This is a genomic window from Candidatus Chloroploca mongolica (genome assembly GCF_004762035.2).
Taxonomy (GTDB): domain Bacteria; phylum Chloroflexota; class Chloroflexia; order Chloroflexales; family Chloroflexaceae; genus Chloroploca; species Chloroploca mongolica.
This window is the reverse complement of the sequence record NZ_SIJK02000017.1, coordinates 1-50,058: the sequence shown is the minus strand read 5'-3', so window position 1 is coordinate 50,058 and position 50,058 is coordinate 1. Positions and strand designations below refer to the sequence as shown.

38 protein-coding genes are annotated in these 50,058 nt (G+C 60.4%); 15 read left to right on the top strand and 23 right to left on the bottom strand.

The features are described from left to right. Positions 1 to 53: 53 nt before the first annotated feature. On the bottom strand, positions 54 to 488 hold the full coding sequence (gene tnpA / locus EYB53_RS11100) for an IS200/IS605 family transposase (RefSeq protein ID WP_135478254.1): 435 nt from the start codon (positions 486 to 488) through the stop codon (positions 54 to 56). 600 nt (positions 489 to 1,088) lie between these two features. On the opposite strand from tnpA, the gene EYB53_RS11095 reads away from it, so the two are divergent. Then, on the top strand, positions 1,089 to 1,700 hold the full coding sequence (locus EYB53_RS11095) for an NYN domain-containing protein (RefSeq protein WP_135478253.1): 612 nt from the start codon (positions 1,089 to 1,091) through the stop codon (positions 1,698 to 1,700). A gap of 3 nt (positions 1,701 to 1,703) precedes the next feature. Here the strand turns inward: EYB53_RS11095 and EYB53_RS11090 are convergent, their stop codons facing one another. The 21 genes from EYB53_RS11090 to EYB53_RS10990 all read right to left on the bottom strand — a co-directional run bounded on the left by EYB53_RS11090 (position 1,704) and on the right by EYB53_RS10990 (position 35,755). Beyond that, positions 1,704 to 2,234 carry a hypothetical protein gene (locus EYB53_RS11090; RefSeq protein ID WP_135478252.1) on the bottom strand — a complete coding sequence of 177 codons (531 nt, stop codon included), beginning with the start codon at positions 2,232 to 2,234 and terminating at the stop codon, positions 1,704 to 1,706. A gap of 118 nt (positions 2,235 to 2,352) precedes the next feature. Beyond that, positions 2,353 to 6,576 (bottom strand): Eco57I restriction-modification methylase domain-containing protein, encoded by a 4,224-nt coding sequence (locus EYB53_RS11085; protein ID WP_135478251.1) that lies wholly within the window; start codon positions 6,574 to 6,576, stop codon positions 2,353 to 2,355. Positions 6,577 to 6,878: 302 nt separating this feature from the next. After that, positions 6,879 to 9,974: an SNF2-related protein gene (locus EYB53_RS11080; protein ID WP_135478250.1), complete on the bottom strand. Its 3,096-nt coding sequence runs from the start codon at positions 9,972 to 9,974 to the stop codon at positions 6,879 to 6,881. After that, a complete protein-coding gene (locus tag EYB53_RS11075; RefSeq protein ID WP_135478249.1) occupies positions 9,971 to 10,789 on the bottom strand; it encodes a phospholipase D-like domain-containing protein in 819 nt (272 codons plus the stop codon). Before EYB53_RS11075 ends, EYB53_RS11080 begins: the two co-directional genes overlap by 4 nt. 790 nt (positions 10,790 to 11,579) lie before the next feature. After that, positions 11,580 to 12,257, bottom strand: a complete 678-nt coding sequence (locus EYB53_RS11070) for a plasmid pRiA4b ORF-3 family protein (protein ID WP_135478248.1) — start codon at positions 12,255 to 12,257, stop codon at positions 11,580 to 11,582. Between the two features lie 353 nt (positions 12,258 to 12,610). Next, positions 12,611 to 13,384, bottom strand: coding sequence for a thioredoxin family protein (locus EYB53_RS11065; protein ID WP_135478247.1), 774 nt, complete (start codon positions 13,382 to 13,384; stop codon positions 12,611 to 12,613). 205 nt (positions 13,385 to 13,589) lie between these two features. Continuing rightward, positions 13,590 to 13,946 (bottom strand): four helix bundle protein, encoded by a 357-nt coding sequence (locus EYB53_RS11060; RefSeq protein ID WP_135478246.1) that lies wholly within the window; start codon positions 13,944 to 13,946, stop codon positions 13,590 to 13,592. 19 nt (positions 13,947 to 13,965) lie between these two features. Next, a complete protein-coding gene (locus EYB53_RS11055; RefSeq protein ID WP_135478245.1) occupies positions 13,966 to 14,736 on the bottom strand; it encodes a site-specific integrase in 771 nt (256 codons plus the stop codon). 114 nt (positions 14,737 to 14,850) lie between these two features. After that, positions 14,851 to 18,345 carry an SNF2-related protein gene (locus EYB53_RS11050; RefSeq protein WP_135478244.1) on the bottom strand — a complete coding sequence of 1,165 codons (3,495 nt, stop codon included), beginning with the start codon at positions 18,343 to 18,345 and terminating at the stop codon, positions 14,851 to 14,853. Between the two features lie 8 nt (positions 18,346 to 18,353). Continuing rightward, the gene (locus EYB53_RS11045; protein ID WP_135478243.1) at positions 18,354 to 20,273 is read right to left on the bottom strand and encodes a DUF262 domain-containing protein; all 1,920 of its coding nucleotides are present in this window, start codon (positions 20,271 to 20,273) and stop codon (positions 18,354 to 18,356) included. Positions 20,274 to 20,291: 18 nt separating this feature from the next. Then, a complete protein-coding gene (locus tag EYB53_RS11040; RefSeq protein WP_135478242.1) occupies positions 20,292 to 22,178 on the bottom strand; it encodes a DUF7380 domain-containing protein in 1,887 nt (628 codons plus the stop codon). Positions 22,179 to 22,339: 161 nt separating this feature from the next. Beyond that, complete coding sequence (locus EYB53_RS11035) at positions 22,340 to 25,543, bottom strand: type I restriction endonuclease subunit R (RefSeq protein WP_135478241.1); 3,204 nt, start codon at positions 25,541 to 25,543, stop codon at positions 22,340 to 22,342. A gap of 140 nt (positions 25,544 to 25,683) precedes the next feature. After that, on the bottom strand, positions 25,684 to 26,790 hold the full coding sequence (locus EYB53_RS11030) for a Shedu immune nuclease family protein (RefSeq protein WP_135478240.1): 1,107 nt from the start codon (positions 26,788 to 26,790) through the stop codon (positions 25,684 to 25,686). A gap of 69 nt (positions 26,791 to 26,859) precedes the next feature. After that, the gene (locus EYB53_RS11025; protein WP_135478239.1) at positions 26,860 to 28,149 is read right to left on the bottom strand and encodes a restriction endonuclease subunit S; all 1,290 of its coding nucleotides are present in this window, start codon (positions 28,147 to 28,149) and stop codon (positions 26,860 to 26,862) included. Next, positions 28,146 to 28,316: a hypothetical protein gene (locus EYB53_RS11020; protein WP_205712634.1), complete on the bottom strand. Its 171-nt coding sequence runs from the start codon at positions 28,314 to 28,316 to the stop codon at positions 28,146 to 28,148. The genes EYB53_RS11025 and EYB53_RS11020 overlap by 4 nt, the downstream gene beginning before the upstream one ends. A 35-nt stretch (positions 28,317 to 28,351) precedes the next feature. Then, positions 28,352 to 28,693 carry a HepT-like ribonuclease domain-containing protein gene (locus EYB53_RS11015; RefSeq protein ID WP_135478238.1) on the bottom strand — a complete coding sequence of 114 codons (342 nt, stop codon included), beginning with the start codon at positions 28,691 to 28,693 and terminating at the stop codon, positions 28,352 to 28,354. Next, positions 28,690 to 28,977 carry a nucleotidyltransferase family protein gene (locus EYB53_RS11010; protein ID WP_135478237.1) on the bottom strand — a complete coding sequence of 96 codons (288 nt, stop codon included), beginning with the start codon at positions 28,975 to 28,977 and terminating at the stop codon, positions 28,690 to 28,692. Before EYB53_RS11010 ends, EYB53_RS11015 begins: the two co-directional genes overlap by 4 nt. Before the next feature lie 17 nt (positions 28,978 to 28,994). Then, on the bottom strand, positions 28,995 to 30,671 hold the full coding sequence (locus EYB53_RS11005; RefSeq protein WP_205712633.1) for an HsdM family class I SAM-dependent methyltransferase: 1,677 nt from the start codon (positions 30,669 to 30,671) through the stop codon (positions 28,995 to 28,997). A gap of 262 nt (positions 30,672 to 30,933) precedes the next feature. After that, positions 30,934 to 34,494 (bottom strand): UvrD-helicase domain-containing protein, encoded by a 3,561-nt coding sequence (locus EYB53_RS11000; protein WP_135478236.1) that lies wholly within the window; start codon positions 34,492 to 34,494, stop codon positions 30,934 to 30,936. Then, positions 34,491 to 35,099, bottom strand: coding sequence for a helix-turn-helix domain-containing protein (locus tag EYB53_RS10995; RefSeq protein ID WP_135478235.1), 609 nt, complete (start codon positions 35,097 to 35,099; stop codon positions 34,491 to 34,493). The genes EYB53_RS11000 and EYB53_RS10995 overlap by 4 nt, the downstream gene beginning before the upstream one ends. 2 nt (positions 35,100 to 35,101) lie before the next feature. Further along, positions 35,102 to 35,755: a sigma-70 family RNA polymerase sigma factor gene (locus EYB53_RS10990; RefSeq protein WP_135478234.1), complete on the bottom strand. Its 654-nt coding sequence runs from the start codon at positions 35,753 to 35,755 to the stop codon at positions 35,102 to 35,104. A 227-nt stretch (positions 35,756 to 35,982) separates the two neighbouring features. Between EYB53_RS10990 and EYB53_RS10985 the strand changes: the two genes are divergently transcribed. The 9 genes from EYB53_RS10985 (at position 35,983) to EYB53_RS10945 (ending at position 44,004) form a co-directional block, all read left to right on the top strand. After that, positions 35,983 to 37,062: a hypothetical protein gene (locus tag EYB53_RS10985; RefSeq protein WP_135478233.1), complete on the top strand. Its 1,080-nt coding sequence runs from the start codon at positions 35,983 to 35,985 to the stop codon at positions 37,060 to 37,062. After that, the gene (locus tag EYB53_RS10980; protein WP_135478232.1) at positions 37,059 to 38,459 is read left to right on the top strand and encodes a hypothetical protein; all 1,401 of its coding nucleotides are present in this window, start codon (positions 37,059 to 37,061) and stop codon (positions 38,457 to 38,459) included. Before EYB53_RS10985 ends, EYB53_RS10980 begins: the two co-directional genes overlap by 4 nt. Beyond that, positions 38,456 to 39,817, top strand: a complete 1,362-nt coding sequence (locus tag EYB53_RS10975) for an AAA family ATPase (protein WP_135478231.1) — start codon at positions 38,456 to 38,458, stop codon at positions 39,815 to 39,817. The genes EYB53_RS10980 and EYB53_RS10975 overlap by 4 nt, the downstream gene beginning before the upstream one ends. A gap of 112 nt (positions 39,818 to 39,929) precedes the next feature. After that, the gene (locus EYB53_RS10970; RefSeq protein WP_135478230.1) at positions 39,930 to 40,469 is read left to right on the top strand and encodes a hypothetical protein; all 540 of its coding nucleotides are present in this window, start codon (positions 39,930 to 39,932) and stop codon (positions 40,467 to 40,469) included. A 636-nt stretch (positions 40,470 to 41,105) separates the two neighbouring features. Beyond that, positions 41,106 to 42,119, top strand: a complete 1,014-nt coding sequence (locus EYB53_RS10965) for a hypothetical protein (RefSeq protein WP_135478229.1) — start codon at positions 41,106 to 41,108, stop codon at positions 42,117 to 42,119. A gap of 125 nt (positions 42,120 to 42,244) precedes the next feature. Beyond that, positions 42,245 to 42,502 (top strand): hypothetical protein, encoded by a 258-nt coding sequence (locus EYB53_RS10960; protein ID WP_135478228.1) that lies wholly within the window; start codon positions 42,245 to 42,247, stop codon positions 42,500 to 42,502. Between the two features lie 90 nt (positions 42,503 to 42,592). Continuing rightward, the gene (locus tag EYB53_RS10955; protein ID WP_371879101.1) at positions 42,593 to 43,168 is read left to right on the top strand and encodes a DUF6884 domain-containing protein; all 576 of its coding nucleotides are present in this window, start codon (positions 42,593 to 42,595) and stop codon (positions 43,166 to 43,168) included. Between the two features lie 150 nt (positions 43,169 to 43,318). Then, complete coding sequence (locus EYB53_RS10950) at positions 43,319 to 43,618, top strand: hypothetical protein (RefSeq protein ID WP_135478226.1); 300 nt, start codon at positions 43,319 to 43,321, stop codon at positions 43,616 to 43,618. Next, positions 43,615 to 44,004: a hypothetical protein gene (locus EYB53_RS10945; protein ID WP_135478225.1), complete on the top strand. Its 390-nt coding sequence runs from the start codon at positions 43,615 to 43,617 to the stop codon at positions 44,002 to 44,004. Before EYB53_RS10950 ends, EYB53_RS10945 begins: the two co-directional genes overlap by 4 nt. Positions 44,005 to 44,233: 229 nt before the next feature. On the opposite strand, the gene EYB53_RS26045 is transcribed toward EYB53_RS10945, so the two are convergent. Next, entirely contained in the window at positions 44,234 to 44,368 is a 135-nt protein-coding gene (locus tag EYB53_RS26045; RefSeq protein ID WP_256439701.1) for a hypothetical protein, read from the bottom strand. A 59-nt stretch (positions 44,369 to 44,427) separates the two neighbouring features. Here EYB53_RS26045 and EYB53_RS10940 point away from each other — a divergent pair, with 59 nt between their 5' ends. The 5 genes from EYB53_RS10940 to EYB53_RS10920 all read left to right on the top strand — a co-directional run. After that, positions 44,428 to 45,387, top strand: coding sequence for a hypothetical protein (locus EYB53_RS10940; RefSeq protein WP_135478224.1), 960 nt, complete (start codon positions 44,428 to 44,430; stop codon positions 45,385 to 45,387). Between the two features lie 532 nt (positions 45,388 to 45,919). Next, positions 45,920 to 46,663: a hypothetical protein gene (locus EYB53_RS10935; RefSeq protein ID WP_135478223.1), complete on the top strand. Its 744-nt coding sequence runs from the start codon at positions 45,920 to 45,922 to the stop codon at positions 46,661 to 46,663. A 12-nt stretch (positions 46,664 to 46,675) separates the two neighbouring features. Then, entirely contained in the window at positions 46,676 to 47,755 is a 1,080-nt protein-coding gene (locus EYB53_RS10930) for a ThiF family adenylyltransferase (RefSeq protein ID WP_135478222.1), read from the top strand. A gap of 237 nt (positions 47,756 to 47,992) precedes the next feature. Beyond that, positions 47,993 to 48,457 carry a hypothetical protein gene (locus EYB53_RS10925; RefSeq protein ID WP_135478221.1) on the top strand — a complete coding sequence of 155 codons (465 nt, stop codon included), beginning with the start codon at positions 47,993 to 47,995 and terminating at the stop codon, positions 48,455 to 48,457. 261 nt (positions 48,458 to 48,718) lie between these two features. After that, a partial coding sequence (locus EYB53_RS10920; RefSeq protein WP_135478220.1) for a right-handed parallel beta-helix repeat-containing protein occupies positions 48,719 to 50,058 on the top strand: 1,340 nt, incomplete at its 3' end.

Genomic DNA, 50,058 nt, shown 5'->3' with positions numbered 1-50,058 from the left:
CGCGTAGGCGGGCTTGGCAATCAGAGCCGAGGGCTTCAGCCCGACGGAGTGAACTACTGTTCGGCATTGGTACGCGTTTCAGCACCCAACATCTCGAATGCAACGAGTGTCGTAGCATCCCGGTGATGCTCCTTCTGGTTGCGTATGTATGCGACGACCGTAGAAACCATGTGCTCGCTTACTGTGAATGCTCCATATGCGCCCTGCCACTTGAAAAATGCACCCGGCGCTAGCTCGTGGGTCATCAGGTGTGAGCTTGCACCCTTCAGCTCGCCAACAAGTTTTGCAATAGTGATCGTTGCGGGAAAGCCTGCCAGCACATGAACATGGTCAGCAATACCACCGATACCCAGAGGTTGGCACCCCAACGCACGACACTTCTCGGCGAGTGCCGCATAAAGCCTCGGTTCAACCTCGGGAGCAATCAAGGGAAGCCGATCCCAGGTTGCCCATACCAGATGCACATAGAGTTGTGTATAGGGAGCCATGGTGTCACTATTTCCAGAGTTTCACTCGTACACCGGGTGCGCCAATCAGATCTGCCATTCAATTGCCGAGGGGTTGATGCCAGGGTCGCCGTCGCGCTCAAGCGCTCGGCTCCTCATTGCGAAGCCCGCCTACGCGGGCTAGATCAGCCCGCGTAGGCGGGCTTCGCAAGCGTTGCCCGCGCCTTCAGGCGCTGGGCCGCCGGGCTAGATCAGCCCGCGCAGGCGGGCTTCGCTTCCGTTGCCCGCGCCTTCAGGCGCTGGGCCGCCGGGCTTCGCAAGCGTTGCCCGCGCCTTATGGTCTTCCAGAAATTAATCCGGTCTAGCCCGCGAAGGCGGGCTTCGCTTCCCCTAGCCGAGGGCTTTAGCCCCACGGCATCGGGCGGATAGCGGATTATTTACTGGAACACCATCAGGCGCTGGGCCGCCGATACCGTTGCGCTCGTTGGTGTACAAACATTTGTGTTATACTATCGACAATCTGATACAAGAAACGCCCCCTCAGTTACGAGGGGGCGTCAGGCCAGTGCTACTCACACTGGCGCTGTTGCCCACTCAGTATATAACGCATCCCCCACCCTGTCAAAGCCGAAAGCGGATTAGATGGAGCGCGTCATCACCTACATCGACGGATTCAACCTGTACTTTGGGCTACGCGAGAGTGGCTTCCGGCGCTACCTCTGGCTCAATCTGGTTCAACTGAGCACGCGACTTGTGCGACCATCCCAAAAACTCGTGTACGCAAAGTATTTCACCGCTCGCATTGCCAACCCGCCCGATAAGCAGCGGCGTCAAGCTATCTACTTGGAGGCTCTGAGTACGCTCAGTGATCTGCAGATCTTCTATGGGAAGTACCAACTCAACCAGCGTAAATGTCGAAGCTGTGGCTATACCGACAGAGTCCCCAGTGAGAAGATGACCGATGTAAATATCGCCGTCGAGTTGCTGAGCGACGCTTTTCAGGACTATTTTGACACCGCTCTGCTGATCTCAGCTGACAGCGATCTCTGTGGCCCTATCGAGGCGGTACTGCGGCTCTTTCCAACCAAACGTGTTGTTGTGGCTTTTCCTCCCAGCCGAAACTCTGCCGAGTTAACGCGAGTTGCCAGTGCCTACTTGCGTATTGGTCGGGCCGCGCTTGCCGGTAGCCAGTTTTCCGACGAAGTTGTGAAGCCCGATGGCTATATCCTGCGACGCCCAACCTCATGGCGCTAATGATCATTTCTTCCCTTCGTAAGGATGCTCGGCCAGAATCAGCGCGACGATCTTGCCCAAGGCTTCGCGTTCGGCCCGCTCCTCAGCGTCAGCCATGCGGTGGAGATCTTCCTCAGCCGCATTGAGCACCGCAAAGAGGTGCTGTGTTTGTGCGCCTGTCAGCTTGATCGTGTTAATGAGGACATGTTCTGGCTGTGCTGGGGGCTCCGCTGGTCGTGGCTCTTGCTTGCTGCCGCGCCGGCGCTTATCCTCAACGGGAAGCTGCAAACGTGTCGCTGGATTGCCGATCGTTATCCCGTTCTGTTGCCATGCATCGTCGCTGCGCAGTTCTTTCAGTACCCGCAGCGCCTGCCGCCCCTGCCAGTGGGTGACTTCCTGCTGCTCTTTGCTCCAGACGACCACACCCCGTCTGCACCAGTCCTCGCGCTGCCACCCTTTCAGCCAGGCCGGAGCCGCCGTCGTGCGCGCAGGCTGTTGCGTCAGGTTGAGCTTGATGCCCCACTCAGGATGGTCATGATTGGGGTTACTGTTCATCGTTGCCGCGGCCCTTTGCATCGATCACCAGGAAGGCCGTCTTGATATAGTTGCGCTCGTTGGTGTTGAGGCGTTTGATGCTGGCGATGGGGTGCATTGATTTTACTCTCCGCGAAGTTTACTCGCTTAGAAAATCAGAAACTACTTCTTGATCTGCAGATGCTAACCCGTAAGATTTTGCTACGAGGCGGTTTAATTCTGCAAGAAGACTTGAGCGTTCCCCTACACCCACTTGAAGATCTCTCACGATTCGCACTAATCCCGACCTCACTTCCCCTGAGTTCGAAGGTAATGGAATGGTATGAACAAAATCAATTTCGACTTGTGGCAGCACACGTCCTTTCTTCATTGTCATTACCTGATAGTAAAATCGTACTGTATCGGAGTTCAAGAATGCACACAGCCATTCCAAGTCATCCAATTCTAATTCTGTTTTTGACTCGCTATAAATTAGTGCATTAGTGTGGTAATATCCCTGCGAATCCACAGCACAAATAAGGTTGTCGCCGGTGCGGCGAATCAAGAGTTTCGGTCTTTCAATAAGCGTTGCTTCATACCCGCCAGAAAAGAGGTTTGCTGGATTAGTATTGATATAATCCCCTCGATAATCAACTTTGAAAGGAGTCACTTGATCACTACCGGTCAAGGCTTTTCGCCAGTAACCACCTTTACCCTCTTTTCCAATAATTCCATCTCTACCTAATTTGGAGCGAATTCCATGATGTAATATCACGAGATCTCCAATAGTGGTGGTAGACCGATCCATCATATTCTCGATAATCAATTTGTGTTCTGGCTTAAAGAACAGGTGAAAGCGGTTTCGAGGGAATTGTTGATAAATGTTTGACTCATAGAAGGAGTAGTCTTGTAGCCTCGAAAGTTGTTCCGGGTCTTCAATCGAGGCCACCTTAACCATTTGTAAACTACTGTCACTTTTTCTTTGAACAATGAAGATCGTTGGAAGACCAACCTCGCCCCCTTCCCAAAAGTTCTTCCGAAAGAGAACAAACCTTTCAATTTCAGATAATTTCAAAATGGACGAACGAATCTTAGAGAAATACGTCCCCGTCAAAAAGCTGTCCGGTACGATATAGCTAATTCTCCCACCTCGATTGGCAAGACGCATGCCTAAATCCATAAACAGCGCGTAATAGCTAATCTTGTACTCAGCACTATTTGAATGCATTGCAAAGTAAAAGTCTTTTTCCTGCTCGCCCAAGCTTCCTGTCCCTCCCAGCCCAAAGCTTACATATGGTGGATTGCCAATTACAATATCAAAACCAACTCCTCTAGTTTGCTCATCAGGCCCAGTTCTGCTAAACCACACCTCCGGAAATTCCAATTCCCAATGAAAAAACCGCTGTTGCGTAGCACTCGCCGAGCGGTTGCCCTGTGATTCTTCTGGCTTAACCAACCAAGCATCATAATCCCGCACCTGCTCACCAAAATAGGTCGCCACCCAGGCGTCGGCGATATTGCGGAAGGGCCGCTTGAGTTCTTCAATCGCAAAATCAGCGGCCTTCTTGCCAGCAATATCTTCTCGGTCATTGGTTTCACGGTGGGCAATGTCGAACACCTTACCGACGATCGTGGGAATCTGGGCTAAGAAACGAGCCTCGAAGAGATTGAGTTGTCCAGGTTGCTGCTTTGCGCCCGGTAGCGTGCCCAGATCCTTGATCCACGCGCCAATCAGTGCGTTGCCACACTTGAGGTGGTGGTCGAGGAATGAGAGCGGGCGTTGCGGATCCATCGTGAAGAGCCAGAGCGAGAGCTTGGCCAGCTCGACGGCCATGGGGTTGAGGTCTACGCCGTAGATGCAGCGCTCGGCGACCATACGCTTGTAGCGGATGAACTCGGCGTCGCTCATTGCGCCGTCGCTGTCACGCCCCTCGCGGATCAGCGCCTGGCCGTAGGCTCGCGCCAGGTATTCGGTGGCCGCCACCAGGAAGTGACCCGAGCCCATCGCCGGGTCGAGTACCTTCAACTCCAGGATCTCGTCGGCAGTCAGTGGCTTCTTTTCGCCCTCGCGGTTCTCGCCGCGCACCAGCGGGCCAAGCGTGTTCTCGACGATGTACTGGACGATGTAATCGGGCGTGTAGTAGGAGCCGGAGGATTTGCGCTTCGAGTCTTTGCCACCAAAAACCAGGAAGTATTGTCCGGGCTCCTTCACCCCGGTGACGCTGCTCCCGCGTGGTCGGCTGGGAAACTCGGGGTTCGCCACACGCGCCTGGCGGTACTCTGCCAACTGCGTGCGTTCAGCACTGCTCAACTCAGATGCGGCAACATACTCCTCATACTTCTGGCTATTCTTCTTGCGCTCGAAGATCACCTGCTCTTCGCGGGCGATATGCGCCGAGTATTCAAGCAGGCCCTCGTAGATCTCGCCCAGGTGGCGCACATCCAGGTCGCGGTAGGTCACTTTCTTGCGCCCCTCGCCGCGCCCCTGTCCGCTCTGGGGCCGGGTGCGGCTCAGCAGGTCGATCGCCCGCGCCAGGTAGTAGTCACCAACAGCAAACGTCTCCAGGAAAGGATGCTGCTCAGGGTCGAACAGGCCGCCATTGTACGCAGGAATCAGGTTACCGAAACCCGCATCGATCAGGCCGAACAATTCACGCAGGCGGATGTCAAGATCGGTCGCACCCTGGCTGAAGAAACGTCGCGGATCGGGGTCATCATGCGTCGAAATGATATCGTCGCGCAGCGCCTCCAAGCTATACGTGTCGCGGTAGAGATCGTCGTGCATCGGCAGCAGATCCCTGCTCTCGGCATAGAACAGGAAGAGCAACCGATAGAGCAGCGTCAACGACTCTTCATAGATCGTGCGCAGCAGTTCATCAGAGTCGAGGTACTGCGCGATCGGCACGGTGTTCTCCTGGTGCTGCTGCCACTGGCGCACTACCTCCGGATTCTGCCGCATCAGGTAGAGGAAGCCGTCGCCCAACTCTTCCAGCGCCTTGAAGACGTTCTGCTTGAGCTCGTCGCCAATCTCTTTGCCGTGACGCGCACTCTCGGCCAGCACACGATCCAGCCGGGTGCGATCCTGGGCGTCGCGCTCAACGAATGATGCCTGCGAAAAGAGGCCAAGCAGATAGCGGAAGGCCAACCGGGCCTGGGGCTGCGTCCACTGGGCGGCGATTGTCTCCAGATCAACTTCCAGGAAACTGCGCGGCCTGTGGGCGCTGGCCTTATGGAGCAGGCGCAGGAGCTTGCCGTTGGTCACCACACCCCAGGCGACATCAGCCTGCACCAGCGTCTGCTGGGCCACCTCCATCGCCGAGAGGCCTTCCAGACCCGCGACATCAGCTTTGCTGTCCAGGCTCTCTCTCCAGGGCAGCACCCAGATTAGGGCGTCCAGCTCCTGGCCGGCGGCTTTACCCTGATACTCCGGCTGAATCGACCCACCTGCCTGGGCCAGCGCAAAGGTCGGCTCAAAGACGGCTTGCTCAGCAATAATGCGCGGGCCTGGCTGGGGCTGCATGCCCAGGGTGGGGAACAGCACCGCCTGGCACCAGTGCGTGATCGTCACCGCCACATCCGTGGCAGGAACCAGGGTCGCCCGACGTAGTTGCAGCTCTTTCTGCACCAGCTTGAGCCGATCTTTAGATTCGTCTTCGGAGAACGCACCAAGCTCTTGGTCAGGCAGCAGCCGCTCCAGATAATAGTCGGAGAGCAAACCATCAGAGTTGCGCAGGTAGGGGTAGAGAAAGAAGCGGTAGGCCGTAGCGCGGCCGGTCGTGCCGGGCTGTGGTTGATCAATCGTGGTCTTGATTGCCACCTCGGCCAGATGCAAGAATGCCGTGCCTGCGAGGTTAAGTGCGTTCTTCACCTTCGCTTTGTTCGGATTCAATGTGGGGTGGCTGACTGCATTGCGCAGATCGCGGCCGATCAGCAAGGCAGAGGAACAGGCATTCTCGCCGGAAAGATCTTGATTCTGGTTGCGCTTCTTCAGCCAGTTTTCGACCGCAATGCGGCCCTCGACGCGCCACTTCTTCTTCTCAGCATCCCAAAACAGATCCTGCTCAGCCTGGTTAACGGCCTCAAGCAGTTTGGTTGGAAAGTTCAGGGCAGCCTGCTGGATGAGCGGATTAACCTTCATCGCGCCAATCCAGTTCGAGAGGGTCAGGTTCTCAGGCTCACCAGCCTGGTGGCTCATCATAAAGACATTGTAGATCGCGAACCAAGCATTGCGAAACTGGTCAATCCCAGCAGGCGCAGTCTCGGCCAGTTCCAGATAGGTGATCGCATTGCTCAGAAAGGTATACCAGCGGCTTGACGGAGCATAGCCATACGACTCCTGCGCTTGGCGGCGACGTTCAAGCAGTTGGTGTGCGCGTGTCGTCATCGGTCACTCCATCTAATGCAAACGCCAGCGGCGTCGTTGCGAACATCATTTTGCTCCAGCCCACGAAGGTGGGCTTCGCATTCCCTAGCCGAGGGCTTGAGCCCGACGGCATCGGGCGCATAGCGGATTATGGACGGGAAAACCATCGGCCGCTCCAGCCCACGAAGGTGGGCTTCGCATTCCCTAGCCGAGGGCTTGCGCCCGACGGCATCGGGCACATAGCGGATTATGGACGGGAAAACCATCGGCCGCCGGGCGTGGTCGTCGGTACATACCGGTGTTCATCAGTCGCCGGACGTGTTTCAGGTCGGGGTCACAATAACCATATTGAGCAATTCTGGAGCCGGGAAGGCCCCAAGTTGCATCCGTTCGATCTCCCGCCGTCGCTCCTCCATACGGTGTGTATGACTCCGCAGTTCATTTTCAACGCGTGTGCGTTGGCCGCGTGTGGGTGCATCATACATCTCTTCGAACAGCGCCGCTTGCAGCCCACCCTGCAACTGATGGAGTCGCCCCTGGAGCAACTCCCGTACCCCTCGATCAAAGCGCTCAAGATCCTCTAGCAGCACCTGGATTTCAAGCTGTCGTGCCTGCTCGACCCGTGTATAATAGATCTGATATTGACTACGAATATAATTCTCAGCCGTTGTGCATAGCTCAGCGAAGCGACTGCGAAGCGCCTCCAGGGTATGCTCACTGAGTTGCGCCTGGGGCATCGTTGGGGCCAGATAGAGCTGGCGCCCCAGGAGAGGCTGCACGATGGCATCGCGATCGACAAACACCGGCTCCAATTCTTCGCGAATAACGCGGCCCTTCTGATCCTCGAAGCGCAGGAGAAAATTGAAGACGATCCCGGGCAATCCCGCATAGTCGGCCACAATGTAGCTGAGCTTGCCGCCCAGATCTGCCGCACGGGTCACGCGGCAGTAATGAACCATTCGCTCGAGCAGCGGGTGGCCGAAGGCCAGGAGATCCGGTGCTTCGTGGCTGACCCAGTCGCGATTGGCGATCTCGCGCTGAAAGGTCAGTCGTTCAAGCTGTTTGGGCACCTTATCGTCCTGGATCACCGACGGCACCCGCAGCCGATAGACGCCTTTATGCGCCGTAGCGTGCAACTTGCGACCATCCTTTTCACCGCTGCCGGCATCACCGTAGACCCGCAGGAAGGTCTCGACAAAAGCCTGCACGTCGGTGTACTGAGGGATGGCCTCACGCGCCGTTGCCATCGCATGCTCAGCACTGTCGATTTCAGCCTGGGCAAACTGGCGCACCCCAGAGAGGAAGTGGGTCTGGCGCAGACTCTGCACAAGCTCATCCAAACGTTGCAGCTCGTGCTCGGTGATCGCCACCGCCTGGGCTTTGTCGATCGAGCGATCGAGCACGCGGAGGATCAGTTCATCGAGCGGCACACGGTCGAGCACGCCCAGCACCTCGGCCATAGTGCCGAGCTGGCGCCGGATCGTCTCGATCCGCTCCTGGAGCGTCTTGAAGATCTCGGCCTCTTTCGAGTCCTTGACCATCAGGTTATAGACCTGCACGGTACGCCGCTGCCCATAGCGATGGATACGGCCGATCCGCTGCTCCAGCCGGTTCGGATTCCAGGGCAACTCATAGTTGACCATGATGTGGCAATGCCGCTGCAGGTTGAGACCCTCAGAGGCCGCATCAGTCGCCAACAGCAGCCGCGTGTCGGGGTCGTTGAACCGCCGCTCGGCATACAGCTTCGAGCCAACCTCCGCGTCGTTCGTGCCGAGCACCATGCCGCCGTGGATCTCAACCATACGCTGCGGCCCGAGGAACCAGAGCCCCGTCAGGTGACGCTTCAGATAGTCAAGTGTATCGCGATACTGAGTAAAGACGATCACCTTCTCGGTCGGATCGTGGGCAAGGAGTTGCTGCAGGAAGCTGGTGAGCCATTGCAGCTTGCTATCCTGGCCGGACGCGATCAGCGCGTCGGCCTGCTGCATCAGCCCGCGCAAGCGCTTCACCTCAGTGGTACGGTCAGCATAGACCACCTGCATCCGGCGGGTCTCCAGGTAGCGCTCGATCATCTCGCGGTCGTCGTCCTCCATAAAACCGCCGCTGCTGTACTCCTTGAGCAACTGCTGGATCTGCGTACGATCGGCGGCGAGCCGGGCGGTCGTGCGCTCCTCAATGACACTCTCGATGCGTCGCGCCAGGGTTTCACGGAGTGCGAAGATGCTCGAAACCATGCGCTGCTGGACCAAGGTCAGCAGGAAACGACCGATATTGCGCTCAGAGGCCGTGATAGCGCGTTTGCGGCTCAGCGTCACCCAGCCCTCACTCGTATAATCGGTGACCGCTTCATAGAGCGCCCGCTCAGCCGGACTGAACTCAATCTCAATCGGGTGTGGCTCACGCTCACGGAACTTCTTCACCAGGTCACCTTGCTCATTCCGCTCGAAAATGGTTTCTTTGCCGCGCCGGATCATGATCTTATCCACCCGCTCACGGGCATCAGGCCGGTCAAGATCTTCGACCTGGGCAAACATAAATGGATCGATGAGATTGAGCAGATTGAAGAAGTGCTCCGGTTTCCCCGAATGAGGGGTCGCCGTCACCAGGAGCAGACTATCGCAGCGCGCCTGAATAGCACGGGCAAACTCAGCACGATTCGAGTCGGTCGACACATAATGCGACTCATCAATGATCACCAGATCCCAGCGTCGCTCAACCTGCATCAACTGGTCGAAGGAGGGGTTGACATTGCGGCGGGCACCACCGGAGCCCTCATACTCCGGCTTGATCCAGTCAATGGAGGTGATGATCGTGTTGCGGGCCAGCCAGGGGTTCAGGTTCTCATCAACCAATTGCCTGACCGCCAGCATCGTATGGCGATTATAGATGGTGAAAGAACGAAAGAAGTGGCGCTGCATCTCCTTCTGCCACTGATCCTGCAGCGCCGCCGGTACCACAATCAGTACCCGGTCACCGCGCTTACGGGCGGCAAGCTCCTGCATAATCAGACCAGCCTCGATCGTCTTGCCCAGACCAACATCATCGGCGATCAGGAAGCGCTGGCGCAGCGACTCCATCACCTGTTTTACCGCCAGCAACTGATATGGTTCAGGGACAATCTTGGAGTTGCTGATACTGAGCAACTTATCGTACTCATAGACCAGTGAAAGGCGCGTTGCGTTGGTCAACAGACGGTAGTGGTCAATGTGATCAATCCGGCTCGCGAAGAGATGATCGGTCGCCGTCGCGATTGGCTCGATCGCGGTCAGGGGATAGAGGAACGGCTGCGGGCGCCCGCCGTTATCGGGGAACATGCGCACCGTCCAGGTACCATCCTGGTTATGGGAGATCTTGATAATCTCCCAGACTTGATTGCGGCAGCGTACTTTGCTCCCGATGTCGAATGGTAGTGTCGTCATAGTGTCGCAGTGCGGCGTAAGATACGAAGAATTCCGGCAGAAATGCGCGAATCCAACGCAAATGCACAGGCTGGCGATCCGCACGCAATACGGATAGATGGCACCCGGCGCAGCTGGAGCGGCTCACCACAGACCGGGCACGCAATCGGTAGTTGCTCGGCCTGCGTGGAGGCAGGCACGGGTGCCAGAGCCTCCATCGGGAGTGAGCCTGCGCATGCAGGGCTCTGCTGACAAATCCACAGGCTGATATCCGGGTAGGGCTGCATCGCGCCCCGACAGACTGGACACTCTGGCATCGACACAGACGGTTGCGCAGCGATAGCACGTACGGTCGCTTCAGGCGAAGCCAACGCACCCGGCTGCAACTCGAGATTGGCGAGCACATCAGCGACAAGTTCCGCTGATTCAAAACGCAGCATCGACTCACGAGACTCGTTGTGCGAGAGAATATTCAGGCTGCCGTGCCAGAGAATATGACCATCAACCACACCCACCTTCTCGTGCATCCCAGGCCGCTCGTGAAACGCAACCCCAAGCTCAACCAGACGGTGCTTCACCCTATCGTAATGCCCAAGCAACAGATCCGGCTGCTCATGCTTTGGACGAGCATAAACCTCCACCATAACCTCGCGTTGTCGTACCACCTGCAACACCGGATAATAAGAAGCAGCCCGATGGGGCGATAGAAAAGGTGACAAGACAACAACATGCTGGAGGGCACAACTCAGATCGGCGCGAAATCGGGCATGAAAATCGCGCTCACAATAATGACGAATAGAGATATGGGCAAAAGTATCGCTCGCTGAGCACTCCATACACAACTGCTTCAACTTAGGTCATCGTACACCTATGAACCGAGGGGAACTCATCCAAGGCTGACTACGCCTATTGTACCATGTGGTACCAGCAAAGCGCAGCAAGGTCTCAGAGGTACATGAGGGCGATGGCATGTTCCGTTAGTGCTTGCCGTCAGGTTCACGGATCGCTCTCATCCGCCCATACCGCGTCGGCGTGAACGCCTCGGCTCTGGCATGCGAAGCCGGCCTTCGCCGGCTGGATCAGGCCACGAAGGTGGCCTTCGCAAACCACGAGCCGAGCCGTTCACGGCGACGGCAGCAGCTGCCATCGCCCGACGGGGTGCATGAGGGCCAGCTTCCGTTGGTGCGTGCCGTCAGGTTCACGGATCGCTCTCATCCGCCCATACCGCGTCGGCGTGAACGCCTCGGCTCTGGCATGCGAAGCCGGCCTTCGCCGGCTGGATCAGGCCACGAAGGTGGCCTTCGCAAACCACGAGCCGAGCCGTTCACGGCGACGGCAGCAGCTGCCATCGCCCTCGTCGTGGAACGGAGCAATGGCATCATACGATGCCGTGTCACGGTGCGCCACTTGTGAACGTGGAAAAGAGGTGTCGCTGTGTGCTCACCTACATTCATTGCTACGGATGGCGCTAGCTGGCTACGCATCATGAATAGATGGCGGGGAGACGCAGCGCAGCGTGGGGCGCGATCGTCCATGTGCAGGCGCTCCTGCGCCGTTGCACGACGCAGCCGCTCGATGCACAACGCCGCGATCACCGCATCGATGACATCCCGCCGTTGAACAACTCTACCCCCCAAACGGGTCATCCCCTGCGTCAGCATTGCCATACCAACTGTAGGCCAGCCGCCGGGCCGGGTCGCTGAAACGCACCGCGGCGGGGTCGAAGCGGGCCGGGTCATACCCCTGCGGCAACCAGGCGCGGAGATCGTCGTCCAGCGTGTCATCGGCGAGGTCACGGAGAATCTCTGCAAAGCGATACATTTCTGCACAATCCTCGGGTGGACAGGCTCGCTCGCCCCCAACGCAGCGCGGATACCTGGCGGTGAAATCACGGCGGAGCACGTCGACCAGCCGGACGGTGTGCTGCCAGTTGTCGCCGAAGTCGTACTCATACCGGGCCGTGTCGTTGCGGAGGGTGAACATCGACGCAACCTGAGACGCCCAACTCGGCGGGTCGTCGCAATCCTGGCTCAGGTTATGAATGCCAAAAACCCGTTCCTGCTTGGTGCGTGGATGGGGGATGGTGAAACGGTGCAAATGATAGTCGAGCCAGCCCATCGCATCCTGAATCGCCACGTGCAGATCCCAGAAGGTAGCGTCGCCGGGCACCTCAATGTCACGCCAGATCAGCGGCTCTGATCGTTGAAGCTCAAGGCGAAAGCGGAGCACCAGCGCCTGGGTCGGGATCAGCAACTCGCGCCCGCCACGCTGCAGTTTCGAGCGTCCATCGGTGGTCGTCATCATTGCTCCTGTCGTTTGGGAACACGCAGATTATGCTGTTGCCACCCATGATACCTCATGCCCACGCCGACCGCCGCAGCGAGGGCAGTGTTCCAGCAGTCCGCCGTGCTCCCAGGCCCCACAACTCCCTCCATCGTTCCAGCGAACTGGCCTCGTCGCCGAGCCACCCTACCGTGCACAGAAGCTCACGCGAAGGCGCGAAGCGTTCGCGCACCTCCGCGAAAACCTTTACGCCTTTACGCCTTTACGCCTTTACGCCTTTGCGCCTTTACGCCTTTACGCCTTTGCGCCTTTGCGCCTTTGCGTCAAAAGAACCGCCTTCGTTGCACGGTCGTGCGCCGAGCTATGCGTGCCCGTTATGATGCCGCGCCCCCAGCCCGCAGCTGAAGGAGCAGGTGGCGCGGCAGCTCTGGCGTCTGGTGCAACGCGAGACTGGTGACGTGGCGCTCGCAGACCGCGCCGGCGTCGCCATACCGATAGATCCACAGCCCGCGTGGCGCGGCGATGACAAACGACGCGAGGGCCAGGCTGTGCGCATAGGTTGCGGCCTGCCTGACGGCCTGCTGGAGATCCTGAGCATGCCTGATCTGCCGTTTGCTCTCGATCAGGGTCACGGGCGGACGCGAGGGGTGGTCGTACACGAGCAGATCGATCCGGCCCCGCTGCGCGGTGGGGTGGCTCGGCAGCGCACACGGCACCTGGCGCTCGACGGTGAACCCCCACTGGGCGAGCAACGGGATGATCACCGCCGTTTCAAACCGCTCCTCACACGGGCTCCAGCGCGTGTCGCCGCTCACCGCACCGTGGCATACCTCGTCGGCAAGCACCTGAACCAACCCCTCCGGGATGAACCCGACGACCTGACCCTGGCGCTCACCGTGGTGGAACACCCCCAGCGTTGGGGAGGCCACGATGCCATACTGCTCGGCGAGCAACGGGGCATCGTCAAGCACCACCGTTGCGACCCGGAGCTGTCCCTGGAACGCGACCGCGATGCGCGTCAGGATTGGCAGCAAAGCGCGACGGGCAGGACAGGTGCGCACGCCAAAGCAGACGAGCACCGGACAATCGGCTCGGAGGATCTGCCGGGCAAAGGTCGCTTCGGTCGTCGCAACCAGCGTCGTGCCCATCAACTCCTCCCAACGCGCCGGACGTTACCCGTCCACGCCATATTTCGCGGCCAGTCGGCGCACCGTGGTGATGGCGCTGCCCACCACCACTCAACCGCAGATTACGTCTGCAACGTCACCCGCTCATTCGCAATCTTCGCCCGCTCAACATAGCGACGCGAGGGAAAGATGAAAGATAAAAGATGAAAGATGAAAGCCAGAGCGATCACTGATTTGTGAAGCGCTTGATGCTGGCGACGAAGAGACCGATCAGTTCATCGGTTTCTTTCAGGAGTTCGTCACAGCTTTCAACATCACAATACGTGCGCAGCTTGAGCAGCGCAAGCCAGGCGTGAGACTCTTGCAACTCTTGCAGACAGAGGCCCTGCTTCGCGATCTTCTCGGCAACACTTCGTGCCCGCGTGCTTTCGGCGTGATTCGCCATCACTGACGTCGCTGAGCGCCCCAACTGATTCGCAAGAATGGAGGCCGATCGTGCATTGGGCAATCTATCCACCACATCAAGGATCTTGTTTGCATACACAAGCGTTCGGCGCTGCACATCGACATCCCACTGTTGCATTGGTCCTCCTTTTCATCTTTCATCTTTCCGCTTTCAGTTTTCCCTGGCCGTGATCGAGCAGCAGGCACATCAGCAGCGCATCGCGGCGACCCTGCGGCGTGGTGGTGGGCTGTTCCTTGAGCGCCCGGGCGTGGGCAAGCGAGAGCCTGACCGCCTGGGCTTTCTTCGTGCTGCGCCGGATCTTGGCCCGCTCGGCGTCGAGATTGCGCCCCTGCTTGCGCCCGTAGCCCTTCACCGCCGCAATCAGCGTCGCCTGCTCAGCCGCGAGCGCCCCGGCCTGCGCGGCGAGGCGCGTGTAGGATTTAATTGTCGCTAGAGTACGATTGAGCGTCGCCAGCGCAAAGCCCTCGCGCAGCATCCAGCGCTTGAAGCCCTCGACCAGGCCCCAGGTGAACCCGGCCCAGGCCGCTGGTTCGACGGCCAATCCCCCAACGCTCACGCCGACATCAGCGAGGTAGAGCGCACAACGAGCGAGATCCTGATCGTGAGCAGTGCGTGTGCGGGCCGCGAGTTGCTGGCGGTACTCGGCGAACAGCGCCGACGATGCAGCGCGGTCAGCAGCGGCCGCGGCCTGGCTGAGTGCGCTGGGCATTGCCGGACTGGGCACGAGCGCCGTGTGCGGCGCCTCATGGTCAGACGGGTGATCCCTATGGTCGCACGGTGCGACCTGATGCGAGGCCACCGCCTCATGGTCAGACGGGCGATCCGTATGGTCGCACGGTGCGACCTGATGCGAGGCCACTGCCTCATGGTCAGACGGGCGATCATCGATGCCGGGCGCCTTGTCCATACCCCTCTCCACGCGGTTACGACTAGAACATGTGTCAGTAGTATACACGATGATGGGGAGGGTGAATAGACTCGTATAAGGAAAGTTTATGCGAGTCTATGTTGAGAACCGCACCTATGTACCGAAAGCATTATGAGAAAGTTCCAAGGTTTTGTCGGGCACGCCGACGATCGCGGCAACGACCCGTTCATCGAGTGGCTTGACCCATAATCCCTCTTCGTACAGAAGTTGATCCAGTTCGGTGGTCTCTGGCGGGTGTTTCTCGAGATACTCCCGCAGGTCGCGCAAGAGGATGATCTTACGGCGGCTAGATCGGGCGACTTCTGCCCAGGCAGGCCGAATAAGGTAAAGCCAGCGGTCGGCAAGGATGCCCAGATCCGGCGTGATCCGCCGCCCATCGCTGGCGTGCCGTTCGCCTCGGTTGTTCAGCAGATCAAGGAGCGTATCAACCACCTCAGTGCGGCCTGTCAATGCATCGTCGAGTTCGGATGTCTCGTCAGCCTTGCTGCGGCGTCGCTGAGGCTTGGGGCGATATTTCGGCAGAATTACGCGCATCTCGGCAAGCGCACGCTGCTTCTTCCGCGGCAGAAGCAACTCATCGTGCGTATTCAATTGCTCCAGGTAAGCCTTCAGTTGCTCAGCAGCCGCGTGGTCGAATGAGCGTTGGGGCGTATGTGGCCCGAGCCACGAGCGTAGCTGTTCGCATATCTCCTCTAGGCCCGTCTGTGGCACTGCAGCGTCCGAGCTCATCAGTACGAAGCGCGGTGCCCCAGTATCTGATCCAGCGAGGCAAAGAAAGACCCACGCCTTTTCTGCCCGTACCGCCGCCACCGACGAGACAACGCGTGCTTGCCCACGACGATAGTGCTCGTAGGTAGCAGCAGCAACTAGCGCCTGGTTGCCGATGACGAGCGAACGTACTGGCGAGAACGCATCTGGGATCGCATCCAAGATGTGTTCGCGCTGATCGCGATCACGAACAAGGTTCTCTGGAGTAATCGGGATGGATGGTGACGTATCGTCGGCTTCGCTATCCTCCTCGCCGAGATCAGCAAGGGTTACATCATCTGGCAGCACAACATTGCCGCCGAGCAGGGTTTCGACCATGCGGTAGCGCCGATAGATCAACTCCTCGCCGCTCGTTGGCGCAAATGCCGGGCTGTCTTGCGGAAGCCAGGATTCCACTTCACGGTGATCACTGTCCATACGATTGAGGCGCCCATCGCGTTGTTCGAGACGACGCACCACGGTAGGGAGATCGAGATGGACTATTGCAGATGCCGCCTGAAGGTTGATACTCTCGGACATCGCGTCGGTGCATAGCGCGACAATCTGTGAAGCCTGTGAACCAAGTTTGAATTCTTGCATAACCTTCTGGCAATCTTGAGGCCGTTCAGAGGTGGCTATCCTGATCTGAATGCGCTCATGTGCCAGCCGCCGTGCGATCCCATGCAAGGTAATAGGTCGGGCATCGAACGCAATGAGCAGATGGTGGTGTTCAATCAAATTGGCAATGAGACGAGCTTTACTCGTTTCTCGCTGATCAGAGATCTTGCGGATAATTTTACCAATGATATCGTAGATTTCGGCATCACGTTCACAAGCGTTACGATGAATTTCCGGATCGGTAAGCATGGCAGGCAGATCCGTGATGGCGAGTTGGTTAATCGGTAATGTCCCGCCAAGCTGCCGAACCCGCTCAAACAGGTTGCCGGTTTCTGCGGCATGTTTCAGTGGTACCGGCTCTCCATAGTGTTCGATCCAAGCTGCGCGGGTACCAAAGAGGTGTTCCAGGGCAGCCAGCCGGGACGAGCGCAAGGCAGCCAGTACGTGATAGCCTGCCAGCGCTTTGGCACCTTGCAGCATCCCGTTAAGCCAAACGAGATCCGGTTCTGCATGATTACGCCAGCGTGGCGAGTCAGGCACACGCAATACTTTATGCACAAACGCCATCCCGTTCAACTGCGCGAGGGCATTGCGTACTGCTTGAATCAGGCGTTGATCCTGGTCGGTTTCGTTGGTTGGATAATACTGCGCCCGAGTCTTTGGATAGCGGCACGGATTACCCAACCTATTCCGATACGCCTCTGGCTCGTGATCAATCAGCGCGTTAAACTGCCGCTTGGTACGCCGCAGCATAAACTGCCGAATGGCGCGCTGCAAGAGCACGATGTCGTCCGGACTCATTGGCAACGCCGCCGTGGTCTTGGGTTTCCCTCCCCTTGATGGGCGTACCTGTGCGGCCTGAAGTACCAGTTCGATGATGTGATCATCAAAGTTGTCCGGCCCCAGGAGGTTGATGATCGTCAGGAGATCGGAGAGTTCACGGTTCAGCGGCGTTGCCGTCAACAGCAGAGTGTGCTCAGGCGCACAGCGGAGGAGCGCACGCGATCGGTTGGAGGTCGTGTTGAGAAAGTTATGCGCCTCATCGATCGCCAGCACCTGCGCGCGCTGAAGCACGTCTTGGCGCGTCTGGCGCTGTTCGCCTGGCGTGCGGCTCAGCAATGAGTGAGGATAGCGCTCGCTTGGCAGGTTTATCGATGTGGTATCGCGTTCCCAATCGGTCAGCACCCGTGGTGGCGCGACAATAACGGGGATATGGTTGCGAACCCGTCCACGTTCCCAGAGCCGGTTCGTCATCGCACGCAGAATCTCGGCGCCGAGGCGGGTCTTGCCGGAACCGGTCGCATCAGCCACCAGCACACTGCCAACCTGATCGACCAACCAGATGGCCTGAACCACCCCCTGTTCCTGGGCAGGCCAGAGCTGCGGCGCGTTCACGAGCGGATCCACCAGCGTGTAGCGGCGCGCCCAGAGCCCATCCAGCACTTCGGCACAAGCGCGTGCCAGCGACTCCTGCCAGCTAACGGCACGTAGGAGTCGTTTTAGGAGCGCAATGAGTTGTTCTCGGTAATCGCGACCAGTTGCCCAGATTTGTTCGGCAAGCGTGCAAGCCTCAGTGAAACGTTCCCCGTCGAAGACCTCGTGGCGTTCGTTGGCTTCGAACTGCGTGTACATGCCGTTGTTGCTCAGGTTACTCGATCCCAGTGTGATTGCGTGGTCGGCCTGATAGATCTTGGCATGAACTGGTCGCTCGAGATTGCCGGAGATGCGAACCTCGATTGAATCAGTTTGGAGAAAATCGATTGCTGCTAGAATCGCCAAGCTCTGATAGACTGAGACCCCTTGGGCAAGCCAGTAGTCTTCCAGTTCCCGCGCAAAGGACTGTCGGCCCGGTACACGGTAGGTTGATCGCCCCTGGACAAGCGGCTCATGGCCTAGGAGTAAGCGCACGTGCATTGCGCCTGATTGACTACGATAATGGGCAAGAAGATTGATCACGAATGACAGCGATGTGTAACCAGTAATGATCAACGGGCGGCGTGAGGTACGAAGCTCTTCCAAAACGCACGATCCCACGGTCTGACCAGTGCGCGGATTGTTATAGGGGAAGCGCTCGTGGGGCGGCCACGCGGGGTCAGCAGTGCGCCGGCGCGAACGGCGCGGAGCAGGCACCTCGGGTACCGGTGCTTGCTCCGCGACCTGATCAGTGCTGAAGAGCGAAAGCTGACCTCCAGGGTTCTCCGGTTCAGGTGAAGGATCACTCATTGGGACACCTATGGCCGTGGCCAGATCGTGATCGCCTCAGTCAGGAGCCGCTCGCCGCGCTCACGGATTTGCGCCTCGCCCCAGGTGTCAATCCCGTGCTTGATGAAGTACTTGCTCAGCATCAGGGTACTCTGGGTATCGAAGGCCTGACGCTTCTGCAAAAAGGGACGATTGCCAAGCCCGGAGTTCATCGGCGAGGTCACCAGAGTCAGATTGCCGATGGTATGCTTCAGCGCCTCGCGGGTCATAACGATCGCCAGGCGGGTCTCTTCGTCAGCGTCTGCCGGAAGCGGCAACGGCCAGTCATCCTCACTCGGGCTCTGCGGCAGAATATGCTCAATGGTGTAGGGCGTGGTGGAAGGTGGGCGCTGATGCTCCTGCTTCGGCCCGTACTGCTGCCACTCCAACGCCTCAAGGATCATCACAATCCGCGATTGACGGAGATTCTGATAGACCGGGCTAGTCAGCCAGCGTTCGCGCAGCAGATCATCGCTGGGCCACTCCGCGGTCGGCCCTGTCATGTTTAAGAGATGCTGTTGAACCACACCGCGTGAGATGGGGCCGGCTTTTCGGAGATCGGTAAGCAATTTGACGAAAATGCGGTTGTAACTCTTTGTGGTCAGACCACAGATCAGGCGGCGGACGAGGTAGGACTCCAGGTCGGTCAGGAGGCCGTCTATCTCGGCGGTGGTCTCTTGCTCGCGTTCTACAAAGAGGAAGAGCACGAGCGGGTAGATCGTGCTGACGTCCATAATGCGCAGCCGCCGCCCGAAGGTTGCCAGCCGATCATCGTCGCGCTGCTCAAACAGGCGGTGGTAGAAGGCGCTATAGACCTGGATCTCCTGCAACGCCTGCTCGACATCGCGCGGTTGCGCGCCCTCGCTCGTATCCCACCACTCGCAGAACGAGCGGTAGAGATGTTGCAACTGGATATCATCCTCGGGACGCTTCAGCTTGCTGGTCAAAAAGTGAAAGAGGAACAACTCGAAGCGGGGATTGACCAGGCGGCCCTGGCGCACATGCTCTTTCCAGAATGCCGCCGTGGCAGTCTCATCATAGTGCCGCCAATAGGTGTCGTAGAGATCTTTGACCTTTGCCTGCGAACCGTGGCGTCGCGTAGCCTCGAGGAATACGTAGTTCCGCACCAAGTCGCCCGGCCAGAGCTTGACTCCCCGCGCGTTGAGCGTTTCAAAAATGACCTGGGGATCGTCGTCGTGATCGAGATCGATCCGCACAAGCTCGAGCTGCTGAGTGATCGCACGGACCAGTGACTCGACCCGGCGAGCTATGGTCTCGGCGTCTGCCACGATGGTCGCACTGTCATCCAGTTCATCGTCAGCAGTCTCGGCGAACTGCCGGATCACGTCATAGAAAAAGTGGTAAGCGGCAATCAGCTTCGGCTGCGGATCATCGCGGCGAGCATATTTGCGGCGGATCGGCGGGCGCCGGCGCAGCAACTCCTCGGGCGACTGGCACTCGAAGACGTCCACGAAGTCGGCCCGATCGCGTGTTGTGGGGAGCACCTTCAGCTGCTCATACTCCGACCCGGAGAGTGGCGGATTTGCGGTCATGCCATTTAGGAGCGTCAGACTGCGGCCCAAGTTTTTCTGCTTGCTGTAATCACGGAGTGCGATCATGAGAACCTGCAGCGTGGTGAGGCGCTGTTGTCCGTCGATGACCTCGTAGGCCTGATACTCAAGACCATTAGGCGCGATTGCCCGCAGCACAACCGCTCCCATAAAATGCTTCCGCAGCTGGCGCCCGCCTGGCGTGATGTTGAGCACCTCCCGTGCCTTCTGGGTAATGTCATCCCACAAAGGCTCCCACTGGTCGCGCGCATCCCACACATACTGGCGCTGGAAGATGGGGATCAGGTGGCGGCACTGCATGGTGAAGAGTTGCTGGATGGTGACTTTGTGAGGGTTCATCAGTATACACGCTTTCCTTTATCGAGTGCCTTCAGGATGCGAGTTGGTCTCACCAGAGCCATTCTGTGATGGCGGAGCAGCCGCAGATGACGCTGAAGGGGCAGCATTCGATGCTTCCGCCTGTTGTCTGGCAATGATGGGGATTAACATCAGGCGCAGTACAAGCCACCAGAAATAGATTGACTGGGCTGAGTAAAAGCCGCTATGTTCGATGAGCCCATGGGCCGCAGTGTTCCTTAAGTTGGCACCAAAGCGTTCAACGAGCAACCCTTTGAGATCGAAGACAACATCCTCGCCGAAGATGGATGCCATTTCGGGAAGGTAGAGCAGCCGGTTTAGATCCAACTCATCCTGAATCCCCTGATCATTCAATCTTGAGACAACAACGCCACGTTCGTGCAGGATCCAGCGAATCGAGTGCTCAAACTGAGGAAACAACAGGTGAGTCGCAACAAGAAAGTCTCCCTGGAGACCGGCATATAAACCGCGCGCATAGATCCATTCGCGCCCAGGTGGAACAAAGGAGCTGTAGCTCGCCAGCTCGAAGAAATCGTGCGGCCGAAGAGGATGCTCCTGCCAGATCTGCTGCCGATCTGGTTCGATACCAGCAGCCACAAAGATCTCCCGATGAAGTACGGCATGCCGAAGCATTTCAGCCCGCAAAAGCTCTTCGAGGTTTTCATCATCATTTGGAGACCTGGCGCCCCGTTGCCCGATTGTCTTTCCGGCTGCATTTAACATTCGGGCCGGGAAGATATACAGCAGAGGATGCGCATCTATTTGATGCTGAACTTCCGCCCGCAGCTTGTCAACGTTTGGCGCACCGCCCATCTTCACCAGGGCGACAAGTGCTTCGAACGCTGATTTGCCCCTGACTCGACCTCGCGCCTGTTCGATTGCATCAGATAAATCAATCGATTGCTCGGATGCTTGCATCGAGGCAACAGATACCTGCTGGTGTCCGAGCATGGCTCGGTGGATCTCGTCCACTCGCTCACCCATGCCTCCAATGCGGCGCAAAGCGGTGATTGTCCCTTGCAGGTGGATTGCAGCAAGGCCGTGATCAGGCGGATCGCGATGCAATACTTCATCAGCCTCAAGCGCATGAGTCTCAGCCGCATTGATCTGGGCATTGCGGGCTTGAGACTCATCGTTCCGACGCCGATGCCACTGAGCAGCGATCTGCCAGTAGTTACGCGCGCGATGCCAATGGCGTTCCTGCTCTGCTTTCTGGGCTGCCTTTTCTGCTAATGCGGCATAGCGATTAGGGTCGCCGTGCCGCTGCTCTAGCAAGAGCTCCATTAAGCGCGCTGATAGGAATAGCGGATCTTCTCCGTTGTAACGCCCCAATATTTCTTCAATGGTCTCTAGGATCCGAAGCCGTGGAGCCTGGTTGCGGCCCAACAAAGAGCCGATCTGTAGCGCTCGTTCGATCCTGTGCATACATGCTGGCCAGTGGAGTGGATCTTCTAGCACAGCAGCTGCAGCAAGATAGGCGTTCACTGCTAGCTCAGCTCGGCGATAATCACGACGACATATCCACAGAAGATCACTAACACGAGCCTGCAATTCAGGATCGGCGATGTCATCTACGAGCAGGTCGAGTACAGCTAAGTGGGTATCGTTAAGATCATCGACTGACGCAGTGCGCCCTGTGGGTATCACAAAGAACGGATGAAATGGCTGGTCACTATCATCAAGTTTGAGATGGAATGATGTAATGGCTCCCAAGAGCACGAAGAAGCCACTTACCTCAAGGTTTCCAGCTGCTTCTAGCCCTTTGGCATGCTCGAAAAACTGCGAGCTATAATCACTACATTCACGCGCAATACTGTCACTAATTATATCTTCCCATGCCAGTTGCTCGATGCTGTCCAAAGTTAGACTGATTTCAGGTATGGACATTGTTCCGACCCTCACTCCTTCTTCTGCGACGTCTCGATTTCAGATAAGACAGTGAGTGCTACGTGATTTCAGTGCCGCTTTACAGTTTCTCTGGTGCGTCTTCGTCGGCTCGTGTCTTTGCCAACGACACCTCGCATCTGGTGAAACGGCTATCGTGTTTGTCAGGCCGCACGCGAGTAGATGCTCTTTCCCTGGCCGAGGTACGACTCGTAGACATGTTGGTAGACCACCTGGCACTTTTGCTCGTACAGCTCCTTGCTATAGAGATCCGGCAACTGATCTAACATATCTTCGATTGTGACCCGGACGGCGGCGCGGGCCTGCTGTTTCTTGCGCCAGTCGAGCACCAGTTTCTCGCGCTTCAGGGTGGTTAACAGGTCGCGCGCGACTTGCTTGATCTGGTCAGCCTCGGCCTTTGTGGGCGTTACCTCGGGCCTCGTCAGCAGATCGAACAGGGCAAGCTCTTCCTCCTCAAGCTGCTCGGCGATCGCACGCTGCTCTTCAGCATTCAGATTCGCCGCAAAGGTGACCAGTTCTGCAAAGAAGCCCTCGACGTTCGCGGCACCGGCATTGTATTCATTCACCAGGCGCTGGAATTGCTCAAGGTAGTTCATACGCGTCTTGTTGAGCCGCACCATACGCGTCAGCTTACGGCTGATTGTGCTGCGCAGTTGCTCGGCCTCGGTTCGCTTGCGACCGGTCTCAAACTTCTGACGTAGCGCGCCGAAGTCGATAGCGCTGAGATCGATCGGCTGCGCCGAGTCTGCTTGTGCTACGTCTTCGCCCAGACGGCGGTAGGGCTGGTCACGAATGGTGTATTGCACTTTCGGTAGGACTGAGTCATCGAGCAACTCGCCAACCTGATCCATGACATTCTCAATGTCTGCTGGCGCTGCCAGAGCGCGGATGCGGTGAGCGATGACGGTGAGCGCAGCGTGGGTTGGCTGAAACTCGGCGGCGCTCTGATCGGGCAGGATCGCACGAAAGAGCCGATCGACCGTGTTGGCGTGATTCAGGAACTGCTGTTTCTGGTCGTCGTTGACGATGATTGCTTCGACGGCATCGCTGACCAAGGCAATCCGCTGGAAGGCGTTATCGGCAGCAGCGATGATGTTCAGGTCTACCCCTCGCGCGGCGCAGAAGGCGGTCGCTTCGTCAAGAACCTGGCGCAATTCGGCACGTTGCGCTGCTTTGTCACGTACTGGCATGTCGCCTGGTGCAATGCCGCCGCCTGAGCCGGAGCCATAGATGACCAGTGCCTGCTGGAGTGAGCGGAAGACGCCAATGTAGTCGACGATCAGGCCGTTCTGCTTGTCCTTGAAGACGCGATTGGCGCGGGCAATGGTCTGCATCAGGGTGTGGTTCCGCATCGGCTTGTCGAGGTAGATCGTCGAGCAGGACGGCACGTCGAAGCCGGTCATCCACATCGCGCAGACGAAAACGATCCGGAACGAGTCGTTCGGGTCTTTGAATTTTGTGTCGAGGTCTTCGTTGACGATGCGCTTGCGGTGAGATGCGATTTCCATGCCTCGTTTGGCGAAGATGTCGATTTCGTTCTGCGACGGCGAGATAACCACCGCCATGTCGGTGGTCTGCATAAAGGCGATGGCCTTCTCAAGCTCGTCGCTCTCGTCGCTGATCGCCTCACTCAGACGGCTCTGAAGGTCGGCGATGGAGCTCTGCCAGTACTTGTACACCTTGTCGTACATACGCACTGCGGTCAACTTATCGATGGCGACAACCATAGCCTTGCCGCGATAGCCACGCCCCATGAAGTGGGCAACAATATCGCGGGCGACCGTTTCCAGACGCTCGTCGCGGGTAATCACCTGGTACTCGTGCCGGAACTCCTGCTCGAGCCGCTGTTCTTGCGCCTCGTCAAGCATCGCGGCGTCAAGAAGATCGCCCATATCCTCATTCAGGTGCTCATTGACAATCTGCACCTCAGGGATGCGGTTTTCGTAGTACAGCGGCACGGTCGCACGATCCTCGACCGACTGGCGGAAGTTGTAGATGCTGACATAGTCGCCAAATACCTCACGCGTCTTTTCCTCGCCGACGATCAGTGGGGTGCCGGTGAAGCCGATAAATGCTGCGCGTGGCAGTGCCTGGCGCATATTCTGGGCGAAGATGTCGTACTGGCTGCGGTGGGCTTCGTCGGTCATCACGATGATGTCGCTACGTTCGGAGAGTTGGGGGTAGGGCTCGCCGCCTTCGGTACGGAATTTCTGGATGAGGGTGAAGAGGTAGCGGTGATCCTCGCGCAATAACTGCCGTAGATGCACACCATCGCCAGCGCGAACGGACTCCTCTGGCTCAGTTACCGCCCCCACGCGAGCGAAGTTCTTGTAGATCTGCTCATCCAGGTCGAGCCGGTCGGTTACCACCAGAAAAGTCCAGTTGCCCGGGAGGGCGCGCAGGATCTTTTGCGCGAAGAAGACCATCGAGTAGCTCTTGCCGCTCCCCTGGGTATGCCAGAAGACGCCGAGCCGGCCCTGGTTGGCCCCGAGATCGCGCACTGCCGCAATGGCATTATTGACGCCGAGGTACTGGTGGTTCCGGGCGATCAGTTTGACCAGGCCGCCGCGGGTCTCTTCGAAGAGCGTGAAGTTCTCAACCAGGTCGAGCAACCGCTCAGGCGCACAGGTAGCCCGCACGGTCGTGTCGAGGCTGACGACGCCCTTTTCGCCTTCACTATTGATGCGCTTCCACTCGCTAAAGTGATTCCATTCGGCGGTCATACTGCCGACGCGACTCTCGACACCGTTGGAGAGGATGATCAGCGCATTCGGCCAGAATAGCTGCGGAATAGTCGTCTTGTAGTCGCGCAGATTGTTGTCGTAGGCAGCCTGCACATGCTTGTGATGGGCCTTGAGCTCGAGCAAGACCAGTGGCAGGCCATTAACAAAGCCGACCAGGTCGGCGCGTTTCTTGCCATACTCCCCACTCACCCAAAACTGTGAGACGAGCAAGAAATCGTTCTGGTCGGCCTGCTGCCAATCGATCCCGCGCACCCGCTCGATGCGCTCTTCGCCCTCGTCGCTCTGCAACGTGACCAGCACGCCGTCCTTCAGCAGCCGGTAGATCTCCCGGTTCGCGGCGGCGGCACTGAGTGCGCTGCGGTCGCGGAACAGTTCGTCGATGGCCAGGGTGAGGGCCTCGTCCGGCAGATCGGGGTTAAGGCGCTCCAGCGCCGGGCGCAGTCGGCCCGCCAGGATGACATCGGCCATCGTCTCGCGACCGAGCGTACTGGCGCCGGTATCCCATTCGTGCAGCGCGAAGGTTGTCTTCCAGCCAAGAGCCTGAAATAGCGCCATTGTCTCACGTTCAAGTGCGTCTTCGCTGTCAAGGTTGTGGTGTGGCATCGTCAGCCCCCGGTGATAGGCTCAAGTTGATCGTCCGATTCGCAGGTGGCGAGCAATGCGGATCGCGGGTAAGATATGGTGCCGGGCAAACGGCGCGAGCTGAGGCAGTCATTGCGCTGGGGAAACTCGCGTTGTTTCGATTATTGCTCCTGATGAACGACCAGGTATTCGGCGCGAGCCAGCAACTCATCGTAGGTGATTATCTCCGGGTTGTGCAGATTGCGTCGGAACAGTTCGAATGATGCTCGCTTGTTAGTGTCGTCAAGCTGGCGTGTGTTCCCGATCACCAGGATCCCCTTGGGCTCATAGGTGTAGATATCCTCGCCATGCAGGAGGTCACGGTTCTCGTCCTGGCGCGAACCCTCTATCACCCAGGTGCGGCAGTTCGATTGGAGTTGCGCGGCACCCCCGGAGAGTTCTGAACTGGGTCCCCATACCTTATTCCGGTAGAGTCGTGTCGTGAGTAGTTCGCTCTGTGGCTTCTTAATATCGACCAGCACGATGAAGCGAATGGTGGCTGCTGTGGCTAGGAGGAAATCGCCGCGCTGCCCGCCCGAACCGGCCACCGTAACGCCGCCATAGGCTGGTTGCTTGGTTACGGAATGAAGGAACTGGTAGGCCAGGCCATGGCCAAAAATCCAGGTGTTTGCCTCGAAAAAGGATTGCCAATTGCCCTCTGACCACTCCTCGGCGGCGAGCTGAGCCTTGAATTCTGCAAGCGCAGCTGAACGCCGCTCATGTTGTTGTTTGAGTGCCACAGCAGTAAGCACATCGGGCTTGAGCTGATTGAGCGCTTCCCAGAACTCGGGGTTGTCGTTGGCAAGCAGGTACTCGACGAGTTCCGGTGTCTGAAGGTTGACGACGACGCCTGACTCTCCATCAACCGCAATGAAGCGTCGCTGTCCCTGGGGTACGCCATCCTGAGAGAGCGCATAGAGGTCAGACAGCGCCTGGTACAGGCGGTACGTCTGACCTGCGCTCAGCTCGAGACGAACTTCTTGGCCGGCCCTGAGTGTAGCAAGATTGAACGAGTCGGCGTCCTCCCATGGATCTTTTGCCGAGTGGCGACGCTGGTGCATCAAGGTTAGCTTCACTGAGGCAGCTTTGTTGCGCGCATTGTCGATAAGCAGAGGCCGCATGATGCGGCGAGTACGTCCCTGCTCGACTTCGTCCGGTTTAGTGATGACAATATCGTCGACACGCGCGCTGTCGCGAGAAGTGCTCTCGGTATCGTAGTGCGTAGTCATATCTCTGTGTCCCTCTCAATGGCATCAGCCCGTTTCGCTGGAATATACGCGGTGTGAAATCCGCGTGGTTTACTCGACCACCCCCGCGATCGCCAACTCAGCAACATCCAGTTCGCCGTTGATCAGTCTTGGCAGTAGCAAGTCACGGGTGCGACGGAGGTTGATGTTTTTGGTGTTCAGTGTCTGAATAAGCTCGAAAATAGGGTTAAGGAGCATCGTTGCTTGAAACTGGAGTTCACGAGGTGGGATAACAGTGACGATGCTTTTCAATATACCAGTATTAAGATTTGGCATAGTAGCGCCGATGGCCTTATTGGAGATCCAAGTGGCTACTTCTGACTTTCCTAGGTACAAGTACAACAGCACTGGATCGATAACAGTTTGCCCGAGGCGCAACAAAAGGCTTCCTGTTCCACACAGCCAGCCTTCCTCGCGATATGTCACTAATGCTCGACGACCAATATCGCCGCGTCGCCCATAGACAATATCTCCTGGGCGAAGACGATGGCGAGAGAGCCGAGCAGCATCCTCCACTCCAACTCGTGCAATTCCATCTGCTGAAATTCTTCCATCAACCAAATTTTTGGGCATTACGACCGGAACACCTTCACTCTTATAATCTGATTGGTGCAACTGTGATCCGAATGGGCCAGTTTGTATGACTCCGCCAACATGATCACTAATGCCCCCTAACGTTGTCACCTCCCACCCCTCCGGCACGCCATCCACCACGCGCACATGCTCGTGCCCCGGAAAGCGCAGCTCGACGAACCACTCGCGGTAGAGATTGTGCGCCATTTCTTCCAGGATGGCGATGCGGCGCTGGTTGTTCTCGATGAGGTCGTCGTAGGCACTGAGGATGGCAGCGATCTTGCGCTGGATGGGAGGTGGAGGGATCGTTACCTCGAACTGAGGGAAGTGCGTTAGGGGAATGCGATCAACTGTAGCACCAATAAGTATATGCCGAGCAACCGTTGAATGCCACCTGTCCGACAGGAAGTAGTAGAAGAGATAACGACTCTCAACCTCGCCCGGATTTGGACGTATTAATGCCATTCTGCGGCCTAGACAGCCCCTGAAGCCCTCTGGGATTATGGCGTAACGATGAAGCGTTGCTTCATAGCTAAATACAATATCCCCAGGCTGCGGTAATATCCGTTTCGTCCACTTAGGAAAGTCTTCTTCAGCGATGTGGCGAACTTTGGCTAGGTCAAGACCGCCATCTTCACGAACGTTAGGGATGCCCAAGAAGATGGGGCCTTCATCTGAAAGCTTGGGTGTGGCATGTGGGCCGTCATATAACCCGCGATACAGGGTTTTGATCGGAACAGTTTTCCAAAGGTCGCCATTCGTGCTCATTTTGTCACCTGCTCCAACAACCGTTCCACATGCTCAGCGATGCGCTCTTCCAAGAGATGCGCTTCGGCATTCAGTTGCTCCAGATCCTCATTTAGCTCTGCAAGTCGCACGGTGAAGTTGAACTTCCCGGCGGCGCGGGCGGTGCCGCCGACAGCATAGCCAGCCATCAAGGTTCAGCGTAGCTCGGGTGACGTATACCCTGTTACGCTCCTTCCAGAATCGCACGAATCGTCGTAAGATCACGTTTCAAGTCGCGCATTGGGCCGATAACAAGCGCCCAGACCTGTTCAAGCTCGACACGAATATAATCATGAATCAGCACATCACGCAACCCGGCGATACGCCGCCACGGTACATGAGGGTGTGCATCTTTCAGCGACGGAGATACCCGTTTCGTCGCCTCGCCAATAATCTCAAAATTACGAACAACCGCGTCCTGGGTCATCCGTGAAGCCATAAAGGCTTCTTTGCCATTCCGCGTGTATTCTTCGATCTGCGTGATACATTCGAGCATATGGGTAAGGTACAGACCGTCATCTTTCATAACGGCCTCGCTTCACGCAACACCCGGTCACGAATATACCAGTGGAGACTACGTTCAGTGACCACATCAACGCGTCGACCGAGCATGTCCTGGAGATCCTGCCAGAGCGCCACCAGGTCAAGGAGGCTGCGTTGCTCGTCCATATCGATCAGCAGATCAATATCGCTCTCACTTCCTGACTCACCTCGCACGACTGAGCCGAAGACGCGTACATTATGTGCGCCATGCTGCTCGGCCAGTGTCAGGATTTCGGCGCGCCTAGAGCGCAGTTGATCGAGATTCATCCCTGTCTCCTTCCTCCTCAGTCCCTACGCGGCACTTTCGCTTGCCCCACTGTCGCTGGTACCAACAACTGTTCTACATGCTCGGCGATGCGCTCTTCCAGGAGACGCGCTTCGGCATTCAGTTGCTCCAGTTCTTCGTTCAGCTCCTCGAGCTGCACAGCAAAGTCAAAGTTGTCGGCGGCGCGGGCGGCGACGCCGACATAGCGCCCCGGATTGAGGCTCCAGCCCTGGGCCTTGATCTCATCGAGCGTCGCCACCTTGCAGAGCCCGGCGATATCCTGGTAGGCACCGTCAGGAAAGTGCTGGGCCAGCAGGTTCTCGCTGCCGGAAACCTGCTCGGGCTGCTCGTCACGGTAGAGCCGCGCGATGTTGGCAAGAAACTCAACCTGGGTCGGCGTAAAGTCGCGGTGGGCACGGTCGATCTGGCGGTAGATCTGGCGCGCATCGATGAACAGCACCGTATCCTTGCGCGCCGTCCGCGCCTTGTTGCGGTCGAAAAACCAGAGCATACAGGGCAGAGTCACCGTGTAGAAGAAGTTCGGCCCAATTGCGATCATCACATCAACTGCCTGGGCCTCAATCAGCTTACGGCGGATCTCTTGCTCGGAGCCGCGTGCATCGGCGGCCGAGCTGGACATGACAAATCCAGTGCGTCCAGTTGGCGTCAGGGCACTATAGAAGTGCTGGATCCAGAGATAGTTGGCGTTATCCGGCGTCGGCATACCAAAGGGAAAGCGTGGGTCGTCCTTGAGGCGCGACTTGTCGACGCCGTTGACGTTGAATGGCGGATTGGCCATAACAAAGTCGAACTGCCCAACACTGCGATGGAGATCTTCGTAGTAGCTATTGCCATCGCGGATCTCGCCACCGAGACCATGGACAGCCAGATTCATGCGGCAGAGCCGGGCAGTTTCACCAACTTTCTCCTGGCCGTAGATACTGATCTCGGCATTCGGGTTACGTTTGTGGTTCTCGACAAAGCGGGCGCTCTGCACGAACATGCCGCCGGATCCGCAGGCCGGGTCGAAGATCCGGCCGTGGAACGGCTCGATCACCTCAACGATCAGTTTGACCAGCGCGGTAGGTGTATAGAACTCACCACCCTTCTGGCCCTCGCTGCGGGCAAACTCACCCAGAAAGTACTCGTAGATCCGGCCAAAGGTGTCACCCTCGGCATCCATCGGGATCGCGTTGAGGGTCTTCAACAACGGAACCAGCACGTCGTTGCCGAGTCGGCGATACTCCTTGGGCAGCACATCCTTCAGGGCCGGGTTGTCGGCCTCGATCGCCTTCATCGCCTCGCTGATCACCTTGGCGATATCGGCGCCCTCGGGCAGCGTTAACAGCCTTGCGAAACGCGCCTCCTCGGGCACGTACATGACACCACGCGCCTGGTAGTCGGCCTTGCCGATGGTACGGCGTGACGATGCGCCTTGCTTCACCTTCAGCTCTTGCTCGATATGGGTGAAGCGGTAGTCGGCGTACCGCAGAAAGATCAGGCCCAACACTGGGATGGAATACTCCGACGACTTCAACTTCGAGTTGGCGCGCAGTTGATCGGCAGCCTCCCAAAGGCGGTTTTCCAGGAGCGACAGATCGTGCCGACCATTGGTCTCTTCACCCGTGGACGCCATGATCGGGCCATTGGTGATCGCCGCACTCTGATTGGTTGTCCGTTTACGTCCGGGTGGCATACAGATTACCTCAACTACGCAGGGCAACTCTAGAATCTGTCGCTGCACCTGACCCGCCGAAATCAATGTTCAGGTCGTATATCAATCCAAGAGCTTGTACCAGAACGATTACAGTTCACGTATGCATAGCTGTCGGAGATGCTGCAAAAGATTATGCAGGCGTCAACCATTATATCAGCATCTCGTGTATTCCGGCAATGTGTGAACGCCTTCTGCATTACACCTGCTCCTCTTCGGATAAGACACCATACGGATCACTCTTTCACACCGGGCAGATCAAATTGAACGGGCACGTAGCGCAGTGCGGCCCAAAAGAAGGCTCCCAGCGCCGTGCTCGCATCTCCTCCAGCAGGTTATCGATCTTGGCACTGTGGTTGGCGAGCACCTTGTCTTTTGGTGTCGCTAGCCGCAGGTCGCCGGTTGCGGTGTAGGTGATCGCAATCTCACCGGGAGTACCGTGGATCTCCTGGTGGGCTAGGGCATAGAGCATCACCCGCTCCGACAGATGATCATCCTCGCCGGGCTGCCCTGAGCGCGTCCAGACCCAGCGGGTGCATCCGTCATGGGTCTCCTCGCGATCAATCCGCACCTCAATCGCCCCGGCTGGCCGGTGCACGACAACCCGACGATCGACTCGCTCCGGCACCAGGCGGGCTGCACACAGATCGTCCCAGACGCCACGCACGTGCCGCCAGGCCTCGGCAGCGTAGTCAGCCGCGTAGAGCACGTTGTCAAGTTCGTAGCGCTGCAACTGACCATGGACAAGCGTGCGGATGCTCTGCTCATCAGTCATCAGGGTTCCGTCACGTGCCTGCACGACCAGTTGCTTCACACTCGCACGAATGGCCTGGTGCATACGCAGGAAGGGTGACTGGTCGTCGTAGAGTTGGTAGACGTACTGGTAAAGAAAGCGGCGCCGACAGCCATCAAGGTTGATGCTCGATGCTGGCAAAGGCATCGGTGGTGGTGGTGTGTCCATCAAGCGCATCTCTGGCGCTGGCACCGGACAGCCATGGGCTGTTGGCAGGGTGCGTGTGGCCCATGGTGTGTTCGCCTGCGCGCCGTCTCCGGCGAGCAACGAGGAGCGCTCGGCCACCTTTGGCTCGCCATTGGATGTGCGCCGGCCAGCAGTCGAGCGAGTCAGAACAAGGCGGTCGCGAGCGCGGGTCATCGCGACATAGAGTAGGTAGCGCTCCTCCTGCAGTTCGCTCTCGACTGGGCCGCGGATGAGGCCGGACGGCTGCGGCAGGCCGCGCTGGCCGCCCCGCGCTGGGAACTGGCCCTCCTGGAGCTGCGGCACGTAGACGATCGGGAACTCAAGCCCCTTGGCCGCATGCACCGTCATGACCCGCACCACGTCGGGTTGTCCGCCAAGAGGCTGGCTGGAGCTTGCACCGGCGGCGCGCAGCGTGCGGATATACTCAATGAAGTCGGCAGCGTGCCGTTGGCCAGGCTCGGCCTGGCGCACAAATTTTTGGGCGGTCGCCAGCAACCGGCCAAGATTGGCCAGTTCACGCTTGGCCGCGCCCTCACCGCGACCGGCACGGGTCAGGCACTCGCGCATCTGCTGGCTGTGCTGAAAGAGGTAGCTCGCCAAGACCTGCCAAGCATCACCCTCAGCCGCCAGCGCCTCGATGATGGCCTGCAGCCGGGTGAGCGCTTGCTGCGCCTGAGGGCTCAGCCGGGCGATGATCGCTGCGTCGCGAGCCGCACGCGGCAGCGCCTGTTTCGACCAACGTGCCTCGTTCACTAAGGTATTGAGATCTCGAGGATCGAGCCGATATTCGGGTATGGTTAGGGCGCGGAGGAGACCGGCGCTGTTGAGCGCACGTACCTGGGCACAGATTGCCAGCACGTCCTTGATTTCAGGCGTCTCATAAATGTCGCGCACACTATCAACCGGGATGCCATGCGCCTCGAGGATTGTGGCGATCTGCATCGCATGGGCGTGTTTCCGACAGAGTACGGCGTGGTCGCGAAAGCGCCAGTGACGGATCTTTCGCATGGCACGGCATCGGGGCTGCGGTCGTTGGCGATATGGTTTGGTGCTCCCGTGAGTGCGGCCATGCGGGACACACGGGAGATCCGAGGACACCCGAGCGGCGACCCGCTGCAAGATGTCGTGGGCGATCGCCGCATACTCGTCATGGGTGCTCTGTCCAACCCATTCACAAACGTGTATGCCATGCCCGCTACCGCGCTGGGCTACGAGCCTGGGACGATGGGGCGATCGCGTATCTCCGGCCATCACCGCTGCACTGGCGTCAAGAATCGACTGGAGTGAGCGATAGTTGTGGGTAAGGTGATAGAGATGGGCGCTTGGATAGTGCGTGGTGAACTCGTCCAGGTTGGCCGCCGAGGCACCACGGAAACGGTAGATACTCTGCCATGCGTCGCCAACCGCCCACACCCGTCCACGACCACCATCGAGCAAGCGCACCAGTTCGCCTGAGGCGTAGTTAATATCCTGGAACTCATCAATGAGCAGATACTGGTAGCGCTTGCGTAGATCGGAAGCCACAATCGGATCGTGTAGCGCAGCGACTGTCTGCACAATCAGGTCGCCATAATCGAGAGCACCTGCCTGCCGTAAGACCGCCTCGTACCGGGGGTAGACGTGCGCCAACTCACGGAGCGCGGCTGCTTGGCGAGTTGCTCTTTGCCGAGCTTCCGCCGCTTTCTTCGTGGTTCCCGCATGGTTCTGCTCGGCCTGGACAACCAGATGCTGCGCTTCTGCTTCGGCAAGTTGCGCATACTCTTCAGGGGTGCGTAACTCATCCTTGATCCGGCTGATCGCCTTGATGATCGCTAACAGATGGCGAGAGGGGTCACGGATGTCCTTGAAATGGTCGAGGTGCAGATCGGCCAGGTGGCGTGTCAACAAAAGAAACAGGTCACCGGTGTCGAGCAGGCGGACATTGATTGGCAAGCCCAGCCGTGCGCCATAGGTGCGCAGGACATTCAGACCCCAGGCGTGGAACGTACTGATCGCAACGCGCCCGGCGAGGTCAGGGAATTCCTGGCGCAGCGCCGCGACGATCCGCCCGCGCATCTCGTCGGCAGCTTTATTCGAGAAGGTCAGAGCCAGAATACTTGCCGGATCGACGCCTTGGTGTACCAGGGCCAGATACTTCGCGACAATGCTCCGCGTCTTGCCAGTGCCTGGCCCAGCGGCAAGCAGCAGTGGCAGAGGCGCATCTACCGCTTCCTGTTGCTCTGGATCAGGGGTGAGCGTGGTCGTTACGCTGTCACTGGTCAGATTCGGTGGGGCGAGTGGCTCAAGACAACTCACATTGACGATCTGGGTTCGGATCGCGTCCAGCGAGACACCGAAGTATACAGCGAGGGTTTCGACAGACCAACCCGGCTGTTGGATCGCCCGCCAGAGTTCATCAGCCGGTACCAGCAACTCCAAAGCAAAGAGGTTGGCCTCCTGCTCGTGCCGCTCACGCGTATTGTAGGTGCGTACCACCGTATCATCGGCGCTTTCACCCGCCGAGCGCTCGTCGATCGTCGCCTCGGTATCGAGGAACGGACCGGCGGTCAGGCCTTCGAGGGCTACGTGGCCCAGCTCGTGGGCGATGACGAAGCGCTGCCGTTCCGACGTAAGCTCGCGCCGCACGCGGATGACCTGGAGTTCCGGTTCGACCTTGCCTTGAATGCCTTCGGCGAGCGTTCCGGTGCGCACAACTGTAAGACCCCAGAGGCATTCGGCCAGGTCAGCGAGATCCAGCGGTTGCACGACGGAACCCTGGTGGTGGGTCTGATACTGCTGCCGGGCAGTGTGGGCAGCGGCACGAATTTGTTGCCAGCGCACGCTCATGGCAGATCAGCAGCCCAGGCGGCCTGCTCTTCGTCCGTCGGCTCACTCGCGGCGAAGGCTCGCGCAAAGCTGACCAACGGTTCCTCGCCTTCGACAATGCCATCAACCGCACTGAGGCGGCTTGTGGCGGTGGTCGGCGGCGGCGCAAGCAGCGCCGCCTGGATCGCGCTGGTCGATGCGTGCAGCATCTGGGCGAGTTGCTCGACCAGCCGGTTGGGCACACTCGCTACCAATACTTTCCCCCGTTCTAGGCGTGCCAGCAGATCCACCGGTAGGGTAAGTTGGCGGGCCAGCCGTCCGACGGTCAGCTGACGCGCCTGACGCAATTGCGTCAGGTTCTGAACGGGCGTACCACTGAGCTCGTGCTGCCAAGCGCCGCGCACCAGGGCAATCACGTGGTCGGCACGCGCCGCCTGATCAACGGTCAACACGGCTGGTTCATCCAACTCACCATGGGTCAGATTGAACTCCAGGAAGGCCCGCAACTCCGCACGGGTCGCCTCTGGTTCCTGGATCACGAAGGCATCAAGACCAAGCATCTGGCCAGCTTCGATCAATGCCTCGTAGCGCAGCGCCGCTTCAATAAAATACGATCGCTCTTCCATGCTCAATGCTCCTCAACGGTCAAGATCTGGCGCAGCCGCTCGACGACACGATTGTAGATCCGGGTAATGTTGACGGGCGACAGGTTCATACGCCGTGCAATCTCGATGCTCGGAACGCCCTGCAACCGCAGGTTGATGACTTCGCGATCGTGCGGCGGCAATTGGGCAATCGCCGCGTGCAGCCGCGCATGAAGCTGCTCTTCGCGGTACTCGTCAGCAAGGCGCTCAGGTGTGACATCTTCGATCACCTCGTGGCGGGCCAGGCCGCCCTTGCCGACCTGCGCATCCAGGCGCTCACGTGCAGATAAGACGCGCTGTTCTTTGTTTTTTCCAAGAATTTCAAAAAGAATCCGATGAACAGTAGTCTTCACATATGAGCCAAACATGCTTTCCATACTACCAAAGCCGGGGCTGCGCAGATCGCGATCGAGTTGTTGGATGGTCTTGAGCAATACCTCGCTGACTCCGTCTTCATCAAGCTCAGGGAAGTGCTTCGCCCGGCCAAGAACCCAGTTGCGTATCGCCAGGATGACGGCCTCCCGATCCGCCTGAAGCTCAAGCGTGAGCGTGCCACCACTGGTCAAGCTGGCACGGATGCGCTGAACGCGCTCCTGACACGCGACAACTACGTCATACCATGAATGCTGGAGCTTCATCAATGAACCTCTCATCTCATCGTCAATTCGCAGTCAACAACTCTGGCATGATGAATGCCATTTCAACTATACCACGGCAGTGTAACCAACTTGCGGAGTGAGTCTTGAAGATACCTTCGAGGATCAATGTTCTATGAAATTGAGCGACGAACGTTCCCTTATCGGTGAACAACGGGCCCATCAGTACCTGCGAAGCGTGCATAAGGCTTGGATATCGGAGGTCGTTCATGAGTCTTTCTGGAGCGCGTGGTCTCATCCGCGTCGCACATAACCCAACCTGTGAGCTCCAGGCAGCAATGATGCTGACACGTGTGCGAGAGCAAGATGTCTACCTTGCCTTGGCGGGTACCGCCTATCCCGGCGAGTACGGTGAGCGGGTTTCAGCGCGCCGACGCGGTGCCCAGTTCGAGAAAAATCTCTACCAAGATGGCGCGGCCGTGCTCCGGGGGACGCTTGCCCCGCTGCTTGGCGTCGCGGCCGATGACCTGACCGTGCGCGATCTGTCCGAGGAGGTTCGTGGATCGAGTACAGCGGCGATGGAAGAGCGTGCCTGGCGCACGGATCGCATCCTCATGGATCTGGCTGCCGACAGGATCGTGCCAGATCTGCTGATCCAGCCGCAGCTACAGCTTACGCTTGTCGGCAACTTGGCAAGCGCCATCTTCATCGCCCCCGACGTCCTGGCCCTGGATCGCCAGCGACACGTCTATCTGCCGGTGGAAATCAAGTCGTTCATTGTTCGCGACGGCGTCGTGGCCCAGGGTGACCGTGACGGCGCACGACGTCAGGCTGCGATCCAGCTGCTCGCCCTTGCGCAGGAGTTGATCCCGCTCGGGATTGCCGATCGGCTTCCGGAAGCGGCGATATTCATCTTCGCGTCACCGTTCGGCATGCGACCGCATCCGGCCTTCGCCGAACAACTGTCGGCCGAGCTGTTTGAAATGCGCCGCGTGCTAGACACGATGGCTCAGGTGCGCACCCGCCTGCAGGCCCTAGGTGCGACCGCAATCGCTGACGCTGAAGCCCTAGCGTTGGTAGCACCCCGGCTCGCAACGACCTACCAGGAGTCCTGCGTCGCTGGCTGTTTGCTCGCCCAGATCTGTCGGCAGCACGCCGCTGCCCAGCCTACCATCCTGGGTGACCGTGCTGCCCAGACGCTCGGTGAGACCATCGATCTCCCGCGTGCCCTTGCGTTGCTGCACGGCGCTCCGGCGACCGACGAGCGCGAAGCCTGGCTGGGGCCGGCGCTCCGTGAAGCGGCCGCACTCTTCGACTGGTCAACCGTTGTCCAGGGGAGGGCCGCATGAGCACCATCTTCGACCTCGCCGCCCGCCTGCTGGCTTACCAGGCCGGGCGGGCGATACCGACCAGGCGCAGCTCGGCCCTGATGGCCGATCCGATCCCGGCCTTCGCGATCGCACCGATTCGCATGGTAGCCGAACAGGTCGTCTACGCGCTGGCCTATGGCGGCCCCGACGATAAGCCGGAAATCGTGCTGACCTGGAACCCGCTCGACCGTGATGCCGGCTTTCTGGAGCCGTTCGCGGCTGCGCTCGACCGCTACCTGAGCGACTGCGTGACCGCCGGGGAGATGCCACGGGTCTGGCTGGCGCATACGGCGGCACTCGAAGTCATCGAATTGCTGGGGCACCGCTATCGCACGAACCGCAGTGTCGGGCCTGAGCTGCAGCGCATGGGGGCGCAGTGTCGGCTGCTGGCCGAGGAGACCACCTTTGCCGGGCAGCAGATCGTTGCGGTCGCGGGCAGCCTGCTCGCCGGGCACGTCGCTACCGGCCAATCGCCGAGCGAAGATCTGCACCTGGGCGCCTTGCTCGCCTGGATCGATCCGCCCGCTGGGACGGCGGTTGTGGATGCGGCAGCGCAGGCAGCTCTTGCGCCTGCGGCCGCGATGCTGGCCCGGGCTGCCGATGATCGGGTCGAGCAACTGCGCGCACGTGTCGCCAGCGGCCGTCTGCGTGAGCCAGCCGCCCGAGTTGAGGCAGAGGCAATCATTCGTGCAGAGCTACTGCGCGAGTGGAACTTGCTGGTGCAGGCACGCCGAGCTTTCTGGACTCTGGGGCTGACACAGGGTCCGGAGCTCACCAAGCTATCTGCTGAGTCGTTCAAACGGGTCGCTTGGCAGATCGACCGCAACTACGGCAGCCCGGCGCGGCCGCGCAGCCTGGCCCAGCGTCTTGACGAGCTGACCTATGCCCAGGAGCTCGCCGCGTATGCCGACGTGGCCGACGATCCGATTGTTCGCGCCACAGCGTTGAGCGCTGGCCGGGTGCTGGATGCGACGATCATCAATCGTGATCAGCCGCGGCGAGGCTTCCAACCCTGCACCCTCACCCTCGAGACCTGCCAGCAGGTGCTGAGAGTCCGAGCCGGCACGCAGCTGCAGCTGCGGGGAGCCCGGGTGGTCGGGCGGATCACCGAGGTACGCGAGCTCAATGCAGGTCAGTCAGTCCAGCTTACCTTGGTAATCACCACTGGGGTGCGCAATCCCCAGCTGCCGGCTCCTGGCCAGCGCACCGACTGGATGGAGCCTGAGCCGGCGGATCTCCGGTACCAGAAACGCCAGGTGTACGAGCGCATGGCCGCCTCGGCCGACACACGCGTGATGGGCGATACGCTGCCACCTGCCCGACCACAACCTGCCGATGATGATCTCGCTACCATTGCACGGAGGCTTCGCCGATGAACGCTCAACCATATCTCGACGCCCGGCGGCGCAGCGACGCGGCGCAGCGCGAGGTGCTACGGCGGACACTCGAGGAGCGCGAGCCGCTCGTGATCGTCGCCTCGCCCCCCGGCGCCGGCAAGACCTACCTGGTCGAATCGGTGATTGCCGTGGCCGTGCACCATCTGGGCCTGCGGGTCGCGGTGGTGGCCCCGCGCGCCGAGCAGACCTACGACCTGATGCGGCGGCTTGTTGTCAACTTTGACCCGATGCCGATCACCGCGCTGATGTCTGCACACCGCCAACTACCCGATGATCTGCTGCAAACGCAGCGGATCCTGGTGTGCAACGACGCGACGGCGCTTCCCGGCGTAGCAGGTGTGACGATCGCTACTGCAGACAAGCTCCTGTTTGCGGTGACGAAAATCACGCAAAGCTTTGATCTGCTCATCTGCGATGAGGCCTACCAACTTACCTTCGCAACCCTGGCCCCGCTCTTTGAGCTGGCGCCAAGCGCGCTGCTCGTGGGTGATCCGGGCCAGTTGCCACCGCTGATCACCGTCGACACCGAACGTTTTGAGACGGCGCGCTACCGAATCCACTGGCCAGCACCCCGCGAGCTGCTACGGCGCTTTCCCCAGCTTGACGTGGTGCGTCTCCCGGCGTCACGCCGCTTGCCTCAGGACACCGTCAACCTCGTGCAGCCGGCATTCTACCGGCAGCTCCCCTTCAGCTCGGCAGCAGCACCCGCAGAACGACGCCTGCAGCTGGATGCAGCAACGCAAGGAGATACCATCGACCGGGCGCTTGATATGCTGGCTGACGGTGCGACCCTGGTTGGCGTTCTTTTGCCACCGGCCGAGTTCGGGCTCGAGCACGTAGATGACGAGCTTGCCGAGACGATGGCAGCGATCGCAGCGCGCCTGTTGGCGCGACAACCACGCTGGGAAGGGGTTCGCCAGCTGTCAGCTGGCGATATCGGTGCCATCGATGCGCATGTGGCCTCTGGCGCGGCCGTGCGCCGCTCGCTCCGCTTATACAATGTGCCGACCGATGCCTGCGTCGTCGAGACCCCAGAGCTATGGCAGGGCCAGGAGCGCCCGCTGATGGTCGTCAAGCATACCCTGAGCGGCCAGCGCCAGATCGATGCATTCGGCCTCGAGCCCGGTCGCTGGTGCGTGATGCTCTCGCGCCACCAGATCGGGTGTGTGATTGTTGGTCGGGACGGCGTGGGCGACGTCCTCGCCGAGCATCGCCACGATTGCGGTGCCCGTCCCATCGGCAGCGTCGATGCCGCCTGGGAGGGTTGGCGGGCGCATCAGGCGATTTGGAGCCAGCTTGAAGCACAGGGTCGGCTACTACGGATTGCTCAGGGTTGAGGTAATGATCGTCGCGCAGGGAAGCGTTGATTGGGATCTTGACACATATCGTACAATTGTTCTACACGATAGCGGTAGCTTTTCCGCCTATCAGAACAGAACGAGGTACCGTATGTCTCGCCAGCCCATCTGTCCGTGTTGCCGTTCACCCCAGGCGACCCAGCGCGTCGCTGCGATCGTCACTGGGGGCACCCGCGATGTCCGCGTCCTCACGGCTGACCTTGTGCCCGCAGCGGGCGTTGCGCGAACCCACCTTGCGCAGTTGCTCGCCCCGCCCCGCGAGCCTGGCGGCGGGTGGTGGATCATCGTCGTGCTTGTTGGCTTGCTGTTCTTCAGTGTCCCAGCGAGTTGCCTCGTCACGCTGCTCATCGTCAACCTGCAGGGCCAGACCCTGGCGGCGCTGGCGGGCCCCGCCTATGCCGAGCACCTCTTCGCGGGCGTTGCCAGCGTCGATGCGCTGATCGCCGTTGGCCTCACCGGGCGCTGCATCCAACGAGACGAGCAGCGTCGCCGTGCCGCCAACGAGCGCTGGCAGCGTCAGGTCGCCCGCTGGCAGCAGTCCTGGTACTGCCACCGCTGCCACGTCGCCTTTGTCGCTGGGTCGGCCGAGGCGGTGGTGCCCGAGCAGTTTGGGCGGCTGTTCAGAACGTAAAACGGAGACCGCAAAACGGAGAACGGCGGTTCATCGCATATGCACCGCCTTCACATCATCGTTGCCTGCGTTTGACGCTTTTCGTTTTCCGTTTCACACGCCGCTGCGCGCTTGATTGTAGCATAGCGCATGGCCGCTTGTAAACCGGTCGCATACACCTGATCGGTCATCACTGCTGATGCAGCGCGATGCCGCTGATGCTAGGGTGACTCCACCAAGCGACGCCTCCAGCAGCCCCTCAATCCACTGTCTGAGAGGCTCCCCGCCTGCCGGGGAACGCGGAAATCGGAACGCTGAAAGCTGAAAACGGCCCAGCGATCATTGGGTTCGCTGCCCCTTTCCGCTTTCATCTTTTTGCTTTCTGCTTTCCTCCCCGGCCCCTCATGCGCCGCTGGCGCCCACCACCTGCTCGTGGCGGCCAACCGCCGCGTTGTTTGCACGCAGCCGCGTTTGCGCCCGCCGCCCGCGCTTCTCGTCGCCCGGTTCAGCAGCCCCAGGGAACGCTGAACGCTGAACGTCGAAAACTGAAAAAGCCGTGCGGTCACTGCTATCGTTGAGCCTTTCCGCTTTCCGCTTTCTCTTTTCAGCTTTCCCTGCGCCGCGCTGCGTGATTTTGTGTAGCCTCAGGAGGAAGAGATGCCACCGCAGTTTTACTTCGCCCTGGGCGCTCGTGCCCGCCCCTACGATCTCGCGATCGCCCTGCATGTCGGCCAACGGCACTACCTCGTGCCGGCTGGCTCGTCAACCGAACGCCTGCTCGCCCGCACGCCGGGGGTACATGTCGTCCTCGACTCCGGCGCGTTTCCTCCTGGGAACACGGCGCGCCTGTCGCTGCCGTACTATGCCCACCGCGTCGCGAACTGGTGGAGGTCGCCCCCTATCAGCCCATCAGTGCCTGCCCCCGCCTGCCTTGATTGGGCGCTCAGCTACGACACGATGGGGAATCCGCTTGCCAGTGAGCGCGACGACGTGCGGCTCACGGCCTTGCTCCAAACGATGGGGCACGGCCCCGATCCACCGATCGTGCCCGTCACCCATTACCCCGGCCCTGGGGCTGCCGCGATCATCGGCGACCTCGTGCGCGACCGCGAGGACTGCTTCGACGACGAGGAACGTGCCCAGGTATGCCAACGCGCCGCGTGGGGGTTCCACGACGCGCCCGATGGCTTCGTTGATCGGCCCGCCTGCGCGATTGGCGGCCTCGTGCCCGCTCGTTATGCGCGTGCCGCAACTGCGTGGTACGCGCAGTTGATTATCGATCTTGAAGCCGCCGCTGAGCTCGACCCGTTTCAACGCCGCATCCACCTGCTCGGGATCGGCAAGCCTTCGTGGGTCTGCCGCTCACCGCTGGTGCTGAGCTTCGATAGCTCTGGCCCGGCGAGGATGGCCATGATTGGCTTTGCGCGCGGCATTGGCACGGCCTACACGGCGGAATACGGGATCTCGATTGCCGCCCTCAGGCGATCCAGATCAGCCCGCCTTGCCTACCACCTCATCCGCTACCGCGCCCAGGTCGGCCTGCCCTGGAAGCCCATTGACGAGGCGCTGCTGCACGCTGATCGCACGATCACCACGCTGCCAAATCTCACCGATGGGCACTGGGAGCAGCCCGAGTTTCCGGTTGCGGCACTGTCTGCAGACCAGCACTGAAAGGAGGCGTCTTGTCACCCACCCCCTAACTCGACCTGATGGCGTGCGCCCCTGTGGCGCAGGGCCGTGTGCTGACGCCGCGCACACGGTCTTTTGTGTTGCCTAAAACCACAAGGAGACGACCTATGAGCACGCGACCGACCACGCCCACGCCCGCGCCGAGTGGCGACGACCTGCAGGCCCTCATGGCCGAGATCATTGCGACCACCGGTGTCTCAGCAGAGACCGCGCTGCACCTGGCGATGATCCAGCGCGCGGCCCTTCGCCAGTACGCCTGCCAGTGGGACGCGATGGTGCAGCGCCTTCGTGCGGCCATCGTGACCCCGCCGTCCACGCCCGACGCGGCCGACCCTGCCAACCCCGCCGACCCCACACCCGCCTGAACGCGCCTGGCCCGGCAACAAAGGGCAGGCAGAACCGACCAACCCAGACTGCCTTCCCCTTGTTGCCCACCGTGTTTGATCAACAAAGGAATGACGATGGATGCCTCTGCTCAGCCCACGGCGCCGTCCAGCGCCGAACCGACCGCCCCAAGCGGGACGGACGGGGCAGGTGCGGCGTGCAGCACACACCGCACCGCGCTCGCCGTTGCGCTCCCGCGCCGGCTGCTGATCATCGCCTGCACGGCGACCCAACGACCCGATGTGCGCCTGCTTCCCGCGCTCGAGCGCTATCACGGGCCATCGGTCCGCGTCGTGCGGCGTTGGCTCAGCGACCACCCGGAGGGGGCGCTCCACCTTGATGTGTACGTCCTTTCGGCTGAATTCGGCCTCATCCCAGCCATCCAGCCGATCCCCACGTATGACCGGAGCATGACCACCTCACGCGCCCGTGCGTTGCGTGATCAGGTGCGCACCACGCTCACGCAGGTGTGCGCACGGTGCTCGTATGCCGATAGCTACCTCAGTGCGGGCAAGCGTTACCGCGAGGCGCTCGGCGACCCCCGCACCCTCGTCGGCCTGCCGTCCCTGACCACCGCGCCCGAAGGGGCCGAGATCGGTCGGCAACTCACCGCCCTCAAGCGCTGGCTGATGACGGAAGCCCGCTGAGGCGACGCCGCTGGGCAAACCGCTGTCCTTATGAACTGGTGACGGCCACGTGCCAGCACTGTCCTTATGAACTGGTGACGGCCACGTGCCACCACCACGCGACTGGCCGCCGCAGGTGCGGCCAACCAAGGAAGGAAGAAAGGAGACCAGATGTCCACCATCCCACCGCCAACCCCCGAAGCGATCCATGCCTGGGGTTGGGAGATGGGCGTTGAGGCCGGGCGGCGCCTAGCCGACGAGAGCGATGCCTTCATCGGCATGACCATGCCCGGCCTCGACGCCCCCGCTGCCCTGGAGATCTACGGCCGCGCCTACCTGCGCGCCCTGATCCAGGGGTATCGCACCGCGCTGCGGCAGTCTCTGCGCGACCGCGCAGATACGGCTGCCGACCAGCGCCGCCGTACCACGACCGCCACACCGAAGCTCACGCAGAAAGGAAAAAGACCATGACTACGCCCACGACCATGTTTGACGGCCTGCTCGACGACGCGACCCCGACGACCTTGACCGCCCGCACGCAGGCCGACGCGCTGTTGGAGCCGGATGCCGCTGCCGGAACGCCCGTCAGCGCGGCCAACCCCGACGACGAGGCGGGGCTGACGACCGAACCCGCTCCAGTCGCCACCGACCTCGACCCGCATGAGAAGCTGGTGATCGTCGACGGCCAGCGCTTCCTCGTGGCCGCCGAGATTGACCACGAGACCATCCGCCAGCACCTGATCCGCCAGGGCTTCGCCACCCTCGCCGGGGCCACGATCCGCACCGGCACGACCCAGCACGACGGCCGCACCCTCGCCACGGTCGACTTCATCAAGCAGGCCGGGACGAAGGGGTAACACCCGCATAGAAAGAACAGTGCCACGGACTGGGATCTGGGCAGCGACCCTGATCCCAATCTGTGGCAAAGAAGCTCACGCGAAGGCGCGCAGGGTTCGCTCACCGACACGAACAATGTTGCGCCGTTGCGCCGTTGCGCCGTTGCGTCAAAACAACCACCTTCTTGGCAAGGGAGTTGTCCTGATTCCGGTCTTCATGCATTCGGAGGCCCGCATGCATCCGCGATCATCAAACGCCGCGCTCATCGCCCTGCTCGAAACGATCCCGGCGCAGCCCATTGACGCCGCCAAGCCGCTCACGACCCTTCGCCCACTCATCAACGGCACGCTGACCTTCGCGCACGCGCTGGAGCCTGCCATCCAAGAGGCTCTCGACGCCTGCGCGGCCATTGCCTATCGCCAGCACCTGCCTGGGAGAACCCTATGCGACCGACTCCACAACGTGCGCCCCATCCCCGCGTCAAGCGACGTCGTCGGGTGGTGAGGCGCTCGGCCACCGAGGCGATCACGCGCCTCGCCGCGAGCGAACACCTCGCTGCGATCCACTACGGACGCGAGGCCGCCGCACTGATCCGCCATCGCTTTCCCGCGTTCTATGCCGCCCATGTCGCCGACCTGCCGACCACGCCACCCTACCTGTTGGGCGTCATCCAGGCCTTCTTCTCCCTCGTCCAGCCGCAGATCTGGCTTGACCACAGCCACGTCCTGACGATCGACCCGGACGATCCTCGCCGCGTGCTTCACCCAGCGCTGAGCGACGACGACGCGCGCAGCTATCTGGAGGAATTTCACGGTTGGGGCCTCGACGAGGTCTGGCCGGAGGTCTACGGGCTCCCGACCGAGCAGGACGAGCTGTTTGGCGAAGGCCGGAACCTGCTCGTCGCCGTGCTCTGGTCCATGGCCGACCGCACCGCCTGGAGTGCAACGCTGGGCGACATGGACGACGTCATCGCCGCCTGGGGCGACCAGGTGGCACTCAGCCCAGCGCATAGCGCAGCCCTCGCGAACCTGCCGCACCTGGAGCCAACCACGGACATGGAGGCCCTCTGCACGGCATTGAGCACGCAGCCATTCCCGCTTCCCGACGGAACCGCCATCGATCTCGGCCAGGTCGTCCGCTTCGTCTTCAGCCGCACCGACAACTGGTTCGCCGATCTGAGTTGGGACGAACTGGCCGACATGAATGGCAGCGGCCTCGACTGGTGGAGCGACGATCTGATCGCCATCGCTGCCGATCAGACCGCAGCACGCGGCTGGTTCGAGCACTACCACCTGCTGAACCGCATCGTCACCGCTGAGCCAGCCGTCCTCCGTGCCGTGATCACGGCCGTGCAACAGGCGGCCCAGTCGATCGCCCCGCATCCCGGCACACCGTCGGCGTAATGAATATTCAATCGTCCATCGGCACTCCCTGATGGAATTCTTAAAACTCATAACGTCTCGGCAACAACGTGCGAAGTCGGCCTGCGCCGGCTGGATCACAGGCCACGCAGGTGACCTTCGCTGCCCAGAAGCCGCACCGTTCACGGCGACGACAAGCTGCTGTCATCGTTTCCATCGCCGCTCATTGATCTTGCAAGGCTGCAAGATCAACGTTGATCAGCCGATGGCGTCCCAATGCCCTCAACGCCCTCACCTTGATCTTGCATGATTACCCCCGATTCGGGGGCGATCAACACCGTTTGGCATGATCAACTGCCGCACATCCCTGCCCGCTGGCACCCCCCAAGCGCATGCGCCGACCTGACCTCAGCAACATACCTTTGTACCTTTGCGCCTCTGCGCCTTTGCGCCTCTGCGTTAAAAAAACCGTCATCTCTGCCTACGGGATTATCCCCACGCACCAAAAGGCACCTTTGCGCCTTCGCGCCTTTGCGTCAAACAACCAGCCTATGCAGAGCAAGGAGACCCCTTCATGGATCTGCCTGAACAACCACCGGACGAACTTTGCCGCCGCCCCTGGCTCCGCCGCACGCCGCGCCCGCTCCGCCAGACGCTGGTCATCGACCGCACCCCCACCATCCAGATCGGCATCTTTGCCGACGCCATCTACCTGACGCGCCGCCAGGGACGAGGCTGGGTCTCGTACCCGATCAGCGCCGAGGATCTCGCCGCCGCCCTGGGCAAGCTCCCGACGAGCTCGGGGTTGCTTCCGCCGAACACCCTGGGCACCGGCACCGTGAACGGCCAGCGCTTCTACGTGCTCGCCGTCCCGCCACGCCCGGCGGCCCTGCGCATCGCCGGACGTACGCGCCCCCACACCATCCAGACGCCTCCGCTCATCTGGGCTGGTTGCGGTCAGGATTACCGCATCTTCGCCCTGACAACGCTCGACTGGCCGCAGCGGCAAACACCGCTCTACCACGCGCCGTTCCCCAACACCTACGCGTCTGGCGCGATCTGCTGGGGCAGCACGGAGCCACGGGCGGTCGCGGCGCCCGCGACCATGCTGCACGTCCTCGACCGCTACCTGGAAGGCTCGTGCTTCAACCATCACCTGGCCCAGCAGCGCAGCCGGAGCAAACCACGCAACGTCATGACACGCTACCGCACGCTCAGCGCCGCAACACCCTACCCGCTCGATGATCTCGTCCCGGCTGGACACGATCTTGCCTGGCTGCTCGCCGGCGAAGCCTGGCGTGGGCGTGGGATGCCATGAAAGGATCACGCCATGGACACCCTGACCATCGACGCGCCCATTCCCTACCTCCTGCCGCCCAACCAGCCCATCCAGATCGGTCTGGTCGGCTGTGGTGGCACCGGCTCCCATCTCGCCGTCGCGCTCGCCCGCATGGCCTCCCACCTGCGTGAGCGTGGCGACCCACCGCTGCACCTCATCTTCATCGACGGCGACCGCGTCGAGGCACCGAACATCGGGCGCCAACTCTTCGCCCCCGCCGAACGGGGCCGCCACAAAGCCCAGACCCTGGCGGATCGCCTCAACGCCGCGCTCGGCCTGGACATCATCGCCGTGCCGGAGATGGCGACCGCCGCGTTGCTGCGCGAACTGGCCCCGCCCGCCCAGACCATCGGCATCCTCGTCGGGGCCGTCGACACCGCCAGCGGACGACGTGCGCTTCACGAAGCCCTGGCCCACTCACGCTGGCAACTCTGGCTCGACAGCGGCAACGAACACGCCTGGGGCAAAGTCCTGCTGGGCACCACCACCGAGCAGCGCCAACTGCGCGGCGCCCTGGCCCTCGGCGGGATCTGCACCGCCCTCCCCGCGCCAACCCTGTGCTATCCGCACCTGCTCCACGACGAACCGGCGGATCAACGGGCAGGCGACGCGCACCACCGAGGCGGGGTGACGCCAACTAATCGTCTGCCCAACACACCGCCTGATCGTCCCTCACGCAACCAGCACCACCGGGGCGAGGTGACGCCAACCAATCATCTGCCCAACACACCGCCTGATCGTCCCCCACGCAATGCGCACCACCAGGGCGAGGTGACAACAGCCAGCCGACTGCGCAACCAGCCCCAGGGCGACTGTGCAGCTGACATGCGCGACGGCCTGCAAAGCCTGATGATCAACCAGACCATGGCCGCCATCGCCGCCCAGTATCTCCACCAACTCATCAGCGCCCGACGCATCACCACCTTCGAAACCGCGCTCGACCTAGCCAACCTGACGATGTGCTCGATCCCGATCACCGCCGCGACCCTCGCCGACGCCAGCGGGCTCACCATCGCAGACATCACCCAGACCGATGAACCCGGCCATCACCGAACGCGAGGACACCCATAAACTCGCCCCACGACCGTGCCCATCAGATTGACCCGTGTTGACGCACCGGCGCACCAGTTTTCACGTCGGTACGCGACCCCTTCGCGCCTTCGCGCCTTCGCGTGAGCTTCGCTGAGGCGCGAAGGGGTGATGGCTCTCCAAACGCACCTTTGCACCTTTGCACCTTTGCACCTTTGCACCTTTGCGTCAAAAAAACCACCGTACCAATGAATCGGCCAATCAATGGAGGATACCCATATGACCCAGACACCACCACCCACTGACGACATCCAGACCCCATCGTTCATGCCATTCGACCTGGGCGAAACCATCGCCCCACCGACCCCGGCCACCGCGCCACCAGCGCGTGAGGCCCCGCCGACCACCACCGCACGCAGCAACAAACGCAGTCAGCGGACAGCAGCGAAGACCACCACGCCGCCAACGCCGGCAGCACCGGTGCGCCTGGAAATCACACCGCCACCAGCGCTGCCCGAGCTTCTGCCATTGCAACGCGCCGCCGTGCGCACCGCGCTCTGCCAGGCGCTCGCCGCACAAGCCCACGCTGACCTCCAGGCGCTCCTGGCGAGCCAACCCAACGACCAGACCGAGCCCCGCCTCGCCCTCCCTCCCGCACGCATCGCCGCCGCCGCCCGGCTGCTCAGCGCATCGCCGGCGCTCAAAGCTGCGGTGAGCCTGCTTGCGCTGGAGGCGCCGAAGTAGCGGCGATCCAACGCATTTCAGTGCATCACACAGGGCCAGCGCCAGGCGGCGCTGGCCCTTTTTTATGTGCCATATTCATCCTTGGCCTTGGTCGTGGGCGTTGGGGATGATCGTCAAGCATACCTGCATGAAAGCAGAGCTGAGAGTCGTGGTCAACTTGCACATGAAAGAACAACCGTTGGTTATGTTGGTTCGGATGACCTGTTATACTGTACGTGGAAGCATTATTCGGCTTATCGTGTGAAGGATCAAGACCCACCTATGCCGTCAAGCCTGTCAAGCACCACCCTGACCCAACTCTGTCCCTTGCTGGGTAGCCTGGCCCGCCTGATGGCGCGGGGGGCCGCCCTCAACGACGCCGAGCTCCAGATGCTCCTGATGGGGGTCGAACTCGAGAACGATCCGGCCGCCCTGGCCGAGTTGCAGCGATGGGGCCGGTTGCTCAATGCCCTCCAACATCAACCAACCCTGCGCCAGATTACCGTTGAGACCCTGCTGCTGCGTGGCTTGCCCGAGGCTCCCATCTTGCTGGCGGTCGCCACCGTCATCGAGGGGTTGCCTGCTTCCCCCAGTCCGCCGGCAACGACGACGACAGCATCCACCCCGGATCAACTCCAGGTTCACCCAGCGAGTCTGGACTTTGGAACCCTCGCGCCCGATCAGCCCGTGGTCGCCTACCTCACGATCCAGGGTGGCCCCGGGCACATTGTGGTCGAGAGTGATTACCTGCACATCGCGCAGCGCCAGTTTGGCGCAGCGCCCACGCGGGTGTCTGTTGAGGCCCGCCCGCTGGCGGGGGGGGTGCTCTGGACGTCCCTCAAACTGGTGACGGCGAATGCCACGGTCGACGTACCGGTGATAGCACAGTGGGCTGCCGCCAGTGCGCCCCAACCCGGTGTGACCCTTGTCGTCACGCCGGGGGCCAGCGAGGACGAGGCGGGCGTGCGCCTGGTCGAGGCGGTTGCTGCCGCACCGGCGGGGGGGGTGCTGCATGTGGCGGCAGGCACGTATCGGCTGGCCCAGCCGCTGGTCGTGCACAAACCGCTTACCTTGACCGGTGAGGGTCAAGATCAGACTCGACTGCTCTGCGCCGCCGAGGCATACGTAGCCCATTTGACCGGTGACGGCCCGTTCGTCGTCGCTGACCTGAGCTTTGTGCACGTGGGCACAGCCTGGGCATCGGTGGTTCAGGTGAGCGGGGGGGTGATCGACATCCAGCGTTGTTGTTTTACGGGTGGGGTCTTTGATGCGACCAGCCATCGTGGCGGCAGCGGGCTCGCTTTGGGTGGGCAAACTGGTGGGTTGGTCAGGCAGTGCGAGGTGCGCGGCAATGCAACATACGGCATCTACGTCGGTGATCAGGCCCAGCCGACGCTGGAGGCCAACACCTGCCAGCAGAACCAGCAAAGCGGCATCGGCTACGGTGGCAGCGCGGGGGGCACCGCTCGCCAGAATACCTGCACGGGCAATACCAAGCACGGCATCAGCGTCACTGAGCAGGCCCAGCCAACGCTGGAGGCCAACACCTGCCAGCAGAACCAGGAGAGCGGCATCGCCTACCGTGACAGCGCGGGGGGCACCGCTCGCCAGAATACCTGCAC

Excerpts from the sequence above, each read along its gene's own strand:
- tnpA (WP_135478254.1), bottom strand. The coding sequence starts at position 488 with ATGGCTCCCTATACACAACTCTATGTGCATCTGGTATGGGCAACCTGG.
- EYB53_RS11095 (WP_135478253.1), top strand. The coding sequence starts at position 1,089 with ATGGAGCGCGTCATCACCTACATCGACGGATTCAACCTGTACTTTGGG.
- EYB53_RS11090 (WP_135478252.1), bottom strand. The coding sequence starts at position 2,234 with ATGAACAGTAACCCCAATCATGACCATCCTGAGTGGGGCATCAAGCTC.
- EYB53_RS11085 (WP_135478251.1), bottom strand. The coding sequence starts at position 6,576 with ATGACGACACGCGCACACCAACTGCTTGAACGTCGCCGCCAAGCGCAG.
- EYB53_RS11080 (WP_135478250.1), bottom strand. The coding sequence starts at position 9,974 with ATGACGACACTACCATTCGACATCGGGAGCAAAGTACGCTGCCGCAAT.
- EYB53_RS11075 (WP_135478249.1), bottom strand. The coding sequence starts at position 10,789 with ATGGAGTGCTCAGCGAGCGATACTTTTGCCCATATCTCTATTCGTCAT.
- EYB53_RS11070 (WP_135478248.1), bottom strand. The coding sequence starts at position 12,257 with ATGATGACGACCACCGATGGACGCTCGAAACTGCAGCGTGGCGGGCGC.
- EYB53_RS11065 (WP_135478247.1), bottom strand. The coding sequence starts at position 13,384 with ATGGGCACGACGCTGGTTGCGACGACCGAAGCGACCTTTGCCCGGCAG.
- EYB53_RS11060 (WP_135478246.1), bottom strand. The coding sequence starts at position 13,946 with ATGCAACAGTGGGATGTCGATGTGCAGCGCCGAACGCTTGTGTATGCA.
- EYB53_RS11055 (WP_135478245.1), bottom strand. The coding sequence starts at position 14,736 with ATGGACAAGGCGCCCGGCATCGATGATCGCCCGTCTGACCATGAGGCA.
- EYB53_RS11050 (WP_135478244.1), bottom strand. The coding sequence starts at position 18,345 with ATGAGTGATCCTTCACCTGAACCGGAGAACCCTGGAGGTCAGCTTTCG.
- EYB53_RS11045 (WP_135478243.1), bottom strand. The coding sequence starts at position 20,273 with ATGAACCCTCACAAAGTCACCATCCAGCAACTCTTCACCATGCAGTGC.
- EYB53_RS11040 (WP_135478242.1), bottom strand. The coding sequence starts at position 22,178 with ATGTCCATACCTGAAATCAGTCTAACTTTGGACAGCATCGAGCAACTG.
- EYB53_RS11035 (WP_135478241.1), bottom strand. The coding sequence starts at position 25,543 with ATGCCACACCACAACCTTGACAGCGAAGACGCACTTGAACGTGAGACA.
- EYB53_RS11030 (WP_135478240.1), bottom strand. The coding sequence starts at position 26,790 with ATGACTACGCACTACGATACCGAGAGCACTTCTCGCGACAGCGCGCGT.
- EYB53_RS11025 (WP_135478239.1), bottom strand. The coding sequence starts at position 28,149 with ATGAGCACGAATGGCGACCTTTGGAAAACTGTTCCGATCAAAACCCTG.
- EYB53_RS11020 (WP_205712634.1), bottom strand. The coding sequence starts at position 28,316 with ATGGCTGGCTATGCTGTCGGCGGCACCGCCCGCGCCGCCGGGAAGTTC.
- EYB53_RS11015 (WP_135478238.1), bottom strand. The coding sequence starts at position 28,693 with ATGAAAGATGACGGTCTGTACCTTACCCATATGCTCGAATGTATCACG.
- EYB53_RS11010 (WP_135478237.1), bottom strand. The coding sequence starts at position 28,977 with ATGAATCTCGATCAACTGCGCTCTAGGCGCGCCGAAATCCTGACACTG.
- EYB53_RS11005 (WP_205712633.1), bottom strand. The coding sequence starts at position 30,671 with ATGCCACCCGGACGTAAACGGACAACCAATCAGAGTGCGGCGATCACC.
- EYB53_RS11000 (WP_135478236.1), bottom strand. The coding sequence starts at position 34,494 with ATGAGCGTGCGCTGGCAACAAATTCGTGCCGCTGCCCACACTGCCCGG.
- EYB53_RS10995 (WP_135478235.1), bottom strand. The coding sequence starts at position 35,099 with ATGGAAGAGCGATCGTATTTTATTGAAGCGGCGCTGCGCTACGAGGCA.
- EYB53_RS10990 (WP_135478234.1), bottom strand. The coding sequence starts at position 35,755 with ATGAAGCTCCAGCATTCATGGTATGACGTAGTTGTCGCGTGTCAGGAG.
- EYB53_RS10985 (WP_135478233.1), top strand. The coding sequence starts at position 35,983 with ATGAGTCTTTCTGGAGCGCGTGGTCTCATCCGCGTCGCACATAACCCA.
- EYB53_RS10980 (WP_135478232.1), top strand. The coding sequence starts at position 37,059 with ATGAGCACCATCTTCGACCTCGCCGCCCGCCTGCTGGCTTACCAGGCC.
- EYB53_RS10975 (WP_135478231.1), top strand. The coding sequence starts at position 38,456 with ATGAACGCTCAACCATATCTCGACGCCCGGCGGCGCAGCGACGCGGCG.
- EYB53_RS10970 (WP_135478230.1), top strand. The coding sequence starts at position 39,930 with ATGTCTCGCCAGCCCATCTGTCCGTGTTGCCGTTCACCCCAGGCGACC.
- EYB53_RS10965 (WP_135478229.1), top strand. The coding sequence starts at position 41,106 with ATGCCACCGCAGTTTTACTTCGCCCTGGGCGCTCGTGCCCGCCCCTAC.
- EYB53_RS10960 (WP_135478228.1), top strand. The coding sequence starts at position 42,245 with ATGAGCACGCGACCGACCACGCCCACGCCCGCGCCGAGTGGCGACGAC.
- EYB53_RS10955 (WP_371879101.1), top strand. The coding sequence starts at position 42,593 with ATGACGATGGATGCCTCTGCTCAGCCCACGGCGCCGTCCAGCGCCGAA.
- EYB53_RS10950 (WP_135478226.1), top strand. The coding sequence starts at position 43,319 with ATGTCCACCATCCCACCGCCAACCCCCGAAGCGATCCATGCCTGGGGT.
- EYB53_RS10945 (WP_135478225.1), top strand. The coding sequence starts at position 43,615 with ATGACTACGCCCACGACCATGTTTGACGGCCTGCTCGACGACGCGACC.
- EYB53_RS10940 (WP_135478224.1), top strand. The coding sequence starts at position 44,428 with ATGCGACCGACTCCACAACGTGCGCCCCATCCCCGCGTCAAGCGACGT.
- EYB53_RS10935 (WP_135478223.1), top strand. The coding sequence starts at position 45,920 with ATGGATCTGCCTGAACAACCACCGGACGAACTTTGCCGCCGCCCCTGG.
- EYB53_RS10930 (WP_135478222.1), top strand. The coding sequence starts at position 46,676 with ATGGACACCCTGACCATCGACGCGCCCATTCCCTACCTCCTGCCGCCC.
- EYB53_RS10925 (WP_135478221.1), top strand. The coding sequence starts at position 47,993 with ATGACCCAGACACCACCACCCACTGACGACATCCAGACCCCATCGTTC.